The organism is Streptomyces sp. NPDC001100, from assembly GCF_053598575.1.
The window spans coordinates 305,658-363,328 of record NZ_JBSFKO010000002.1; the positions used below are offsets into that span (position 1 = coordinate 305,658).

Sequence of the window (57,671 nt, forward strand, 5' to 3'; positions counted from 1 at the left end):
ACCCGCTCCACGGTGTCCGTTACCGGAGCCGGCACCGGAGCGACAACAGGAACCTGAACCGGAATCGGAACCGGCTTCACCACCGCAGCTACCTGAGCCACCGGATCCACCGAGGCAACCGCAGCCACCGTCGGGCTCCCCGGCTGCTGTCCCGGCGCCCCGTCCGCCGCCTGCGCCTGTCCACCGCACACGAGGCCCAGCATGAACAACCCGCCCACCAGCAGGGACAGTTGGAGCACACGCCGCCCCACCGCCGTACGCGTCACGCGCAGGGCGGCACCGGTCAGTGCGGTGGGCCAGATCATGAGACGACGATCCTCGCACGGGCCGCCCGAGGACGCGCAACCCCCCTGTCCCCCAAGCCCGTTCGTCAGGCTGTGTCCGGTATCGGCAACGGCCGCTTCTCGATCGCCGCCGCCATCACCTCCGGGAACAGGTCCGGCGTACAGGCGAAGGCCGGCGCCCCCAACGCGGCCAGCGCGGCGGCGTGTTCGCGGTCGTAGGCGGGCGCACCCTCGTCGGACAGCGCGAGCAGCGTCACGAACTGCACCCCCGACGCCTTCATCGCCGCGACCCGCTTGAGCATCTCGTTCCGTATCCCCCCTTCGTAGAGGTCGCTGATCAGCACGACCACCGTCTCCGCGGGCCGGGTGATCTGCGACTGGCAGTACGCGAGGGCCCTGTTGATGTCCGTACCGCCGCCGAGCTGTGTCCCGAAGAGGACGTCCACCGGGTCGTCGAGTTGGTCGGTGAGGTCGACGACCGCGGTGTCGAAGACGACGAGCCGGGTGTCGATCGACCGCATGGACGCCAGCACCGCCCCGAACACGGAGGCGTAGACGACGGACGCGGCCATCGACCCGGACTGGTCGATGCAGAGGACGACCTCCTTCTTCACGGACTGGGACGCCCGCCCGTATCCGATCAGCCGCTCCGGCACGATCGTCCGGTACTCCGGCAGGTAGTGCTTGAGGTTGGCCGCGATCGTGCGGTTCCAGTCGATGTCGTGGTGGCGCGGCCGGTTGACACGGGCGCTGCGGTCGAGGGCACCGGTGAGGGTGGCCCGGGTGCGGGTGGCGAGCCGCTTCTCCAGGTCCTCGACGACCTTGCGCACCACCGCCCGTGCCGTCTCCTTCGTGGTCTCCGGCATCGCCTTGTTGAGGGAGAGCAGCGTGCCGACCAGGTGCACATCGGCCTCGACCGCTTCCAGCATCTCCGGTTCGAGCAGCAGCGCGGACAGCCGGAGCCGGTCGATGGCGTCGCGCTGCATGACCTGGACGACGGAGGAGGGGAAGTACGTCCGGATGTCCCCCAGCCAGCGTGCGACGGACGGCGCCGACGCCCCGAGCCCCGCCGAACGGTCCTTCCCCGCCCGCTCCTTGTCCCCCCTGCCGTACAGCGCGGCCAGCGCCCCGTCCATCGCGGCGTCCTGCCCGGACAGCGCGCACCCGGTGCCGTCGGCCGCGTCACCCCCGAGCACCAGCCGCCACCGCCGCAACCGCTCCTGCCCCGGGTCCGGATCCGCGACGTCGCCGGCGTCGCCCGCCCCGGTCAATCCGGCCACCCCAGCCACCCCGTTCGCCGTCATCGCCGTCGCCCCCATCGCGTCGGCTGCCCCGCGCGCCGTCGTCCCCGTCGCTCCGTTCGCCGTCATCCGCGCACCCCCGCACGCAGCCCTTCCCACAACGGCACGACCCGCACGGCGGTCGCCGGACGATCCTCGGGCCGGCGCCCGGCACCCGCCGCCTGAGCCCTCTCCCCCGGCCTTCTCGTGCCCTGCCTACCGCTGCTCGCCGTCATCCCGCCACCCCCACAAGCTCGTTGTCGCCGTTCCCCGCCAAGTCGTCCAGCCCCAGCATCAGCCGCAGCACCGGCACCACCGCGTCCGCCCGCCCGGCGTCCAACTCCGCGCCGAACCCGGATATCCCGACTGCCGTCGCCACCGCCCCCGCCTGCTTCCCAGGTCCGCGTCGCACCAGCTCACCGAGCGTTCTGCGCACTCCCGACTCGTACGCCGAGAACGTGCGCCGCAGCAACGGCAGTACGTCCGTGAACGCCTCCGCCGACACCCCGGTCAGCCAGGTGTCCACCAGAGCGAGCAGCCGCTCGTCGTGCACGAGGAGCAGCCCGCCCCCGCCGCCGACGAAGCCCTCGATCCACGCCGCCGCGTCCGCCGGCGGTGTCCCGGGCGAGAGCACCAGCCCCATCAGCCGGGCCGCCTCGTCCGGACCCAACTCCCCGCCGTCCAGCAGAAGTCGTACGGCACGTCCCCGGATGACGCCCGGCACGGTGTCCCGCGCGGAGAGTGTCCGAAGCACCGCGCGCCAGCGACGGCGCAGGTCGCCATGGCCGAGGGCGGGGGCATCGGCGCGCCCTGCCACGGAGGCGTTGTGCCGCTCCGGTCCGGATGCCTCGCCGGACGCGGGACCGGATCCTTCACCGTCGCCCGGCGCTGAGGCATTGTCGTGCCCGGGTCCGGGTCCGGGTCCGGCTGCGCCCCCGTGCGCCGGCGCGGTGGCATCGCCACTCCCGGCCTCCGAGGCCTTCCCCCGCTCGGCCCCGAGGGCTGCATCCCGCCCAGCCCCACCGACATCCCCCAGCAGTGCCACCGCCCCGTGCACCGCGTCCACATGGCGTCGCATTTCATCCGCCGCGTCCGCGTCGAGGGCCGTGCAGGCCGGGGGCAGGCCGACGAAGATCCGCTCGGCGAGGCCCGCGGCGACCTCGGTCAGCGCGCCGGTGTCGGTGCCGCGCACGTCGCCGTAGCGCAGCGAACGGACCAGGGCAGGCAGCGCCTGGGCGAGGTGGCCGACGTCGGTGTCGAGGGCGGCGCGGTCGGCGAGGACCCGCATCACCACGGGGAGTGCGTCCGGGAGTTCGGCCAGCAGGCAGTGCTCGGCGAGTGCGGTGACGTCGGCGAGGCCCTGCGCGCCGACGGCGTCCGCCTCCGCCTTGGCGTTCGCCGCGGCGAGCACGGTGGTGCCCCAGACGCCCGCCTCGGCGACCCGCACCGCCAACTCCGGTTCCCAGCGCAGCCGCCACGTCTCCCGGAACGTGCCCGTGCTCCCCCGCGAGGCGACCGGCTCGCCCCAGTCGACACCCAGCAGCCGCAGCCGGTGCAGCAGTCTGCTGCGCGCGGCGTCGGTCTCCTTGCGCAGGTCGAGCTCCAACTCCCGCTCCAGCGCCTCCGGTTTGATCCGCAGCCTGCGCTGCTTCCGGTCGAGGTCGCGCTGCAACGGCACGGCGGGGGCGCCCGGCGGTACCTCGCCCAGCACATCTCCGACGACGAGCCGGTCACGCACCAGGGACAGCGGGACGTCCGAGCCCTCGCACATCACCGCGCGCACCGCGTCGGTGGTCTCGCCGAGCCCCGGCAACGGGCGGCCGCGCATCACCGCGAGGGTCTCCGCCAGCCGTACCGCCTCGATGACATGGGCCGGGGAGACGATGCGGTCCTCCTCCCTCAGCAGCCCCGCGACCTTGGTCATCCACCGCTCGACCGGCCGGTCCGGCGCCGCGAAGAGATGGCCGTACCAGCCCGGCGAGTCGATGCCGGCGCCGTACCCGCCGGCCCGCGACAGTCGGCGGTGCGTCCACGGCACCCAGGTCAGCTCGGCCTTGACCTTGGGCAGCCCCTTCAGCAGTGCGCGGTCCGCGGCGACAGCCGTCTTCTGCCGCAGCGCGGGCACATGCCAGGCTCCGCACACCACGGCCACGTCGTCCTCGAACTCCCGCTGTGCCGCGCGCACTTGGAGCCGCATGTACGCCTCCCGCACGAGATCCCGGTCGTGCCCGCCGACCCCGTACGTCTCGCGCAGTGCCCCCATGGCCTCCTCCAGCGCGGTGAACGGCGCGAACGGGTCCTGCTCCCCCGCACCCCGGTGCTCGACGACGTCCTCCCACCAGCGCTCGGGGTCGTCGTACCCGGCGGTCTCGGCGAGCACGGCGAGGGGGTCGACGCGGATGTCGGGGCCGGAGGGAGCATCCGGGTTGGTGGAGCCCTGTTCCTGTTCCTGTTCCTGTTCCTGTTCCTGTTCCTTGCCCGTGGGTTTGTCCTCGGTCCCCATCCCCCACGCCAGCGTGTGCGCGGCCGGAAGGTCGATGAAGCGAGCCGGTACCCCGTGCTCCAGAGCCCAGCGGATCGCGACCCATTCCGGGGAGAACTCGGCCAGCGGCCAGAAGGCCGAACGACCGGGCTCGTCCACGGCGTGGGCGAGGAGCGCGACCGGCGGTCGCATGTCCTCTTCGGCGGCCAGCGGAATCAACGCGTCGGCCTCGGGCGGCCCCTCGATCAGTACGACCCGCGGCCGGGCCGCCACGAGCGCCGCCCGCACGGCCCGCGCCGAACCGGGCCCGTGATGCCGCACCCCGAGCAACAGCGGCTCAGCTCCGGTCACTTCGTCCTCCTCCCCTCCGGGTCCAGCTCCAAGTGGAGTCCTCGTCGACGGTCCCCTTGGCCGCGCTCACGCGCTCACCTCCCGGCAGGCCCGGTAGAAGTCCTTCCAGCCGTCGCGCTCCCGGACGACCGCTTCCAGGTACTCCTGCCAGATGACGCGGTCGGCCGCCGGGTCGCGGACGACGGCGCCGAGGATCCCCGCGGCGACGTCGCTCGGCCGCAGCAGCCCGTCGCCGAAGTGGGCAGCGAGGGCAAGGCCGTTGGTGACGACGGAGATCGCCTCGGCCGTCGACAGCGTGCCGCTGGGCGACTTCAGCTTCGTCCGCCCGTCCGCCGTGATCCCGTCGCGCAGTTCACGGAAGACGGTCACCACCCTGCGGATCTCGTCGACCCCCTCGGGCACCGCCGGCAGGTCGAGCGAGCGGCCGATCTGGTCCACGCGGCGGGACACGATGTCGACCTCGGCGTCCGCGCTCTCCGGCAACGGCAGCACCACCGTGTTGAAACGGCGGCGCAGGGCGCTGGAAAGGTCGTTGACCCCGCGGTCGCGGTCGTTCGCCGTGGCGATCAGGTTGAAGCCGCGGACGGCCTGCACCTCCTGCCCCAACTCCGGTATGGGCAGCGTCTTCTCCGACAGGATCGTGATCAACGAGTCCTGTACGTCGGCGGGGATCCGGGTCAGTTCCTCGACCCGTGCCGTCATCCCCTCCGCCATGGCCCGCATGACGGGGCTGGGCACCAGGGCGTCGCGGCTCGGGCCGTTCGCGAGCAGCTGCGCGTAGTTCCAGCCGTAGCGGATCGCCTCCTCCGGGGTGCCGGCGGTGCCCTGGACGAGCAGGGTCGAGTCGCCGCTGACCGCCGCCGCGAGGTGCTCGGAGACCCAGGTCTTGGCGGTGCCGGGCACGCCGAGCAGGAGCAGGGCGCGGTCGGTGGCGAGGGTGGTGACGGCGACCTCGACGATGCGGCGCGGGCCGACGTACTTCGGCGTGATCACCGTGCCGTCCGGCAGGATGCCGCCGAGGAGGTAGGTGGCGACCGCCCACGGCGACATCTTCCAGCGGACCGGGCGCGGCCGGTCGTCCTGTGCGGCGAGCGCCGCGAGTTCGTCGGCGAAGGCGTCCTCGGCGTGCGGACGCAGTGCCTCCGGCGGCTCGGCCGTCTGCTTCTCACTCGCCTGCGCGTTCATGGGTTCTGCGGACACAGTCATGGCTGAGGCCCCCTCCAGCTCGGCCGGTTCGGATCTGGTGTCCACCGTGCACCACGCCACTGACAACGCGATCTGACCTGCGGAAACGCACTGGCGGAGCCATCCGTCGAACCGCTCGCGGGCCGATTGTCAGTGCCGGGATCTACCTTCGATGTCATGACTCAGCAGGGGGTGCGCTGGACGGCTGACCAGGTGCTGGCACTGGCGCCTGACGCAGCGTCACGCAAGGCGGGAAGCAAGCTCGGGGCGGCGGGGCCGTGGTCCGAGGCGGGGAGTTCTGACGAGGGGACGGTGTGGGGGCTGTGCAAGGGCAGCGGCAGCAAGCCGTATCAGACGGTCGTCGACATCGCGGACACCGCGGGGCCGGCGTACAAGTGCAGTTGTCCGAGTCGCAAGTTCCCGTGCAAACACGCGCTGGGACTGCTGCTGTTGTGGGCGGGCGAGGACGACGCGGTGCCGGCGGGGCAGGCGCCGGACTGGGCCGAGCAGTGGCTGGCGGGGCGGCGGAAGCGGACGGAGGAGAAACGGGCGGGGGACGCGTCCGGTTCCCCGGCCGCCGCTGATCCGGAGGCGGCGCGGCGCAGGGCGGAGCGCCGGGCAGAGCGGATCACCGCGGGCGCGGGCGAGTTGGAGCAGCGGCTGACGGACCTGCTGCGCACCGGGCTGGCCTCGGCGGAGCAGGCGGGGTACGGGGTGTGGGAGGAGACCGCGGCCCGTATGGTCGACGCGCAGGCTCCCGGACTGGCCGCGCGGGCAAGGGAGTTGGGGGCGATCCCGTCCTCGGGACCGGGTTGGCCGGTGCGGCTGCTGGAGGAGTGCGCGCTGCTCCATCTCCTCGACCGGGCCTGGCTGCGCCGCGAGCGGCTGCCCGACGGCCTGGCGGCGACGGTCCGTTCCCGTATCGGCCTGCCCGGCTCGGCGGACGGCCCGCCGCTGCGCGACAGTTGGCTGGTCCTGGCCCAGTACGACACGGCGGACGCGAAGCTGACGACGCGCCGGATATGGCTGCACGGCACGGCGTCGGACCGCACGAGCCTGCTCCTCTCCTACGGTGCGGCGGGTCGCGCCCCGGAGCTGGCGCTGCCCGTCGGGCTGGCCCTGGAGGCGGAGGTGTCCGCGTTCCCCGGTGCCGGGCAGCTCCGGGCAGCCCTGGGCGAGCAGTTCGCGCCGCCCGGGCCGACCACGGCACGGCCGCCAGGTGTGACGACGGAACAGGCCGCCGTCCGCTACGGGGAGGCGCTGCGGGACGACCCGTGGCTGGACGCGGTCCCGGTGACGTTGGACCGGGTGGTGCCGACCCCGGACGGCGACTCCTGGCAACTGGCGGACGCCGACGCGGAGTCGGCGCTCCCCCTCACTCCCAGCGCCCGTTCCCGGCCCGGCCTGTGGCGACTCGTCGCGCTCTCCGGCGGCGCCCCGGTCAAGGTCTTCGGCGAGCTGGGCCACCGCGGCTTCACCCCGCTGACGGCCTGGCCGGAGACGGCGGGAGAGCCGGTGTCCCTGTGCTGAGCGCACCCACCGACCCCACGGAAAGGCACCGCATGAACAGCACCTCCGCCGCCGGCGACTGGGAGGACCTGGTCACCACGGCACTCCTCGGCACGGACCGCCGTACGCCTCCGTGGTGCGCGCCCGGTCAGGACGCGCCCGTCGCGTTGCTGGACGCGGCGGCCGTGGAGACCGTACGGCGGCGGGCGGGGCTCCGTCCGGCGCGGGCGGCCGAACGGCCGGAGCCGGCCGTTCCCGACACGCGTCCGCTGCCCGTGGCGGCGGCCCGCAGACTGGTGATGCTGCTGACCGACCGTCCCGGTGCGGGCGGCGGGGGACGCCGGGGCACCTCGCCCGATCTCATGGAGTTGCTGCCCCAGTGGCTCGCGGCGGCCAACGCGCGCGGTTTCGGCGCACCCGTCCAGGTGCTCCCCGCGCTGCTGGACGCGGCGCGGGGGCGTACGGATCTGCGGCCGGCGGCGCTGGAGTTCGCGGGCCCGCGCGCGTTGTGGCTGGCCCGGCTGAACCCGGACTGGCGGTTCGCCCTGCGCGCCACCCCGGGCGGCGGCACGGCACTGCCCGACCTCGACGACGCGGGCCAGGTCCAACTGCTGTGGCAGGAGGGGCTGTTCGCCGAGCGGGTCGCCCTGCTGGCGGCGATACGCGCTCAACGGCCCGCGGTCGCACGGGAATTGCTCGTCACCACCTGGGCGACGGAGCGGGCGGAGGACCGGCTGATGTTCCTCGACTCGCTGCGGACGGGGCTCTCGGCCGGGGACGAGCCCTTCCTGGAGCAGGCGTTGGCCGACCGGAGCCGCAATGTACGGGCCACGGCGGCGGAGTTGCTCTCGGCGCTCCCGGACTCGGCGCTCGCCGCGCGGATGGCGGTCCGGGCCGCGGCCTGTGTGGCGGTGGACCGTACGAGTGGGGATCCCGGGCTGGTCGTGGAGGCGCCGCACGAGTGCGACCCGGGCATGGAGCGGGACGGTGTGGTCGCCAAGGCTCCGGCGGGGCGCGGTGAACGCTCGTGGTGGCTGGGCCAGTTGGTGGAGGCGACACCTCTCGGGACCTGGGAGCGGCGGCTGGGCGGCCGTACGCCCCGGGAGATCGTGGCGCTCGCGGTGGCGGACGACTGGCGGGGCGAGCTGCACGCCGCGTGGTGCCGGGCGGCGGTGCGGCAGCGGAACGCCGAATGGTCCCGGGCTCTGCTCGGGTCGCCGTCGGCGCCCGAGGCGGGCGGGCCGGGGGCGGTGTCGCTGGCCGAGCGGGCGAAGCTGCTCAGCACACTGGGCGGGGGCGAACGGGCCGAGTGGGTGGCCGGGTTCATCGCGGCGCAGGGGCTGTCCGAGGCGTTCCAACTGCTCGGAGTGTGCGCGGTGCCGTGGGCCGCGCCGCTGGGGCGGGCTGTGGTGGACGCCCTCAACATCGCGCGGGACGCGGGGAGTTACCCATGGAGTTTCAGTGGGGTGATGGGACTGGCCGAACGGTGTCTCGATCCGGCCGAGGCGAGCCGGCTCGACGGGCTGCTGGCGGTGCCGGACGAGTCGGAGGACGCGGCGCCGGGGGCGGGGGGTTATTGGGCGGAGGCGTTCCAGCGGCTGGTGACGACGTTGCGGTTGCGGGCGGCGATGGCACGGGAGCTGGAGGGGCCGTAGAAGCTGCGGGGGCCGAGAAGTGACCGGCCCCGGGAAGCGAACCCCCGCTCGCCGCAGGCCCCTACGCCCCCGCCGGTTGCCGCACGTTCTCCCGCACCCAGTCGACGATGGACTGCGTGGTCGCCCCGGGGGTGAAGATCTCCGCGACGCCCTTCTCCTTGAGAGGGGCGATGTCCGCCTCAGGGATGATCCCGCCGCCGAAGACGAGGATGTCCTCCGCCTCGCGCTGCTTCAGCAGGTCGATCACGGCGGCGAAGAGCGTGTTGTGGGCACCGGAGAGGATGGAGAGGCCGATCGCGTCGGCGTCCTCCTGGATCGCGGTGTCGACGATCTGCTCGGGGGTCTGGTGAAGGCCGGTGTAGATGACCTCCATACCGGCGTCGCGCAGCGCCCGCGCGATCACCTTGGCCCCGCGGTCGTGGCCGTCGAGCCCCGGCTTGGCCACCACCACGCGGATCGGACCGGCTGCCACACCCATCACTGCCTCCATGAAGCGACTGCGTTCATCCCTACCGACGGGTACCGCGGCACCCGCTCCGGCACGGGGAGTGAACGAACGTTATCTCCAGCATCCCGCAACCGGCAGTTTCGCGGTGGATACCGAGGGGGAAATCACACGATGGGACACGTTCACCGCGCAGCGTTCCAGCGGGAACAAGCGCAACGGGAGCCGCAACGAGGTCGCCGTACCACCGCGCCGCAGGCCGCGCGCCGCGGTGGTACGGCGCATCGGCGCAGGCACGAAGGGCACGCAGGGCAGGTACGGCACGACAGCGGGAAGCCTCGTCGCCAGACCGACAGGGCTCCTCGAAAGGTCGACGGCGTCACGTACGCCGTACGCCACACCCACCCCGCGCGTACCTCTCGCGCACGTCGGTGGTCCTCGCGGTGGCCTCCCACGAGGGCACACGGGGGACGGAGCTGTCGTTCCGTGTGCCGACAGGAGGTCGGCCATGAAGGTCACCAGGGCGGTGCAGCCCTTTCTCCCCCTCTGTCAGCGTCTTCTGCCCAGCAGGCTGGCGGGGCTCTCCATGACCCTCCTGAAAGCGACGGCCCTGGAGATCGCGATCCTCGCGGGCCACCTTCTCCTCTATCCGTCGGGCATCACCCAGGAACGCAGGCTGCCGCTTCCTCCGGCCCCCTCCCCGGAGGACGCGGCACCGCTGCCTACCGAGGCGAAACCCCCGGTGGTCCTGCTGCACGGGTTCATCGACAACCGCTCGGTGTTCGTGCTGCTGCGCCGGTCCCTGGCCCAGCACGGCCGCCGGCCGGTCGAATCCCTCAACTACTCGCCGCTGACCTGTGACATCCGTACCGCGGCCGAGCTGCTCGGCCGGCACATCGAGGAGATCTGCGAGCGCACGGGCAGCGAACAGGTGGACATCGTCGGGCACAGTCTCGGCGGGCTGATCGCCCGCTACTACGTCCAGCGGCTCGGCGGTGACCTGCGGGTCCGCACGCTCGTGACGCTCGGGACCCCACACTCCGGCACCGCCGTTGTCCCGCTGGCCAACGCCCATCCGATCGTCCGCCAGATGCGGCCCGGCTCGGCGGTGATCGAGGAACTGGGCCTGCCCGCCCCCGGCTGCCGTACGCATTTCGTCAGCTTCTGGAGCGACCTCGACCACCTGATGGAGCCACTGGAGACCGCCCGCATCGACCATCCCGACCTCATCGCACAGAACGTGCAGGTCAGCGGCATCGGTCATCTCGCACTGCCGGTGCACCCGGCCGTCGCGTCGGGCATCTGCCAGGCCCTCGACACGCCACGACCGGAGGCGCCTGCCGCCACTCACCGGGGCGGCCTGACGGTGGCCTGACCGGCGCCGCGCTTCAGGGGCGCGCGACTCCTACTGGTAGCAAGGGGGCCCGCACCGAACACTGACGGTGCCCGCCTCCGCCGCCGGGCCCTGCGTCGGCGCGGGCCGGTGCGCGCGGCTGGTCTCCCACGGCGCGGGGGCGGCCGATGCCGCCGGACCCACGAGGCCGACCGTCGCGGCGGCCAGCACGACAGCGATCCCCGCGCGTTTCCACACCCTCATGACGCTCTCCCCACATCGAATGCCGTCGACCGCAGTCAACGCGCCCGGCGTCCGGCACGGGAAGCATTTCCATGTTCTTCGAAGCGTCCGCCCAGGGCGTCTACAGCGCCCGAACAGTCGCCAGCCTCGAACGCTATTCGAACGCAAGGCCAAACCCGTGCCCGCCGTCCCCCGAAACACGGCCGAATGCCCGTTTCCGGCGGACGCGAAACCAGAGGAAGATTGTCGGGCCCGTATACCGCCGGGTACAGTCGCCGCACTGCTCTGGCAGCCCCTGTTGTCGAGGCGAAAGAGAAGTTGGTGAACGACAGTCACCCGTCGGGGATCATGACCACCCCGGCTCCGGCTTCCGATGCCACCTCGGCGCAGTACGCGTCGTACGGCGGACAGGACGCTCAGTACGGTGACTTCACCACGTACGGCGACCACTCCGCCACGGGTTTTCACCCCGGCGCGGACAGCCACCAGGCCACCGCGAGCTTCGCGGCCGACCCGCTCTTCGGCGACATGCAGAGCCACGACACCGGCTCGCACGCCACCGGCGCCTACGACTCCTCGGCCTGGTCCACGGGCGGTCAACACACCCTGAACTACGACGCGTACGCGGCCCAGCACCACGCCGCCTACGACACGGGCGCCTACGAGACCACCGCCTGGTCGGCCGAGTACCAGCAGCTGTCCGCCATCCCGCCGCAGACGACCGGCCCCGACATCAGCGGCCAGTGGGATGCCGCCGCCTGGCTCCAGCCCGACCGGTCGGCCCCTTCCGCCACCCCCGCCGACCAGACCCAGCAATGGGTATGGGGCACGCAGGCCTTCGACACGGGCGCCTACGACGCCACCCAGTGGAACGCAGACGGCAGCCCCGCCGACGCGACCACCGCCTTCGAGCAGCCGTCGTACGACGGGACGCACGAGGGCACTCACGAAGGCACGTACGACGGGGCGCACGGGGACTCGTACGACGAACCCGCCCCGGACGGCGGCGAATTGACCGCGACCGGCGAGCTGCCCGCCCTCGACGGGGCCAGGCAGGACCGGGACGGATCCGAGCCGCACCTCGAACTCCTTGAGGACCAGGAGGAGTTCACCCCGGCCCCGGCGACCGCCTCGCGGGCCGCGGGCCGCAGCGGGAGCCGTTCGCGGCGCCGTACACCTCCGAAGCGGTCCGCGCTGATGACGATCGCCGTGCCGTCCGCGTGTGTGATGGGGGTCGCGGGGATCGCCGCCGCGTCCGTCGGCACACTGACCGGCGGCAGCGACTCGACGGCGTCCGCCTCCGACGCGACCTCGGTGAAGCCGTCCGTCGCGAACAACAAGATGGACGCGCAGATCAAGAGCCTCTCGGCCGGTGCCGACGACTTCGCCGACCGGGCCAGCCGTACGCAGGAACGTATCGACCTCAAGGCCCAGCAGGAGGCCGAGAAGAAGAAGGCGGCGGCGGAGGCGGCCCGCAAGGAGCGGCTGCGCCCCAAGTACGTGCTGCCGGTGACGCAGAAGGGCCTCAGCGCCTACTTCGGCCAGGCCGGCGTCAACTGGATGTCCGTGCACACGGGCATCGACTTCCCCGTCTCGTACGGCACGACGGTGATGGCCGCGACCGACGGCGTCGTCAGCACCAAGTGGAACAGCGCCTACGGCAACATGCTGATCCTGACCGAGAAGGACGGCACGCAGACCTGGTACTGCCACCTCTCCAGCTACCGTGTCGCCCCTGGTACGACGGTGAAGGCCGGCGACCCGATCGCGTACTCCGGGAACTCGGGCAACTCGACCGGCCCTCACCTGCACTTCGAGGTGCGCCCGGCGGGCGGCGCGGCGATCGACCCGCTCCCGTGGCTTCGCAGCCACGGGCTCGACCCGACGTAACTCCCGCTCCCCCTACAGCTTTTCCACCGGCGCGTACCGCAGCAGCAGGCGCTTCGGCTTGGCCTCTCCGAAGTCGACCGTCGCCTCCGCGTTCGCTCCCGTGCCCTTCACGCCGACGACCGTGCCGAGGCCGAACTGGTCGTGGGTGACCCGGTCACCGACGGCCAGGGACACGACCGGCTTCTCCGAGGCCCTGCGCGTGGCGAAGCCGGACGCACCCGACGCCGACGAACGCGAACGGGTCGAGGACAGCGACGCCGCGATGCCCGAGGCAGGGCCCGTGGACGGCGGGGCCGCCATGGCACCGGTCCTCTTCCACTCCACGTGTGCCGCCGGGATCTCCTCCAGGAAGCGGGAGGGCGGGTTGTACGACGGCTGTCCCCAGGCGCTGCGCAGTGACGAGCGGGTGAGGTACAGGCGTTCCCGCGCGCGGGTGATGCCCACGTACGCGAGGCGCCGCTCCTCCTCCAGTTCCTTGGTCTGGCCGAGGGCGCGCATGTGCGGGAAGACGCCGTCCTCCATGCCGGTGAGGAAGACGACCGGGAACTCAAGTCCCTTGGCGGTGTGGAGAGTCATCAACGTGATGACTCCGGAGCCGTCCTCGTCCTCGTCGGGGATCTGGTCCGAGTCGGCGACCAGCGCGACCCGCTCCAGGAAGGCGGCGAGCCCGACGGGCGTCTCGCTCTCGCCGTCGCCCTCGCTGTTCTCCTGCTCGAACTCCAGCGCCACCGCGGCGAGTTCCTGGAGGTTCTCGATGCGGGTCTCGTCCTGCGGGTCGGTGGAGGCCTGCAACTCGGCGAGATAGCCGGTGCGTTCGAGGATCGCCTCCAGGACCGTCGCCGGGCCCGCGCCGGACTCGACGATCGTACGGAGGTCCTCCATCAGCGTGTTGAACTTCTTGACCGCGTTCGTCGACCGCGCGGCCATGCCGTAGGCCTCGTCGACGCGCTTCAGCGCCTGCGGAAAGCTGATCTTCTCGCGCTGCGAGAGGGCGTCGATCATCGCCTCGGCGCGCTCGCCGATGCCGCGCTTGGGGACGTTGAGGATGCGGCGCAGCGGGACCGTGTCCTCCGGGTTGGCCAGGACGCGGAGGTAGGCCAGGACGTCCCGGACCTCCTTGCGCTCGTAGAAGCGGACGCCGCCGACGACCTTGTAGGGCAGGCCGACGCGGATGAAGATCTCCTCGAAGACACGGGACTGGGCGTTCGTCCGGTAGAAGACGGCGACGTCCCCGGCCTTGGCCTCGCCCGCGTCGGTGAGACGGTCTATCTCATCGGCGACGAACTGCGCCTCGTCGTGCTCGGTGTCGGCGACATAGCCGGTGATCTGCGCGCCCGCGCCCGCGTTGGTCCACAGGTTCTTGGGGCGGCGGGACTCGTTGCGCTCGATGACCGCGTTGGCGGCGGAGAGGATCGTCTGGGTGGAGCGGTAGTTCTGCTCCAGGAGGATCGTCGTCGCGTTCGGGTAGTCCTCCTCGAACTGGAGGATGTTGCGGATCGTCGCGCCCCGGAAGGCGTAGATCGACTGGTCGGCGTCGCCCACGACGCACAACTCGGCGGGCGGCAGGTCGTGTTCACTCGGCGGTACGTCCTCGTCGTGCGCGCCGGTGCCGACGAGCTCCCGTACGAGCGCGTACTGCGCGTGGTTGGTGTCCTGGTACTCGTCGACCATGACGTGCCGGAAGCGGCGGCGGTAGTGCTCGGCGACGTCCGGGAAGGCGCGCAGCAGATTGACCGTCGTCATGATCAGGTCGTCGAAGTCGAGGGCGTTGGCCTCGCGCAGCCGTGACTGGTACATGGCGTAGGCCTGGGCGAGGGTCTTCTCGAAACCGTCGGCCGCGCGGGCGGCGAAGTCCTCCTCGTCGACCAGTTCGTTCTTCAGGTTGGAGATCTGGGCGCTGAACGACTTGGGCGGGTAGCGCTTCGGGTCGAGGTCCAGGTCGCGGCAGACCAGGGCCATCAGGCGCTTGGAGTCGGCGGCGTCGTAGATCGAGAACGAGGACGTGAAGCCGAGCTTCTTGGACTCGCGGCGCAGGATGCGCACGCAGGCGCTGTGGAAGGTCATCACCCACATCGCGTTGGCGCGCGGGCCGACGAGCTGTTCGACGCGCTCCTTCATCTCGCCCGCGGCCTTGTTGGTGAAGGTGATCGCGAGGATCTGGCCCGGGTGCACATGGCGCTCGCCGAGGAGGTGGGCGATGCGGTGGGTGAGCACGCGGGTCTTGCCGGAGCCCGCGCCGGCCACGATGAGCAGCGGGGTGCCGGAGTGGACGACGGCCGCGCGCTGGTTCTCGTTCAGGCCGTCCAGGAGGGCTGCCGGGTCGACCGCCGGGCGCGGGGCGCCGTCCCGGTAGTAGGCGTCCCTGCTCGCGGGCACGTCGAACTTCCCGCCGAACAGGTCGTCCGGAACCGGCTCCGGTCCGTGCTCGTCCTCGGGCGGCGGCGGGGGCTCTTCATCGTGGGCCCGAGGGGCCTTGAGATCCGCCAGGAAGCTGTCGTCAAAGAGGCTGCTCATCGCCCTCCGAGTTTAGGGCGCCCCACTGACAACCGGCCGCCGCCCCGAGAACTCGGGAAAATTCACGGTCCAGAACCGGTCGACAACGGTCAGCGACGGCCAGACGCACGCATGACCCAAGTCACGCAAACGTATGGGGCATATCAGCCATCGACCTTCACACAAGCCACACAATTTGGTTAGCGTTCGTTCAAGCTCCACGGCCCCACCGACCTCGGAAGGAGTCGCCTCCTTGGCGTCGTCGCACCGCAAGCCGCGTTCCGCGGGCTCGCGCATCGCAGGCATCTGGACCCCCGCCGACGACGGCGGTCCGCGCCTCGGAGAGGTCGAGAAGAAGGTCGACGACCTCTACCGGCGGGCGGATTCGGCGGCCGACAGGGACGACGGAGCAAGGCGCGCGTGGAAGATCAACTCTGCGCGGAAGAAGCCGAGTTCCTTCACCGCCACCCCGCACGACCACTACGACCAGGCCCAGTTGATGAGCCGGCTGACCGCCCGCCGGAAGGACGCGGTCGCCGCGCACCTCACGGAGCGGTCCACGACGACGGGGATACGTCAGCGGGCGGCCATGAGCCTCCGGGCTCCCGACGGGACGCGGAGCGACCCGAGGACGGCCAAGGCCACCGTCCAGAAGAAGCTCTCCATCGCACGCGCCCTGTTGTCGCAGTCGGCCGCGCGGCAGCAGCGCCAAGAGGCAGCGGCGGCACTCGCGCGGCAGGCCGTCGCCTTCGCCCGCGCCCAGGTCGGCAAACCGTACGTCGTGGGCGCCGCGGGCCCCGGCTCGTACGACTGCTCGGGCCTGACCCAGGCCGCCTGGAAGGCCGCCGGAGTCACCCTCCCGCGCGCGACCACCGCCCAGGCGAACGCCGGCACGACGGTCCCCCTCGCCGACGCGCAACCCGGCGACCTGGTCTTCTTCCACGACGACAGCAGCCACGTCGGCGTCTACGTGGGCGACGGCATGATGATCCACGCCCCGAAGCCCGGCACCTGCGTCCGCGAGGAATCGATCCACTACGGGGGCACCTCGATCATCCACAGCGTGGTGCGGCCGGCCTGAGCGGAATCCGTGGGCACGCGCGCGTGCGGCTGTTCTTGACGGCCACGCACGCGTGCAGGTGTTTTTGAGGTCCACGCGCGCGTGGCCCCCTGTCGGCACCGGGGCGGCTCCCTAGCATCGCAACCATGTCCGGTACCGGTACCTCCCGCTTCCGCGCCTGGTGGGCGCAGCGTCCGCCGGCGGCCGGGGCCGTCGTCATGGCGACCGGCATCGTCTCGGTCGGCCTGCATCTCACCGGATACGAGGTGCTGTCCCGTATCGCCTTCGTGCTCGCCTGCGCCTTCTGGCTGGGACTGGCCGCGGACTTCGCCGTACGGCTGCTGCGGGACCGGCGGAGGTGGCTCGCGGAGGCGGGGACGCCCGGTGCGCTGACCGCCGTCGCCGCGACCGCCGTACTCGGGACGCGGTTCTCGATGGCCGGCCGGCAGACCGTGGCGGAGGCACTGCTCGCGTCGGCGGCGGTGCTGACGCCGGGGCTGCTGGTGCGGGTCCTCGGGAACTGGCGGGGACGGATGCCCGGGACGGTGTTCCTCGGCTGTGTGGCCGCGCAGTCGCTGGCCGTACTGGGGGCCACGATCGCCGCGGCCGAGTCGGTGGCCTGGCTCGCACACACGGCCCTGGTGCTGTTCTGGTGCGGGCTGGTCCTCTACGGGTTCGCGCTGGCCCGTTTCGAGTGGCGGCAGGTGATCATCGGGGCCGGTGACCACTGGATCGTCGGCGGTGCGCTGGCCGTCTCGGCGCTGACCGGGTCGAAGCTGATCGCCGCCGACAGCGCCCGCCTGTATCTGTGGAACTCCGACGACCAGGGTGTCCTGCGGGCAGTGACCGTGGCGCTGCTGGTGCTCGACCTGGCCTGGTGCGTGGTTCTGCTCGCCGCCGAGATCGTCTGGCCCCGGCCGCGTTTCGACCTGCGCCGCTGGTCGACGGTGTTCCCGCTGGGGATGACGGCGGCGACCATGCTGTCCGTGGGCACCGCCCTGGACGTGTCGGGGCTCAGGACGCCGGGGCAGGTGGTGCTGTGGATCGCGGTGGCGGCCTGGCTGCTGGTGGCCGCCGGGACGTTCCGGTTCTACCTCGCCGCCACGTCCGGGGTCACGTCCACAGGACCGCGATGAAGATGTTGACCATGGTGAGGCCGCCGACCAGCGCGAACTGGTTCCTGTCGACGGTCTCCTCGTCCCGCTTCACGTAGACGAGTCCCAGGATCACGACCAGCAGCGCGAGCTTGATGCCGATCTTGATGTTGTTGACATGCTGGTCGTCGGCCTGGTTGAGGCCGACCAGGATCGCGCCGGTGACCAGCATGGTCAGCGCGCCGTGCAGCATGCCGGGGACGAAGCGCGCCGTGCCCTGGCCCATCGCCTTCATCTGGGTGAGGAAACCGCCGAGCAGCGCGGCGATGCCGATGATGTGCAGGCCGACGAAGAGATGGATGAGTACGTCCATGGTTCGGGAGCCTATGCAGGGGCTCGGGGCCGACCGACACCGGGCCACCCTCTCGCCCGCATGACCTTGCATATATGCGGTCCATAGCACCGTGTCGCCCACCGCCGCGCGGGAACCGCCGCATCGGTCAGCGCGCCGCGTGAAGGCGGTGGCCCCGGACCGGAATCACAGTCACTTGACGTTAAAAAAGGATCACCTCACATCATTTCCGTACATGCGTTACCGGGCCGTCATCTTCAGGTTTAGCGTCCTCCACCAGGTGACCGGCTCCCCACCGCCGCCCGGACCAGGGGCGGCCGTCGGACACCACCGCCGAGAAGGTCCGGCGGCGGCCCACTCCCCCTGTGCGGGCCGCCGCCGGACGCGCAAACCGCCCGCTCCCCCGGCGGTCGTACGGAAAGGACGTGCAGTCCACGTGGCAGCGCACCGCAAGCCCCGACAGCGCTCGCTCAGCGGCCATACGGCCCGCACCGCCGCCACGATCGCCCTCGCGGGCGCGGCGACGGCGACCGGCTTCGACGGGACCTCGCACGCCGAGCCGCAGCTGACACCGACACAGGTCAAGGCCAAGGTGGACCAGCTGTACCAGGAGGCGGAGGTCGCCACCGAGAAGTACGACGGCGCGAAGGAGAAGGCGGACGCTGCCGAGAAGCAGCTCAACACCCTGCGGGACGAGGCGGCCCGCAGGACGGAGAAGCTCAACTCCGCGCGGGACGACCTGGGTTACGTCGCGGCGGCCCAGTACCGCAGCGGCGGCATCGACCCCGCGGTGCAGCTCATGCTCTCGAACGACCCGGAACAGTATCTGGACGGCGCCGAGTTCGCCGACCGCGTGGGCCACCGGCAGACGGCGACCGTCGCTCTCGTACGGCAACAGCTGCGGGAGATCGAGCAGTTGCGCGGCGCCGCGCACATCGAGCTGACCTCGCTGAAGTCGCGGCAGGCGGAACTCGGCAGGCAGAAGAAGACGATCAACGGCAAGCTGGCCCAGGCACGGCGGCTGCTGTCCGCGCTGCCCGCGCAGCAGCGGGCGCAGGTCGAGCAGACCGCCGGCACCTCGGGGCGCGCGTCGCGGTCGGCGACCACCCCACGGGACGGGCTGCACGCGCCCGACTCCTCCGCGGCCACGGCCGACGCCCCCGACTCCCGTGCGGCGGCAGCCGTTTCCTACGCCTACCAGAAGCTCGGCAGCCCCTACGTCTGGGGCGCGACCGGCCCCAACGCCTTCGACTGCTCGGGCCTCGTCCAGGCCGCCTACAACTCCGCCGGAGTCTCCCTGCCCCGCACGACCTACGCCCAGATCAACGCCGGGCAGCGGGTCTCCCGGGACGAACTGCGCCCCGGCGACCTGGTGTTCTTCTACTCGGGCATCAGCCACGTCGGCATCTACGTCGGCGACGGCCAGATGATCCACGCCCCGAACCCGTCGGCTCCGGTGCGGCTGGCACCGATCGACCAGATGCCGTTCGCGGGGGCGACGCGGGTGGTGTGACGCCCCGCCCGGCGATCCCCTCGGTGAACTCCCCTGCGGGTCACACCAGTCGGCGTGCCGTGGCCCAGCGGGTCAGCTCGTGCCGGTTCGACAGCTGGAGCTTGCGCAGCACCGCCGAGACATGGGACTCGACCGTCTTCACCGAGATGAACAGCTGCTTGGCGATCTCCTTGTAGGCGTAGCCGCGGGCGATCAGGCGCAGGACCTCGCGCTCGCGCTGGGTGAGGCGGTCGAGGTCCTCGTCGACCGGCGGGGCGTCGGTCGACGCGAAGGCGTCGAGGACGAAGCCGGCCAGCCGTGGGGAGAAGACCGCGTCCCCCTCCTGGACCCGGAAGACGGAGTTGACGAGGTCCGTACCGGTGATCGTCTTGGTGACGTAGCCGCGCGCACCGCCGCGGATCACCCCGATCACGTCCTCCGCCGCGTCCGACACGGACAGCGCGAGGAAGCGGACGGGCTGCTCGGCGTCGCTCATCAACGGGGCGCAGCGGCGCAGGACTTCGACCCCGCCGCCGCCCGGCAGATGGACGTCGAGGAGAACCACCTCGGGGCGGGTCGCGGTGATGACCGTGACCGCCTGGTCGACGTCGGCGGCCTCGCCGACCACCTCGACGCCGGTCTCCTCGGTGCGGCCGATCTCGGCCTGGACCCCCGTACGGAACATGCGGTGGTCGTCGACGAGGACCACGCGCACGTGACGCCCGCCCGCGCTCCCGCCGGCCGGCTCGTGAGGCTCGTTCGTCTCGGTCGCGTCGCTCATGACGTCTTCTCCGCCCTCTCCATCTCCAACTCGACCTCGGTACCGCCGTCCGGCACTGCGCGCAGCCGTGCCGTACCGCCGTGTCGCTCCATACGGCCGATGATCGATTCTCTGACGCCCATGCGGTCGGCGGGTATCGAGTCGAGGTCGAAGCCCGGTCCGCGGTCGCGGACGGACACGAAGACCTTCTTCCCCTCCACCTCGGCGTAGACCTGCACGGCGCCGCCCTCGCCACCGTACTTGGCCGCGTTCACCATCGCCTCGCGCGCGGCCTGCATCTGGGCACCGATTCTCTCGTCGAGCGGGCAGTCCCCGACGACGACGACCTCGATGGGGACGCCGTGCTTGTCCTCGACCTCGGCCGCGCTGCGCCGCACCGCCTCGGCGAGGGTGTCGGGTTCGTCGGCCTCGTCCTTGCCGGTGCCCTCCGGTTTGTAGAGCCAGGCGCGCAGATCGCGCTCCTGGGCTCGGGCCAGGCGGCGCACCTCGTTCGGACTCTCCGCGTTGCGCTGGATCAGGGTCAGGGTGTGCAGCACGGAGTCGTGGACATGGGCGGCGACCTCGGCCCGCTCCTGGGCGCGGATGCGCATCAGGCGCTCCTCGGAGAGGTCCTGGGTCATCCGCACGAGATACGGGCCGGCGAGCAGGGTGATGCCGACGAGTACCGCGAGGGCGGCCTGGAGCACCGAACCGAGATGGGCGGCGGAGCCCTGGAGTACGAAGATCGCGGTGGCACCGGCGGTGACCAGCAGGACGCCGCCGCCCGCGCGCAGCAGGCTGAGCGTACGGCGCCGGCCGCCGACCTCGGCCCAGCGGGCGCGGCGGGCGTTGTCCGCCTGGCGCCAGACGAGGGCGACGCCCGCGCCGACGAGGACGGCCGGGAAGAGATAGGCCTTGGCGCCGTCGCCCAGATTCACATTGCCGACGAAGACCAGCGCCACGACGACCATGAGGAGCAGGGCGACGATCTGGCCCTTGTCCGGCTTGCGGGCGACGAGTCTGCGGCGGCCGTCCGGCGAGGTCTCGGTGGAGACGAGGGACGGGGGCCGCTGACCGGCGACGCCGCCGACGCCCAGCGGCACGAAGAACCAGAACGAGGCGTACAGCAGCGCGCCGAGTCCGTCCGCGAGGAACAGGCCCACGAACACCAGCCGCACCCAGATCACCGGCAGGCCGAGATGCCCGGCGAGCCCCCGCGCCACTCCGCCGAGCCAGCGTCCGTCGCTGCTGCGGTAGAGCTTGCGCGGCGGCCGCGGGTCCTCGACTGGCAATGCTGCGGCTTCCGGCATGCCACCGATGTTCACACGCCCCGCCGCCCGGGGCATCAGGGTCGGCCCCGGAGACTCCCCTGATCTTCGGAAACGCCGTGTCTCAGGGGCCTTTCGCGGTGTCGGAGCCGGTGTCGGGGTCGGGGTCGAACACTCCCCCGGCCCCTGTCAGGGCGGATTTCAGGGTTCGGCCAGGGTCGTCCCGACTGCCATCGGCGCCTCGCGGCGGGCAGCATGGACGCATGACAGATCACGAGCACGCCGCGACGGGTCCGGGACCCGGCTCCGGCCCCGGCCCGGCAGCGGGCGGCGGGCCGCAGGACGCCGTGCCCGCCGCGGGTGCCGCGTCCTCGCCGGGCGCCGCGCCTGGCGACACCCTCACGGCCGCGCCTCCGCACCGGTTCAGGCGGGACCGGCGGACCAAGGTGCTCGCGGGTGTGTGCGCGGGGCTCGGGCGGCAGTGCGACATGGACCCGGTGATCTTCCGGATCACGCTCGCGGTGCTCTCGGCGACGGGCGGCATCGGCCTCATCTTCTACGGCTTCGCCTGGCTCTTCGTCCCCTACGACGACGAGGAGGAGAACGAGGTCCGCAAGCTCTTCACCGGCCGCGTCGACGGCCAGGCCCTGGCGGCCGTGCTGTTCGCGCTGGTCGGCTGCGGTGTGTTCCTGTCGATGCTGAGCAACGCCAGCGTGCTCACCTTCGCCGTCGTCCTCTCCCTCCTGCTGGCGGGCGCGGGGTACTGGTCGCAGCAGCGCGGCGCCCCCGACCCCGACCCGCTGGCCGCGCAGGCCGTCGCCGACGCCCCGCCGGAGGCCCAGGCACCGCCGGTGCCCGCCGCCTACCCCTCCTGGTGGCGCGACCCGATCGTCAAGGACGGAACGCATGTCGGTGGCACCGGCTATCTCTGGGGCCCCGGCGACTCCCGCACCCGCGACATCACGGACGCGGTGCACATCAGCCTCGGCCCCTCGTACCCGCACTGGCCCCAGGATCTGCGGCCCCCGCGCCCGCCCGCCCCGAAGCCGCGCGGCCCGCGCTGGATCGGCGGCTGGGTCTTCCTGCTCGCCCTGTTCGCCGGTGCCCTCGGCACCGGCGCGCGATGGGACGACCAGGCGCTCGGCACCAGCCTGCAGATGGGACTGGCCTGCGCGCTCGTCGTCCTCGGCCTGGGGATAGCGGTCAGCTCCTTCCTGGGGCGCACGGGGGCGGGCTCGGTCTTCCTCGCGATCGTCACGGCCGGTCTGCTGGCCGCCTCGGCTGCCCTGCCCAAGGACCTCACCACCCACTGGGAACGCCTCACCTGGCAGCCCGCGGCGGTGGCCCAGGTACAGCCGAAGTACGACCTGGGGAACGGCGTGGGCACCCTCGATCTGACCCGGCTGCGGCTGGCCAAGGGGCAGACGGTGACGACGCACGCCGAAGTCGGCATCGGGCAGTTGAAGGTGATCGTGCCGTCGGACGTGACGGTGAAACTGAGTGTGGACGTGGGCGTCGGGGACATCCAGTTGCCCGGTGACGACAAGAAGGACGTGGACGTGGAACCGGGCAAGCACCAGCAGGTCACTCTGAGCCCGGCGACGGGCGTCAAGAGCACCGGCACGCTGGACCTGGACCTCCGGGTCGACGTCGGACAGGCGGAGGTCAGCCGTGCTGCGTCATGAGTTCCAGCCGGGGAAGCTGGTCATCGGTCTCTTCCTCGTCGCCGCGGGCGTGGCCTACGCCGGGGACGCGGGCGGGCTGTGGGTGACCGAGTGGTTCGCGGCGATCCCCCTGGTCGTGGCCGGCCTGGTGCTCGCCGGTGTGGTGGCGGGCATCAACGGGGCGATCCGCAGACGACGAAGGGCCGGCCGTACGAGCACGGCCGACCCCGGTCCTGAGATATCCGGCTGAGGGCCGGCTACCGGTAGCCGCCCGCCCGTTGCCTTCGCCTCGCTCGTAGCGCCGCGTCCAGGGAGAACACGGAGGCGCCCGCGAGGACGAGGGGCAGCCAGGCCATCAGGTAGGCGAGGTCGTTGCCGTAGTAGTACGGGTCCGACTGCCAGCTGATGGTCAGCCACAGGCTGAGGGAGATCAGCGCACCGCCGAGCGCGGCGATGCGGGCCAGCAGACCGATCAACGTGCCGATGCCGACGGCGAGTTCACCGAAGGCCATGGCGTAGCCGAAGCCGACGGGGCTCTTCAGGGCGAGGTCCACCAGGGCGGGGATGGCGGAGGAGTCACGCACCCCGCGCATCGTCTCGCCGATCGACCCGGCGCCGGAGGCCTTCATGAATTCGCTGCTGGTGAGTTTGTCCAGGCCCGCGTAGATGAAGGTGACGCCCAGGAAGACGCGCAGTGGGAGCAGGGCGTACCGGGTGGCGGTGTGCCGCCAGCTCCGGTCGCCGTCGAGGTACGGGGTTTGCGTATCCATTCGAGTGCCGTGAGTCATCGCCCTTAGCCGCCTCTCGCCCGCCGTTGACCCCTCAACAGACCATACGTACGAAAAGGGGGACTCGCTCAACCATGCTTCGGACAGTTTTTCGGACTTCTGCCGAGTTCGGGCGGTGGTCGGCCGCGTTCTATGGATATTCAGATGTGGGCGAGGATCTGTCGCACGCCTGCACAGACGTCCTCGGCCATCGGCCGTCTCAGTCCGTCACGTCGACGACGCAGGCGTTCGTCTCCACGCCCGCCGCGGTCACGACCTGTACTTCCACGCGTCCGGGCTCGACGTCCACGGGGACCGGGACGGTGAGGAGGGTGTCCGTCGGGTTGGAGAAGCCGCCGGTGACGGGGACCAGGGGGACGTGGACGTTGACCGGGCCGATGCGGACGACCATGCGGGAGAGGCGGTCCGCGGTCTGGGCGCCCGGGGGGACGAAGCCCGCGCCGCGGATCTCGATGTCGTCGCCGGTGCGGATCGGGGCGTCGAGGTCGCCCGCCTCGCGGGAACGCACCACCGAGAGGATGACCGGGCGGCCGCCCTCCGCGTACTTGCCGGCCAGGTATGTCGCGGCGGAGATCAGCACCACGACCGCCAAGCCCCAGGGCAGGTCCGGCAGTTGGTCGGGGCGACGGGCGAGCCTCACGGCCGCGAAGACGAGGGCGACGGCGCTGATCGCGACGTACTGGATGTCGGCGAAGGTGCCGCGGCCGGCGTCGTCGGTGAGGAGGTCGGCCGCGCGCGGGCGGTCGGCGGGGATCTTCTGGAGGCGCTGGCCGAGGACCCGCAGGCCGACGACCCGGCGCACGAGTACGGCGATCGCGCAGACCACGGCGAGGACGGTCACCACACCGGCGCCGCGGGCGAGTTCGAGGCCGGAGATGAGGGCGTCACGCTCGGCGTGGTCGGAGGCGGCGGCGAGGCGGCCGGCCAGGACCAGCACCGCGTACGCCACGAACAGCACCCAGGACACGGCCACCGCGCGGGAGGTCGACAGCCGGTTGTCCTCACCGATGACCGGGGCCAGCGCCCCTCCGCGCGCCCGGTGGAACCAGGAGGCGGCACTCAGCGCACCGGCGACCACGAGCGCGGCCAGCAGTCCGGCCGTGCGGGCCGCCGTCCAGCCCGCGCCGATCGCGGTGAGCGCCTGCACCAGGAGCAGGACGACGAAGCCGCCCCACACGGCGAAGGCCGTGCGGTGCCACAGGCGCGCCAGCCAGGCACCGCCCTCGGCCCGGCCGCGTTCGGCGACGGCGTCGGCGGACTGGGTCAGTTCGTCCGAGACCCACTGCCGGGAGGCGGACGCCGAGTGCGCCACCGCCGCCGGCAGCCCCTCGCCGGCCGCGAAGCCGTCCCGCTTGACGAGGAACGCGGCGACCGCGCGCCGATGCCCCTCGCGTGCTCCGTGCGGGCAGTCCCCGCAGGTGCAGCCACCTCCGTGGGCACCGATGTGCTCGCCGCCCTGTCTCGCCTCCTGCACCGCCACGCCCGACGCCTGCCTTCCCCACGACCCTCATGGTCCTCGGCCCTGGAAACCGGGCCCTGACGTTCGGCGACCGGCTCCGAAGCCTTTGGCCACCGCCTTGCAACTCCCGCACGACAACAGCGGATTGTGCCCTACGGGACACGGCCCGCGTCCGGCAGGTCTGGTCAGCGCGGGTGAAGTGACGACCGCCGTGTTGACCCGGCTGCGAGAATTTCCGTATGGCCGAGATCATCCAGCGCGACGGGACCTGGGCCTTCGACGGCACAACGGTCAGGATCACACCGGGACTTCACCGCTCCGTGCCACTGTTCCGGCAGACGTACGGCGAGATCGCGGTGCCCCTCGAAGCCGTCGCGGGCGTCGTCTACGAACCCGAGCGCAAGCGTGGCCGGCTGCGGCTGAGGCTGCGCGAGGGTGCCGATCCGCTGTTGCAGGCGACCGGTGGGCGGCTGCCGGACGCGGCGGATCCCTACCGGCTGATCGTGGACATCGACCGCTCCGGGGTCGCCGAGTACGTGGCGGAGGAGATCCGGCACGCGCTGCTCCTGGACCAGATCCCCAAGGAACCCACCAAGGCCTATCTGCTGCCGGGCCCGCCGGTCCCGGTCTCGGTCCGGTCCTCCGACGGCACGGTGTCCTTCGACGGCGCGCAGGTGCGGATCGACTGGGCGGACACCTCCGAGCGGGTCAAGCGGGCGACCGGGCCGCGGATAGTCGCCGTGGGGGATCTGGTGCAGGTGGAGTGGTTGCCCAACTCCGGTTACGAGGACGGGTTCATGCGGTTCGTGACCCGGGAGACGGTGTTCTCCAAGCTGCCGCCGGAGAAGGACCCGTACGCCCTGGACCTGTGGGGCAGCACCCGCCGTGATCTGCTCACCGCGCTGGTGGCGACGGCGGTGACCGCCCGGCTGCCGCATCCGTCGGCCCGTGAGCGGGAGAACGGCGAGTTCACGGACCGGCCCCCGCGGGCGGCCAGCGTCCCGCCTCCGGCCGACCATCACGACGTACTCCTGCGCAGGCTGCGGGAGTTGGGCGAGCTGCACCGGGAGGGGGTGCTCACGGACGAGGAGTTCACGATGACCAAGGCGGCGGTGCTGCGGGGTTTCAGATAGACCGGAAAGGGGGGCCTCAGCTGAGGAGGTCCGGTTCGCTGCGGCTGATGTCCTGCCACAGGGGCTGGTAGTTGATCCACGCGACGAGGTCGCCGCCGGTCTGTTCACGGGTGGCGACGGCGAGTTTGTGGTCGATGAGGAGGGGTCTGCCGGCCGCCTTGGCGAGGAGCTGGACCTGGCAGGAGCGTTCCATGGACAGGAACCACCAGGCCGCCGCGTCCACCGAGTCGCCGACGGTCAGCAGGCCGTGGTTGCGCAGCACGAGCGCCTTGCGGGAGCCGAGTCCGGCGGCGATCCGCTTGCCTTCCTCGGCGTCGACGGAGACACCGCTGTAGGCGTCGTAGAGCGCGTGGTCCTCGTAGAAGGCGCAGCTCTCCTGGCTGATCGGGTCCAGGAAGTCGCCGAGGGCGGACAGGGCGCGGCCGTGCACGGAGTGGCAGTGCGCGACGGCGACGACGTCCGGACGGGCGGCGTGGACCTGGGAGTGCACGGTGAAGGCGGCCTGGTTCACATGGTGGCCGCCCTGGAGGACCTGGCCCTCGGAGTTGGCGAGCACCAGGTCGCTGACGGTGACGTGCCGGAAGGGCATCCCGAAGGGGTTGACCCAGAAGCAGTCGGTGAACTCGGGGTCGCGGGCGGTGATGTGCCCCGAGACCCCGTCCTCGAAGCCGAGCCGGCCGAACAGGCGCAGGGCGCCCGCGAGCCGTTCCTTGCGGTGCCGGCGTTCGTCCTCGACCGACTCGTGCATCGGCGGCATGGCGAACCGCAGCCGGTCGGTGGGCAGGGGGGAGGGCGGCGTCGGCCCGTGCATCGGTCCTCCAGCACTGGGTTTGTCGTAAGGGCGAGAAGTTACCGCCGGTCGGTCGAAAAGGGCAGTGCGGGTCGGTAAAGAGGACAGAGGTTGTCGGTTATCGGCGGAACACTCGTCGTATGACAGCGAACTGGGCCACCTTCACCGCCGCCGAACCGGAGCTCGCCGCGACCGTCGAGGAGCGGTTCGGTGCCTTCACTCATCACGTTCTCGCGACCCTGCGCAAGGACGGGTCGCCGCGGACGACCGGGCTCGAAGCGCGGTTCCTGGACGGCGAGTTGTGGCTGGGAATGATGCCCGACTCGCTCAAGGCGCTGGATCTGCGGCGCGATGCGCGCTTCGCGCTCCAGGCGAACCCGGGCCCGGGCACGGACACGCACGGCGGGGACGTACGGGTGAGCGGGCGGGCGGTGGAGGTGACGGATGCCGGGGTGAAGGGGGCGTACAGGAAAGAGGTGGAACCGCCGGAGCCGTTCCACCTCTTCCGCACCGAGTTGACCGAGGTCGTGCGGACCTACGTCGAGGACGAGACGTATCTCGTCGTGCAGGTCTGGAAGCCCGGAGGGCCGGTGCGGACCCTCAAGCGGACCTGAGCCTCAAGGAGCCAGAAGGGCCCTGACGGGCCCCGGAGGGCTCACTCCCACTCGATGGTCCCCGGGGGCTTCGAGGTGATGTCGAGGACGACCCGGTTGACGTCGGCGACCTCGTTGGTGATGCGGGTGGAGATCTTCGCGAGGACGTCGTACGGGAGGCGGGACCAGTCGGCCGTCATCGCGTCCTCGGAGGAGACCGGGCGCAGGACGATGGGGTGTCCGTAGGTGCGGCCGTCGCCCTGGACGCCGACGCTGCGGACGTCGGCGAGCAGGACCACCGGGCACTGCCAGATGTCGCGGTCGAGGCCGGCCGCGGTCAGTTCCTCGCGGGCGATGGCGTCGGCGTCGCGGAGCAGGTCGAGGCGCTCCTTGGTGACCTCGCCGACGATGCGGATGCCGAGGCCGGGGCCCGGGAAGGGCTGGCGCTGGACGATCTCGTCCGGCAGGCCCAGCTCCTGGCCGACCATCCGGACCTCGTCCTTGAACAGCTTGCGCAGCGGTTCGACGAGCTTGAATTCGAGGTCTTCCGGCAGGCCGCCGACGTTGTGGTGGGACTTGATGTTGGCCGTGCCGGTGCCGCCGCCCGACTCGACGACGTCCGGGTACAGCGTGCCCTGCACCAGGAAGGCGACCTCGGGCCCCTCGTCCGCGATGATCTCGGCCTGCGCCTGCTCGAAGACGCGGATGAACTCGCGGCCGATGATCTTCCGCTTCTGCTCGGGGTCGGAGACCCCCTTGAGCGCGGTGAGGAAGCGCTCCTCCGCGTCCACGACGACGAGCTTGACGCCGGTCGCGGCCACGAAGTCCTTCTCGACCTGCTCGGTCTCGCCCTTGCGCATCAGACCGTGGTCGACGTAGACGCAGGTCAGCTGGTCGCCGATGGCACGCGCGACCAGGGCGGCGGCCACGGCGGAGTCGACGCCGCCGGACAGACCGCAGATGGCGCGCTTGTCGCCGACCTGCTCGCGGATCGCCGCGACCTGCTCGTCGATCACGTTGCCGGTGGTCCAGGACGGGGTGAGGCCCGCGCCGCGGTACAGGAAGTGCTCCAGGACCTGCTGGCCGTGCGTGGAGTGCATGACCTCGGGGTGGTACTGGACGCCGTACAGCTTCTTCTCGTCGTTCTCGAAGGCCGCGACCGGGACGACGTCCGTGGACGCGGTGACCGTGAAGCCCTCGGGGGCGGCGGAGCAGGCGTCGCCGTGGGACATCCACACGGACTGCTCGTCCGGGGTGCCCTCGAAGAGGGTGGAGGACGACCGGGAGACGTGCAGGGGCGTACGGCCGTACTCGCGGGCGCCCGTGTTGTCGACGGTGCCGCCGAGGGTCGTCGCCATCAACTGGAAGCCGTAGCACATGCCGAAGATCGGGACGCCGGCCTCGAACAGTTCGCGGTCCAGGCGGGGGGCGCCCTCCGCGTACACGGACGAGGGGCCGCCGGAGAGGATGATCGCCGCCGGGTTCTTGGCGAGCATCTCGGCGACCGGCATGGTGCTCGGCACGATCTCGCTGTAGACCCGGGCCTCGCGGACGCGGCGGGCGATGAGCTGGGCGTACTGCGCGCCGAAGTCGACGACCAGGACGGTGTCGGGGGCGGGGGTCGCTGCTGACACGGGGGCCTTCCGGCGGTGGGGCGGGGGTCTTGGGTACCGATTCTAACGGGGGTCGCGTGGGACACCTCGCCGTCTCCCGGGGCTCCGCCCCCGGACCCCCGGGACCTATGCCCACCCACTGCCCGACTCGGTGGGCTGGATGGGCGCCGTAGAAGCCACCGCCCGAGTCGGTCGACTGGACGGGCGCCGCAGAAGCCACCGCCCGACTCAGGCCGCCGCAGAAGTGCTGTGGCATACTCGCCCCATGCTCACGCACCCGACCTTCCTCTTTACCTATGGCAACCGGCCCGCCGGCTGCCATGGTCGAGCTGCTTGAGTTACTGACAAGCGACTTTCCAGGCGCCCCGGGCCGACAAGGCCCGGGGCGCCTGTCGTTTCCCGGTCCGTCGGTCCAGGCGTTCCAAGCCACCAGGAGCCCCCTCATGACCACCTCCACCCCCGAGCAGACCATCGCCGACGCCCGTGAGCGGATCGACGCTCTCGACGACCGGATCATCGGGCTGATCCAGGAACGGGTCGCCGTGTCCGCCGTCGTGCAGGAGACGCGGATCGCCTCCGGCGGCCGACGGGTGCACCTGTCGCGGGAGAACGAGATCCTCGGCCGCTACAGGGACGCGCTCGGCAGGCCCGGCACCGCGCTCGCGATGACGCTGCTCGAACTGTCGCGGGGGCGGATCTGAGTTCGAGCCCCGTCTCACCCGTACGGCGCGTGACCGCTCCGGGAACCGCTTCGTTGGTGGGGGTGTCCGTGCCAGCCAGGGGCGGGCCCGAAAGAACCACGCGTGGCTCGCTGGGGCGATGAGACGTACGGATCGTGCCGTACGTCGTGGGACCTCGCTCCAGGGTCGTGACCGGACGGCAGGGGACAGCAGCCCGGTCACCCAAGAGAACGGTCGGCTCCGGGGACGCCCGGGGCCGCCCGGCGGAAACTGCAAAAATGCACAAAGCCGGATCGAACGGTTGCGGTCGTCGTCTCCATCCAGCACGATGCCTAGAAGCCCCCGAGTTCTCCCGGAGCTTCTCTCTGAGCTCCAAGTCCCATAGCAGCCAACCGCATTGCGGTGCACCGTCCCACTGCCAAAGGTCGAGACCAAGCGCGCGCCCCCTGTGCGCCGGGGCGCCGACCCGGGGCACTGAAAACAACTTGAGACCAGCGGCGCAACCCCCCGGCGCCGCTCCCAGGCACCGGCGCTGCCCTGACGTCGGTGCTGACGGAGAAGGGCCCCGCGGCTCCGTCCCGCGGGGCCCTTCGCTTGCGTTCCTACACGTTCTCGCGTTCGTTCCTACACGTTCTCGCGTGCTCCTAGGTCCGGCTCACCGTCCCGCAGGTGCCCTGGCCCTTGCCGATGTCCCGGCTGCGGTCGTACGGGTCCGTGGTCGGGCCCGAAGGTGTCGCGCCCGTCGGGGACGACGTGGCGTCGGAGTCGAACTGCGGGTGCAGATAGCCGTCGTAGACGTCGCAGGCCGAGTTGCCGAAGTCCGCGTTGTTGAGGGTGAGGGTCAGCAGGCCGGGGGTGGCCTGGTAGCGGGCGGGGTCGAGGATCTCGGTGTCGATCACCCGGCGGACGATGGTGCGGGCGACCTCGGTGGAACCGTCGGTCCGGACCAGCGGATAGACGAAGGTGTAGTCGGCGTGGACGGTGACGCCCCCGCTGGAGTCCTTCGCGAAGGTGATGCGGCCGCGGGTCTTCACCACCTTGCCGACCAGCCGGACTTCCTTGGGATCGAAGCGGCTGAACAGCAGGGTGGGGTCGTTGTCCTTGGTCGGAAGGATCAGGGAGGCCTTCAGCTCGGCGAGCACCTTGGGCTGCTTCGGGTCGAGGACGGCGAGCGCGGCGGACGGGCGGGCGCCGGCGATCGTCTTCGGGTCGAGGTTGGACGCGACGAGCAGGATCTTCGTCTGCTGGAGGGCCAGTTCGACCCGGTCCTTCGAGAAGCTGCCCACGGCGGTCGCCTTCGGCAGGATGATGCCGGCCGCGCCGTCGGCCCAGTTCAGAGCGGGTGAACCGGCGAACGGCCGGTCCAGGGTGGGTATTTGGGGGTCCACGGTGGAGGGCGCGGCGGTCGGGGCGGCGGTCTCCGGGGCGAGCGGGGACGCGGAGTCCGAGTCCGCCTCGGTGCCGAAGGGGTCACCGGGCAGCAACGAGGGTTTCATCGCGACCACGGCTACGACCACGGCGAGCGGGACGCCGAGTACGGCCCACAGGCGGCGCCTGCGCCGAGCCCGCCCGTTCATCTCCTGCCAGGCCGGACCGGTGCGCCAGCCCTCGGGCTGCTCGGCCTTCTTCAGCCGCTCGGTCACCTGGCGGGCGCGCGCGGACGGTTCCTTCTGGGCGGAGGCCCGGATGTCACGCTCCGTGTCACGGGCGAACTTGTCCCAGACGTCGTCGGGGATCTCCGGGGTCGAGGACGGTTCCTCGGACGGTTTGTCAGACACCAGGTAGTTGTAGGTGCCCGAAAGCGTGTTCACAAGCAGAACCTGGGTGTGACACAGCCCACATAAGAATCAGGTGAGGATTCACACAACCATTCACAGGTTTCCCCGGTCACACCTGCAGAACAAGGGCCACACCCGCGCCCCACACGCGGAGCCCTCCGACCCAGCGTGCTGCACTGTCGCAGCACTCCGGACTTCTTGAGGACTTCATGAAGCTTCGCCGTGTCATGGCCGCGGTCGCCGCGACGGCCGCCATAGCCCCCCTCGCCCTGCTGTCGGCGCCGGCCGCGTTCGCCGACGGCGACTCGCCGGACACGTCGGCCAGCAGCCCCGCGGCCGAGGACAGCAGCCCGGCGGCCGACGCGAGCACCCCCGCCGCCGACGACAGCACTCCCGCTTCGGACGCGAGCAGCCCGGCGGCGGACACCAGCACCCCCGCCTCGGACACCAGCTCCCCGGCTGCGGACACCAGCAGCCCCGCCGCGTCGGACTCCCCCAGCGGCAGCGCGTCGCCGAGCCCGTCCGCGTCGCCGAGCAAGCCGTCCGACGACTTCGACCCGTACGCGGACTGCAAGACCTTCGACCTGGACGAGAAGCTCACCGCGTCGATCACCGGGCTGCCGAACAAGATCGTCGCCGGTTCCGGCTGGCACACCTTCAAGTTCGTGGTGAAGAACGCCTCGGCCAAGGACCTGCAGAACGTCTGGATCAACGCGCTCACCGAGTACAGCGACGACGTGAACGAGAACGACTCGCTCATGCTGGACCTGGCCGAGATCCAGCTGAAGCAGGACGGCAAGTGGACCGACTCCTACCAGGAGACCGTCGGCTCCGGCAGCAGCACGACCACGCTGCCCGGCAGCATCGTCGCGATTCTTCCCACCCTGGAGAAGAACTCCTCGACCACGCTCGACCTGCGCGTGCAGATCAAGCGCGAGGCCCCCGCGGGCTCGTCGTTCGCGCTGAGCCAGGCGATCTACGCGGGCAAGGGCGACTCCTGCTACGGCAACGGTGACTTCTACGAGTTCTCCGTGCTCGCCGCCGGCAGCAAGCCCGGCGATGTCGGCGAGGCCAAGCCGACCGGCCAGAAGCCCACCGGGACCAACGACGACCTGAAGCCCCAGGGCGGCGTCAACGAGGCCACCGGCAACCTCGCCGAGACCGGCTCCAGCTCCGCCCTGCCGGTGATCGGCCTCGTGGGCGGCGCGGCGGTCGTCGCGGGTGCCGCCGCGGTGGTCATGGTGCGTCGGCGCAAGACCGGAGAGAGCGCGTAACCCGTAGCTCGCTCGACACAGAAGGACCTGCGCTCGGAGGGGGGCGCAGGTCCTTCTGTCTGTCTCCGCCTCCACGGCGACTGCCGCTCGTCGGCAACTGCCGCTCGTCTTCTACGACCGCTTGTCTTCTACGGCCGCTCGTCTTCTACGACCGCTTGTCTTCTACGACTTCGGCGGCACCGTCGGCATCCCCAGGAACGGCAGCTTCAGCGCGCCGAACGCCCCCTCGGGTACCGCCGGTCGACGCGGTTCCACCGGCTTCAGCCGTTCGTACGAGGCCCCTTGGCGCGGACGCGGGTCCGGCTCGTCCTTGTTGGGCCAGTACGACATCGCGCGCTCGGCCTGCGCGGTGATGGTGAGCGACGGGTTGACGCCGAGGTTCGCCGAGACGGCCGCGCCGTCGACGACCGAGATGCCGGGGTGGCCGTAGAGGCGGTGGTACGGGTCGATCACGCCGGTCTCGCGGGAGGCGCCGATGGGGCAGCCGCCGAGGAAGTGGGCGGTGAGCGGGGTGCCCATCAGTTCGCCGACGTTGGAGCCCGCGAAGCCGTTGATCTCGGCGGCGATGGCCGCCGCGGCCTCCGAAGCCGCCCTGATCTGCTTGGGGTTGGGGGCGCCGTGCCCCTGACGGGCCGTCAACAACCCCTTCCCCAAGCCGTCCTGTTTCAGATACGTGGTCAGGGAGTTGTCCAGCGACTGCATCACCAGGCCGATGATGGTCCGTTCCGACCAGCGGCGGTTGGAGAGCGAGCGAAGGACCAGGAGCGGGTGGCGGGCCGCGTTCGCCAGCCAGGCCAGGACCCTCGACGAGCCCTCCGCGTAAGGGACTTGGAGGATGGAGAGGCCGCCCATCGAGTTGGAGCCCTTGCCGTAGCGGACCGGTTCGATGTGGGTGTTCTCGTCGGGGTGGATCGAGGAGGTGATGGCGACTCCGCGGGTGAAGTCGGCCTTCGCGGTGCCGGTCGCCCTGCGGTAGCGGCGGTCGTTCGTCTGGGCGCCGACCAGCGCCTCCGAGTTGGTGCGGGTGAGTTCGCCCAGCTTCTCGGAGAGGTAGGGCAGTTGGCCGCCCGCCTTCATGCGGTGCAGCAGGGTCTGGGTGCCGTAGGTGCCGGCCGCGAGGACGACCCTGCGGGCCTTGAAGGTGCGGCCCTTCGACGACTTCCTCGCGTCCGTGGGCAGGGTCCCCACCGCGTAGCCGCCCTGCGAGTCGTCGGTGACGGACACGACCGTCGTCATCGGGTGGACCTCGGCGCCCGCCTTCTCGGCGAGGTGGAGGTAGTTCTCGTTGAGGGTGTTCTTGGCGCCGTGCCGGCAGCCCGTCATGCACTCGCCGCACTCGGTGCAGGCCTTGCGGGCCGGACCCGCGCCGCCGAAGTACGGGTCGGCGACCTGCTCGCCGGGCCTGGCCTTCGCGGTGCCGTCGGCGTCCTCGCCGTCGCCGAAGAAGACGCCCACCGGGGCCATGTGGAAGGTGTCGCCCACGCCCATCCGCTGGGCCGCGGCCTTCAGATGGACGTCGGACGGGGTCATCGTCGGGTTGAGCCGTACGCCGAGCATGCGGCGGGCCTGGTCGTAGTACGGGGCCAACTCCTCCTGCCAGTCCGTGATGTCGCGCCACTGGGGATCTTCGAAGAACGGCTTCGGCGGGACGTACAGGGTGTTGGCGTAGTTCAGGGAGCCGCCGCCCACGCCCGCGCCGGCGAGGACCATGACGTTGCCGAGCAGGTGGATGCGCTGGAGGCCGTAGAGGTTGAGCCTGGGGGCCCAGAGGTAGTTCTTCAGGTCCCACGAGTTCTTGGGGAGGGTCGACGGGGTGAAGCGGCGACCGGCCTCCAGGACACCTACGCGGTAGCCCTTCTCCGTCAGGCGCAGGGCGGTTACGGAACCGCCGAAGCCCGAGCCGACGACGATGACGTCGTAGTCGTAGGTGTCCTGTGGCACATGCTCTCCTCGTTGAGAACCGTCGAGAACCAGGGTTTTCTACTTGAGCCGCAAGGCCTTCATCACCCTCAGGCTGCGGCTCATGAACTGGGCGTACGCCTCGTCGGTCATGCCCAGTGACGGGGCCATCGGCAACAACCGCTGCTGGGCGACCGTCTGGGCCTCGGTGTACTTGAGGATGCCCTCGGAGCCGTGGCGGCGGCCGAGGCCGGAGTCCTTCATGCCGCCCATGGGGGACTGGACGCTGCCGTAGGCGGAGGCGTAGCCCTCGTTGACGTTGACCGTGCCGGTGCGCAGGCGGGCGGCGACGGCACGGCCGCGGCGGCCGTCCTTCGTCCAGACCGAGGAATTGAGGCCGTAGGACGTGGAGTTGGCCGCTTCCACCGCCTCGTCCTCCGTCGTGAAGCGGTAGATGGAGACGACCGGGCCGAAGGTCTCCTCGCCGCACACCGACATCGGGGCTTCCACGCCGTCGAGGATGGTCGGTTCGAAGAAGTACGGGCCGATGTCCGGGCGGGCGACTCCGCCCGCGATCACCTTGGCGCCCTTGGCGACGGCCTCCTCGACGTGGCGCGTCACCGTCTCCAACTGCCGATCCCCCACGAGCGATCCCATGTCGGCGCCGTAGGCGAGGGAGGTGCCCAGGCGCATGGCCTTGGTGCGGGCGGCGAAGCGTTCCAGGAAGGCGTCGGCGATCGACTCGTGGACGTACAACCGCTCGATGGAGATGCACAGTTGGCCGGCGGAGGAGAAGCAGGCGCGGACCGCGCCCGCCGCCGCCTTGTCGAGGTCGGCGTCCTCCAGGACCAACATGGCGTTCTTTCCGCCGAGTTCGAGGGAGACACCGACCAGCCGGGCCGCCGCGCCCTGCGCGACCTCGCGCCCGGTGCGGGTGGAGCCGGTGAAGGAGACGTAGTCGGCGTGCTTGACGACCTCGGGGCCGACGACCGGGCCCTCGCCGAGAACGACCTGGAAGACGTCGGCGGGCAGGCCGGCCTCGATGAGGAGGTCGCGGGCCCAGAGGGCGGTGAGGCAGGTCTCGGTGTCCGGCTTCATGACGACCGCGTTGCCCGCGACGAAGGCCGGGAGGGCGTCGCCGACGGAGAGTTCGAGCGGGTAGTTCCAGGGGGCGATCTGACCGACTACCCCGCGCGGGTGGCGGAGTTCGGTGACCTTGGTGAGGGTCGGGACGGCGCCGGTGTGCCGCTTCGGCTTGAGGTAGGCGGGGGCCTTGCGGCCGTAGTGGCGGGCCGCGACGGCGACGGCCTGCACCTCCTCGTGGGCGTGCAGCCGTGCCTTGCCGGTCTCCAGCTGGATCAGGTCGAGGACCTCGGCCTGGCGGGCGAGGACGAGGTCGTGGAAGCGCAGCAGGACGGCCGCGCGCTGCCGTACCGGCGTCTGCACCCAGAGGGCCTGTGCGGCGCGGGCCGCGTCGAAGGCCTTCGCCACGTCCTCGGGGGTGGACTCGGGCAGGTCGGCGAGCTTCTCACCGGTGAACGGCGTGTGGTTGGCGGTCCGCCCGGAACCGGCCACACCCTTCGTGAGCTGGGCGACCAGCTCCGGGGTGACCACGTCGGCGGCGGTACGGGCGCCTGCGGGGGCCGGCGCGAGGGGGTTTGTGCCGGTCGTCGTTTCCGTACCGGTCTTTTCCGGGGCCTGCGAGTCCGTCATGTGCGGCAGGGTATGCCGCCACGAGGGGTTTGGGTACCCGTCGGTAATCGGGATTCACCAGGCGCTCACACCACGCCAGCGATCACTGGCAACGAATGCGCTGATCAGCGCGTTGTGCGGGGACGATCACCGTTGGATCCCCTCTTGATCACTTTTTCGGCAGGGTGAGCCGGGCTCGGGCGCCCTTGAAGAGCGCGGTGCCCTTCTTCTCCGCGGGCGTGCCCTTGGGCATGTCCACGCGCAGTTCGTACATGCGGTGGTCGACGGTGCGGACGATCAGGGCCATGGCGCGGGTGGGGACGCCGGACTGTGCGTAGGTGGTGTCGGCGAGGACCGCGTCCTTGTTTCCGCGGAAGCTGGTGCGGGTGTACTGCGGGTTCGCCGTGCCCCGGCCCAGGGTGCGCGCCTCGGCGAGGGGCGCGTCGGTGGCCTTCCCCCATTCGGTGAGGCGGACACGGAGGGCTCCGGCGCCGTAGGTGACAGTGCGGCTGCCGGCTGCCGCCTGCGTCTCCAGAAGCTGGTACTGGGGCGGGAGGAAGAGGACCGCGTTCATACCGTCCCGCTGGTGGGCGGTCCAGGAGTCCGGGTCCTTGCCGAGGGGTCTCTCCAGGACGGTGCCGAGGACGAGGCCCGCCAGGAGGAGTGCCCCGAGGGTGACGAGGAGGGTGCGGCGGGGGCGGGGCTTGGGCCTGCGGTCCGGTCCGGGTTCGGTTTCCGGTACGGCGTCGGGGACGGTGGCCGCTTCTTCGAGTTCTTCGGGCTCCGTGTCCTGAAGGGCGACCGCCGGCTCCGGTACGTCCTTCCCCGCGGCCACCGCCTCCAGTACCGCGGCCACCTCCTCCGCCCCCGGCCGCTCCTCCGGGTCGCGGGCCAGCATCCTCACGATGAGCGGTCCGAGGGGGCCCGCCCGGGTCGGCTCGGGCGGTTCGCCGGACAGGATCGCGCCGAGGGTGGACTCCACGGTCGTACGGCGGAAGGGGGACGCGCCTTCGACGGCCGCGTACAGGAGTACGCCGAGCGACCACAGGTCGGAGGCGGGTCCTGCACCGGTGCCGGACATGCGCTCGGGGGCGATGAACTCCAGCGAGCCGACGAACTCGCCGCTGGCGGTGAGGGATTCCTCGCCCTGGATGTGCGCGATGCCGAAGTCGGTGAGGACGACCCGGTCGTGGGGGCCCAGCAGGACGTTGGCGGGCTTCACGTCCCGGTGCACTATCCCCACGGCGTGCGCCGCGCTCAGGGCGCCGAGCACGGCACGGCCGATGCGCGCGGCCTCGGCGGGGACGAGGCGTCCGCGCCCGAGCAGTTCGTGCAGAGACTCGCCACGCACCAACTCCATGACGATCCACGGGAGTTGGTCGTCCTCGATGACGACGTCGTGGATGGAGACGGCGGAGGGGTGGTCGACGCGGGCGGCGGCGCGTGCCTCGCGGTAGAGGCGGTGGGCGGCGCGCCGGAACTCCTCGTCCTCCGGGTCGCCGGGCAACCGCGGCTGTTTCACGGCGACTTCGCGGTCCACGAGTTCGTCGAAGGCCCGCCATACGGTGCCCATGCCACCGGAACCGATCCGTTCGAGCAGCCGGTAGCGACCGCCGACCAACCGTCCGTCGCGCACCTGTTCGCCGACTTCGCTCATACCCCATCAGTACCGTGCCGGATACGGCCTTGTCGACGCGCGTCCTACTTCCCGGGCGTCAGCGTGTCGCCCGCCCGCTGCACCTCCGCGACACCGCTCCCGCCGAAGTGCGCCGGAATCACCAACTCCCCTTCGTCCGCCGCCCGTTCGAGCACACGCCGACGGCTCCGGGCGGCCTGCCGGGGGTCGAGGCAGAAGCAGCTGCTGCACTCGGGGTGCGCGATCTGGACCGGGCTGTGCAGCAAGTCCCCGACGAACACGGCCCGTTCACCGCCCGAGGCGACCCGGAGGACGGACGAACCCGGAGTGTGTCCGGGCGCGGACTCCAGCGTGAGGTGTTCGTCTACGCGGTGGGTGCCGTCCCACAGGGTGGCCAGCCCGGCGCGGTGCACGGGCGCGACGCTGTCCTCGTAGGTCAGCCGGTCGTCGGGCCGTACCGCGCCGCCGTAGTGGTTGTCGGGGCCGAAGTGGAAGTCGTCGGCGGCGGGGAGGAGATAGCGCGCGTTGGGAAACAGCGGCTGCCAACTCCCGTCCACGTCATGGGTGTTCCAGCCGACGTGGTCGCCGTGGATGTGGGTGTTGACGACGACGTCGACCTCCTCCGGCCGTACGCCGGCCCGCGCCAGCCGGCCCGGCAGGTCGCCCCGGCTCATGTGGAACAGCGGATTGCCGGGCCGCTCCCGGCCGTTGCCGACGCCGGTGTCCACGAGCACGGTCCGTCCGGCGCTGCGCAGCACCCAGGTCTGGAGCGCCACGACCGCGGGCGTCTCGTGGTCGTCCGGCCACACTTCGGGGGGCAGGTCCGGGACGAGGGTCCGGACAGGCACGTAGGGCCTCTCCCACTCGACGACTCGGACGACTTCGACGTCACCGATCATGAAGGTCTGTGCGTTGTCCTCGGTCATGGAAAGGAGCTTAGGGAGCCAGAAGTGAGTGTCTCAATGCGAGATCTGCTCACTCGGATACGCATACGGCTCACCGGCGCACCCCTGTCGTAGGGTTCCGGTATGGACGTGGTGAGCGACGCGATCTCCGCCGTACGGACCGGGCGGGCCTCCTCCAACCGGCTTCGGGTGGGCGGGAGTTGGTGCACGCGGCTGGCGCCGTACGAGGGTGCCGGGTTCCATGTCGTGCTCGCGGGGAGTTGTCGGCTGGTGCCCGACGGGGGCGGTGAGCCGGTGGCGCTGGGCGCCGGGGATGTCGTACTGCTGCCGCACGGCGCGGGACATGTGCTGGCCGACCCGTCCGGAGACACGGCGCGGGCGGTGCCGTTCGAGGAGATGCGCCGGCCGGTCGGGGACGGGCCCGAGGTGGAGTTGCTGTGCGGGAAGTACCGGCTGGACCGGAGCCGTACGCATCCGCTGATGGCGGAGCTGCCGGAGGTGGTCCATCTGCCGAACCGGGTCGGCCGCCATCCCGAACTCCGGTCCGCCGTGGACCTGTTGGCACAGGAGTTGGACGAACGGCGGCCGGGGGCCTGCCTGGCGCTGCCGAGCCTGCTCGACCTGCTGCTGATCTACATGGTGCGGGCCTGGATGAGCGAGGCGGAGACGGGCGGTTGGCCGTCCGTGCTGAGCGATCCGGTGACCACGGCCGCGCTGCGGGCGCTGCACTCCGATCCGGCCGCCCCCTGGACCAACGACCGGCTGGCCGCGGCGGCGGGCGTGTCCCGGGCGACGCTGGCCCGCCGGTTCACCGCGTTGGTGGGTCGGGCGCCGATGGCGTATCTGACGTGGTGGCGGCTGACCTTGGCGGCGACCCGCCTGCGGGACACGGACGCCTCGCTGGCAACCGTGGCCCGCGAGGCGGGATATGGGAGCCCGTACGCCCTGTCGCACGCGTTCAGCCGGGAGTTCGGGGTGACTCCGGGCAAGTACCGGATGTCGGCGGTGAGTTCGTAGCTACCCGTCCTCGGGGTCGTCGTACTCCTCCGCGAGTCTCAGCCCCAGGTCGGATTCCCATTCCAGGGCCCATCGCCGCAGCTCCTCGATCTCCTCCGGGCCGAGTCCGTGGGCCGCGAACTGCTCGTCGCTCATCCAGACGACGCCCTCCAGCCGGTCCCGCAGCGCGAAGAGGTCGAAGTCCGATCCGTCGTACCGCAGGCCCAACTGCTCCAGCTCGATCACGGAGTGGTGGCGGCAGGCCGCGTGCACGTCGATCACGTCCTGCGGCAGACCACGATCACCGAGCGCACGCACACTCGTGAACGCCGACTCCTCGTGCCCCGCCGCCTCCTCACGCGTCCCCACCGCCACCTCCCCGGCGTCCGTCACCCGGTCAGATGTCCGTGCCGCCCGCTGTCAGCAGCTGCAGCCGGGTCCGGTCCAGTACGCCCGCGTAGGTGTGCACCTCGTCGATCTCGCCGGCCAGGTAGTCCGTGCCGCCGGTCGTGGCGAGGGTCCGGCCGAGCTGGAGGGCGCCGGTGGGCGTCCAGGCGTCGTCGCCCGCGACACTCGCGGTGTCGTCGGCGTACGCATTGCCGACGTACAGCCGCAGCTGGTCGAGCTTCTCGTCGTAGACCACCGCGAGGAACTCGGCGCCGTCCGACCGGCTGTGGGCGACGGGTGCGGTGACCGTCGTGGTGGGCGCGCCGGCGCTGTCCTCCTTGGCGACCACGGCCTCCCACGACTTGGAGGCGGCGACGTAGCGCAGGGTGAACAGGTCGGTGTGCTCGCCGGGTTGGGACAGCACCGTCATGTCGTGCGTGGCCGTGTCCTCGTCGAGGCGGACGTGAGCCGTGACCGAGAAGCCCGCGTCGGAGGGCCGTACCGCGTCCGGTGTGGTCGCGTAGTCGCCGTCGCCGTCCAGGAGGAGGTCGCCGGAGCCCACCATGGGGTACTGCACCGGGGTGCAGTCGGGGTTCACGTCGCAGTCGTCGGTGGCCGTGTAGATCGACGCGTCGCCCGCCAGGGTGAGCGGGTCGCCGCCCGTGTACTCGGGGCTCGTGCCGTCGGTCGCCGTGTCCAGGGCCCAGTAGCCCTGGCGCTGCGGGGTGCGCGTGGCCGCGGCCGTGATATCGCCGGGGACGAACACCCGGTCCCAGACGTCCACTTCGGTGAGCAGGCCGTGCCAGTGCGCGGTGGCCGGGTCGGCGCCCGCGCCGAGCCGCAGGGTGCCCGTGCCGCCGGTCGCGACCGTGTCGACGGCCGTGCCGGCGAGGTCTCCGTCGACGAAGAGAGTGGCCGTGTGCTGCTCGGTGTCGTACACGCCGACGAGGTGGGCCCACTCGCCCTGCTCCGGGGAGCCGCCGGTGACGCGTGTGGTGCCGCCGTCCTCGGTGGGCAGCGCGAAGGACCAAGTGGGGGCGCCGCTCGCCGAGTTCGTCGCCGTGCCCAGGGAGAAGCCCGCCTGGCTCACGGCCGTCATGTCGGTGTCGAGCGCGTCCGGGCGGACCCACGCGCCGACCGAGAAGATCTTCGCCGTGTCCACCGGGGAGTCGAGCGTGGCGTACGCCTCGGCTGTGCCGTCGAACCGGGCGGCGGAGGCGACGCTCGTCCCGGTGGGGCCCGGTGCGTCGGGGGTGACGCCGGTGCCGGTGTCCGCGCCGGAGTCGTGCTGCGGGTCCCAGTGGGAGACAGCCGCCCTGCCTTCGCCGACCTTGACGGCGTAGGTGGTGACGGAGCTGGCGTTGCCCGCGCCGTCGATCGCCTGGACCGTGAGGTACACCGGCGCCTCCCGCTGCGGCAGCCAGCGCAGGGAGACCGCGGCGCCGGGCTCGGCCGCCGTGAGGGTCCGGGGCACGTCGCCCGTCCAGTCGTAGCGGTACGACACCACGTCGTCGGACGCCGAGTCGATGACGAACGTGCCGTAACTACCCACACCGTCATGCCAGTTGCCGTCGTCCGGGTACTCCGGCGACGAGACGACCGGCGCCTGCGGCGCCTCGGTGTCGCCGGCCGCCGCAGCAACGCCCGTCAGGGCGGCGGTGGTCAGTGCCGCGGCCGCGCAGGTCATCCCTGCGCGTCTCCAGTCGGACGTCCTCAAGGTCAATCCCCTCCCAAGATCCGGTCAAGAGAGGATGACCTTAACTGCAGCCACTGACAACGGAGTTGTTTCACGGCCGCGGCAGCGCTCACCGGCTGTCGACGTCCAGGTTGGCGATCGCCGCCCGCGCCACCTCGCGGCCACGGGCGGTGAAATCGCCCTTGCCCGGATAGCTGACGGTGAGCCGGTACATGTCCCCGGCGGAGGTCTTGTAGTAGAGGATCCGCAGCTCGCGGGGAAGGGGGTTCTGGGTGTCGTCGGAGTCGTAGACGACCGTGTTCTCGGCGGACGGTTCGCCCCGGTAGGTGCCGGTCGGCTTCGGGACGGTCTCCTTGGCCTTGCCCATGTCGAGGTCGACGCTGCCGTTGGTCTTGAAGTCGCCGTTGTCCGAGTACATTTCGGCCGCCGCCGAGTCCTTGATGTACCCGTTGGGGTCCTCGGACTTCTTGTCGAGGCTCAGGAAGACCCAGATGCTGCCGCTCGGGTCGGTGTACGTGACCCAGTGGCTCTTGTCCGAAGTGCGGTCGGGGGTGGTCCGCTTGTACGCGGCCGGGACGGCGAGTGTCGCGGCCACATCGGACTCGTGGTGCTTCTTCCAGCCGTCCGGGAGCGGCCCCGCGAACGGGTCCGCGATCACCAGGTACGCGCCCGCCACCGCGCCCGCGACGACCACGGCACCGAGCCCGAACCACGTCCTGCGGCCCAACCGGCGCTTCCCCGGGGCTCCTTGGACGTAGCGCACCTCCTGCGTCGACGCCGGGGCCGGCGGGTTCGCCACCGATTCGAGTACGGCGCGCACCCGGGCCGCGTCCGGGCGGCTCGCCGGGTCCTTGGCCAGCAGGCCGGTGATGAGGTCGGCGAGCGGGCCCGGCGCCGAAACCGGCGGTGCGGGCACGGAGTTGAGGACCGACTGGAGGGTGGCGGGGGTGTTGCTGCGGCGGAACGGGGAGACGCCCTCGGTCGCCGCGTACAGGACCACACCGAGCGACCACAGATCGGAGGCGGGGCCGGGGCGCTGGCCCAACACCCTTTCCGGCGCGATGTATTCGGGCGAGCCGACGAAGCCGCCCGTGTCGGTCAGATTCGTCTCGCCCTCTATCTGGGCTATCCCGAAGTCGGTCAGGACCACCCGGTCGTGGCGGCCGAGCAGGACGTTGTCCGGCTTGACGTCACGATGCAGAACGCCCGCCACGTGCGCGGCTTCGAGGGCGCCCAGCACCTGGAGGCCGACACGGGCCGCGTCGCGCGCGCCGAGGGTGCCCTCCTGCAGTACCTCGCCCAGGGAGCGGCCGGTCACCAGCTCCATCACGATCCACGGCCGGCCGTCGACGACGGCCACGTCGTGCACGGTCACGACGGCCGGATGGTCGAGCCGAGCCGCCGCGCGCGCCTCGCGGCGCATCCGTTCGAACGCGTTGTCGCGTTCGCGTTCGGGAAGATGGTCCGGGACACGGGGCTCCTTGACGGCGACCTCGCGGTCCATCGCCTCGTCCCGGGCTCGCCACACCGTGCCCATACCACCGTGCCCGAGCTTGGCGAGTAGCCGGTAGCGCCCGGCGATCAGACGTCCGGTGCCACTGTCCCGCGAGGGCTGTGGCACCCTCGGTCTCGGTGGTTGCAGAACAAAACTCGTCGTCTCGTCGGACCCGCCGCCCTGTCCCCCGTCGCTGCTCATGGGTCCATCCATATCGCGGCGACCGCTCCCGTATCCACAGTGAACGCGTTCCGGTCACACACCCGTGACTCGAACGGTCACCTATCTCCCTTTTGCTCCGGTACGAACGATACGAGTCACGCCGGTACGAACGTGTCCAGCGCGACGTCGAAGTACTCCTTCGCCTCCCGCACCTTCCCGACCGGCGCCGACACCCACACGTCGTACATCCGGCCACCCTCCTCCCAGCACAGGTCGTAGGTGTGCCGGGGCCCCTCCGCCGTGCTGAAGCCGTTCCAGGTGAACTCCCAGAGCGCGGCGGGGTGTCCGTAGTGGGTGGTGTCGGTGACCTTGCCGTCGTGGTAACCGGGGTTCGTGTCCGCCCCCTTGGCCGCCGCACTCTTCATCACCGCGAGCGGGCCGCCCGCTGCGGGGTCGGACATCCTGATGCCGAGGCGGAAGGTCTCCCCCGGCGACATGTAGAAGATCCGCTCGCCCTGAGGGACGCGCGTGAAGTCCTCCGGTACGGCGAGCGCGAAGCCGTCGGGGTCGTGGGCGACACGGTAACCGGAGGGAGCGGTGGGGGTGTTGGCGGTCTTCGAGGGCTTGGGGGTGGGGGTGGGCGACGGCGATGACCTCGTCCCGGTGCTGGTCGAGGTCAACGGCGCCGAACTCGCCGGCGGGGAGGCCTCCTTGCCGTCCCCGCGCATCAACAGCGCCGCCGCCGACACCCCCGCACCCGCCATCGCCGCGACCAGCAACGCGGCCACGAGGACACCGCGCGTGGAACGCCGAGCGGGCGGCACGTCCGTGACGGGGGGCGTGGGTGACGGTGTCGACGGCTTGGGTGGCGCCAACTCCCGTAGCGGAACGTCCTGTTGGGTCGGCGTGTAGCCCCGCGTCGGGTGCGCGGCGCGCCCGTCCGCCGCCTTCGGCGCCCGCCCTGTGCCCGCCTGCGGTGTGCGCCCCGTCTTCAGGAAGGCCCGCAGCATCCGCTCCGCCTCCGCCGCCCCCAGCCGCCGTTCCGGATCGCGTTCGAGCAGTCCCCGTACGACGGGCAGCAGCGGCCGGGCCTCTTCGGGTGGCCGGATCTCGTCGAAGACGACGGCGTGCAGGATGCCGCCCAACGAGTCGCGCCGGAACGGCGATTCACCGCTCAGCACCGTGCACAGCAGCGCGCCCAGGGACCACAGGTCGGACGCGGGGCCGGTCCGCACGCCGGACATCCGCTCCGGCGCGGTGTACTCGGGCGAGCCGACGAACGCTCCGTTCTCGGTGAGCGTCGTGGCGCCCGCGACCTGCGCGATGCCGAAGTCGGTCAGGACGATCCGGTCGGCGTCGGCCTCGTCGGAGGCGGTCTCCAGCAGCACGTTCGCCGGTTTGATGTCACGGTGCAGGACGCCCGCCGCATGCGCCGTACGCAGCGCACCGAGCAGGGCGACGCCGATCCGCGCGGCCTCGGCGGCGTCGACCGGGCCACGCGCGGAGATCCGGTCGGCGAGCGAACCGCCCTCGATCAACTCCATGACGATGTACGGCCGCTCGTCCTCCTCGACCACGTCGTGAAGGACGATGATGTGCGGATGCCTGAGCTGCGCGACCGCCCGCGCCTCACGCAGCGTACGGTCACGGTGCTGCCGGGCCTCCTCCTCGGAGAGGGAGTCGTCCTGGGCTATCTCCTTGACGGCGACCTGCCGCCCCAGCAGCTGGTCGGTCGCGCGCCACACGACGCCCATGCCGCCCCGCCCGAGCCTGGCCTCCAGACGGTAACGGCCCGCTACGACACGGAAGTTGTCTCCCGGAGTCCCCATACGCCTCATGATGCCCCACCGGACGGACCCCTCACCGGTGCGGTGTCCAGCCAAGTACACCGGCTTCAGGGGTGATCATTTTCAGCCATGACGGATTTTGAAACGAATGCAAAGCGTGGCAAATGACCGGCCCATACGTCCCATACGTCCCATACAAGGTAAAACGGACGGCCGGAATCATGTTGCCTCATGAGCCGGGGAGGGCAGACCTTTCAAAACCCTCGGACATCGCACACCAGCAGAAAGGCTGAACGAAATGCCAAGCGCCGCTTGATGCTCTCACCGCTTGGCTTCGCCCTCTCGCCAGCCCTGAAGGACCGACGTGAACTGCTTGCTCGTCGTCGCCCAGTCCTCGGCCGGCGAGGACATGTAGATCGCGTACTCGACGCCGTCACGGGACATGTACGTCTCCTCGATGGCGCGCCGCGGCCCCGGGTACGTGTTGTCCTTCGGCGTCGCGGTCCAGGTGCAGTCCCACAGGGAGCCCGGCCGGTCGCGGAAGGTGTTCGCCTCCAGGGTGACCCGGTGGTAGTCGGTCAGATCCTGGATCTGCTGTTCCAGGTCGCGCTGGTGGGCGTACGCGGTGGAGAAGTCCGGCGCGGTGTCGACGGCGATGCGCAGGAAGTGCTTGTTGTTGTCGGGCGAGTAGTCGACCTGCTTGATGGTGCCGTCGACGCCGTAGACCTTCCGCGTCCAGCCCTCGGGGAGGGAGACACTGAAACCGAACGGATCGTCGTGGGTTTCCCAGCCGGCCGGCGTACCCGAAGTCGCCGTGGGGCTCGGCGACACGGAGGCGGACGGGGAGGTGGAGGCGGAAGGACTGCCACCCTGCTCACGCCCCTGGTTCCACTTCTGCAGCCCCAGCGCGGCACCCCCGCCGACGAGCGCCGCGAGGACGACGACCAGGACGACCGAACGGAGCCGGCGACGCTTCGCCGGGGCCGGCGGACGGGTCGTGAGGGGAACGACGGGCGTCTGGTGGGTCGTCGGCCCGGTCGCCGACGGGTACGGCGTCGCACCCCCGGACGGCGACGGGTACGGCGTCGCGCCCGAACCCGAACCGAAGTCCTCCGCGAACGAGCCCTGCCGTGAGCCCACCCGCTGCGTCGGCAGCCACTCCTCCGCCGACCGGGGCCGTCGTCCCTCGGCGGCCTCCGCGAGCATCTGCTCGGTCTGGTCCGCGTTCGGCCGCAGGTCGGGGTCCTTGTTCAGCAGCGCGGCGATGACGGGCGCGAGCGGGCCGGCGTAGCGCAGTTCGCCGGCCTCCTCCTCGACGACGGCCTGCATCGTGGACAGCGGCGAGGTGCGGCGGAACGGCGACCGGCCCTCGACTGCCGTGTACAGCGTGGCGCCCAGCGCCCACAGGTCGGAGGACGGTCCCGGGTCGGCGCCGCGGACCCGCTCGGGGGCGAGGTAGTCGACGGAGCCGACGACCTCTCCGGTCCGCGTGATGGTGCTGTCGCCCTCGATCTGCGCGATGCCGAAGTCGGTGAGCAGCACCCGCCCGTCCTGCCCGAGCAGTACGTTGCCCGGCTTGACGTCACGGTGCAGGACACCGGCGGTGTGCGCGGCGCGCAGGGCGCGCACCACCCACAGGCCGATGCGCGCGGCCTCGGCCGGCTCGATGCGGCCCTGCTGCTTGACCTCGTCGGCCAGCGAGTTGCCCTCGACCAGCTCCATGACGATCCACGGGCGGCCGTCGTGTTCGAGGACGTCGTGCACGGTGACGACGGCGGCGTGGTTGATGCGCGCGGCGGCGCGCGCCTCGGCGCGGGTGCGCGCCAGCAGTCTCGGCTGGTCGCTCTCGGAGACGTAGAGCGCGGCCGTCAACTCCTTGATGGCGACGGCCCGGTGCAGCACCTCGTCGTGCGCACGCCACACCCGGCCCATGCCTCCGCTGCCGATCGATTCGGCGAGCCGATAGCGCCCCGCGAGGAGCAGGCCCTGCATCTGATTCACGTTGCCCCGCAATGCTCTTGACAGGCTCAGCGTAAGGACCGGCCCTCCGACAGGGAACCAGCGGGGTACCAAGGAGACCGCACTGTGACGGTTGTCGCTTCTGCGGCCGAACGGGAACCATACGGCTCCGGCGCGCCGCCTCCGTGGGTCAGCCGGTGTACTGGTAGGTCGACGACGCCTGCTCGTACAGCCGTGTCACCTCGTCCCGTTGGGCCTCCGGGCCGCGTATCTGCACGATGTGGTAGCGGCCGTTGATGAGGAACACCATGTTGCGCACGAACAGGTCGCCGCCCTGGCTGTCCGTCCAGGTGAACTGCCCCTCGGCCATGGTCCTCCCGCCGACCGTGATGGTCCGCAGCCCGGTCGCCGTGGCCCAGCTGGAGTCGCGGTAGGGCTGCAACTCCCGCTCGGTGTCCCGCTGGTACACCATCGGGTCGCTGCCGTACGTCGAGGCGTTGTCCCGCCCGGCCACCACGATCAGCTCGAAGTCGCCGTGGGAGTAGACCACTTGGCCGCTGCCGTTCTTCGGCGTACGGGTCCAGCCCTTGGCGACGGCGACCTGGAACCCCACGGAGTCCTTGCGCAGCACGAAGCCGTCGGCGACGTTCGAGCCGGTCTGCGTCCCGGTCGAACCAGCCGATGTGGAGGGGGTGTTGGAGGGTTCGGGCGAGGTCTGGTCGGGCTGCGGCTGGCTGCTCGCCGGGGCCGACGACTGGCCGGGCGCCGCACTCACGTCCCCCGCCGCTCCCGTCCTGTCCCCCTGCCCGGCTCCGGTGTCCTCCCCGGCCTTGGGCAGGAAGAGCATGGCGTAGGCGATCGCGCCGGCCAGCAGCAGGAAGATGAGCACCAGCAGGGTCCGGCCGAGGCGCCGGGGCGACCCGGTGACCTCCTGCTTGGCCCGCTTGTGCCGCCCGTGCGGGCTGGTCGCGGGCAGCCCGGCCCGCCGCCTGCGCACCAGCTCGCCGCGCCGGCGCACGATCGGCAGCCGCCGCGGGTCGGTCGGCGGAGTGGCGACGACATGGGCACCGGCCTCGGGCTCGGGCGCCGAGCGCACCAACGACCGCAGCCAGCCCCGGAGTTCCTCGAAGTCCAGCCGCTCGGTCGGGTCCTGGCGCAGCAACGACTCCACGACCGGCCGCAGCGGACCGCACTCCTCAGCGAAGGCGGGCGGCTCCGCGCACACGAGCTGCACCAGCTCGGCGGTCGCCTCCTCCGGATAGGGAGCGTGCCCCTGTACGGCCCGGAAGAGCAGCGCGCCGAGCGCCCACAGGTCGGTGGCCGGCCCGATCGGCGCGGCCAACTGCCAGTTCTCGTGCACCGGCACGGCCTGCTCCGGCGCCCACCGCTCGGTGACGGGCCCCACGACGGTCATCCGCACCTGCCGGGCCCGCTCGGCCGCCAACGCGGTCGCCGGGCCACGCCGGACGGGAGCTCCGGCGGCGGCCAACTCGTCCCAGCGGGCGGGGGGCTGAGGGTGGGGGTGGGGAGAGTTGTCGGGGGCGGGGGGTTTGTCGAGGCTGGGGGCGTGCGGGGTGCCGGTGCCGGTGGAGGGTCGGCCGGGGAAGTAAGGGGCCGCCGTGGGAGCCGTGTTGGGCACGCCGGTGCTCGTGCGGGCGCCGTGGGCCGGGGTGTCCGCACCGGTGAAGGTGTCCGTCGGGGAAGGTGCGGCGGGGCGGGGAGCGGCGCCGTGCCAGGCGGCGGTGTTGCGGACACCGTAGGGGTCGGCGATCTGCCCCGGCGGCGTACTGCCGCCCGTGTGTTCCACTTCATGGCCACCGGCGTACGGCAGCGGCGACGACGGCAGCGCGGCCGAACCGCCCAGCTGCGCACCGCTGTTCTCGCCCTCGGCGGCGGGCCGGGCGCCGGGCAACGCCGGCCGTCCCGGCTGCTGGGACTCCTGCACCCGGGCGGCGGCACGCGCTCCGGCCCGGTACGCGGCGATGGCCCCGGCCCGCGCCGCCCGGACGTCGCCGCCGGTGTCCACCTCCCGGCGAGCCAGCGCGGCCGACGCCCCGCTCCCGGCAGCGCCCTCCACCCCGACTCCGGGCAGTCCTCCGGCGGCCCTGGCCTCGATGGCGGCCCGCCGAGCGGCCTCGGGGTCCACACCGGCGGGACTCACGGGACGACTTGGGGCAACGGGGCCTTCACCGTGCCGCGCAGCACCAGCACCAGCACCAGCACCAGCACCAGCACCAGTACGGGCTCCGGAGCCGGAGCCGCGGAAGTCGGCGGGGATCGCAGGGGCCGTAGAAGCGGCGGGTGCCGTGGAACCCGTAGGAACTCGGGGAGTTGGAGGAGCCGGGGCACCGCCGTGCTGTCCGTGCTGTCCGGGGTGTCCGCTGCCGCCCTCGGCCTCGCCGTCCTGCGGTGGCACCGGGTCGTAGCCGCACAGTGCCTCTTCCGCCGCGCCGACCGCGAGGCCGGTCAGCATCACGCGGCCGTCGTCGCAGACGAGCACCGTGCGCGCGGTGATGTTGCGGTGCACCCAGCCGTGCGCGTGCAGCACGCGCAGCGCCATGAGCACGTCGGAGGCGACCTCGGCCGCCCGGTACGGCGACAACGGCTTCTCGGCGAGCAGCGCGGCGAGGGGCTGGGCGGACACCAGTTCGCTCACTATCCACAGCGAACCGCCTTCGGCGAACACGTCGAAGACCTGGTCCAGCCGGGGATGGTCGGGGATCCGCGCCGCGGCCTGCGCGGCCTCGACAGCACGCCGTACCGCCGGATCGGTCGGCCGCCGGGTGGCGGTGCGCGCCGCGGTCGGCCGCCGTGCGCCCCGGTCGCGGGCGGTGAACCCGTCGGGCAGCCCGTCCTCGCCGAGCACCTCCGCCTCGACGACCTCCGGCAACGGCACCTGGCGTACCAGGACTTCCTGCCCGCTGTAGGTGTCGAAGGCCCGGGTCTCGGTGAGTTCGTACTCGTCGGAGGGCGGCAACGGCAGGCGGTAGCGGTCGGCGAGCACCCGACCCGCATAGTCGTCCACGTTGCCTCCCCCGGCCGCCCGGTTGGTCAATTCCGTTCGCCTTGCGCCCCGTTCCGCCTTCATACCTGGATGCGTACGGTCTGCAACCACTCACGATACGTGCCGGAGGCAACCCGCAAAGAGGGGTTGACGGATCTGGCGCGCCAAACCCTGACCCACCCGCCTCACGACTTCGGTTCGAACGTCTTCGTCAGTGTCGTCCAGGTGTCCTTACGCAGCTCACTGTCCCAATTAGCGGCTTTCGCGGTGTACATGAGCGCATAACCGAGATGGCTGTTGACGACGAATCCACGGTCGATGGTCCGGTACTTCGTCCCGCCGTCCGTATAGGTGAACTCCCAGTCGGCCGCGTTCCAGCCCCGGTAGCTCACCCCCGCTATGCGGATCCGCGTGTACCCGGAGCGCGTCATGTACTGCTCCTGGTTCTGCCAGTCCGCCACCGGATTGCTCTTCGGCGTACTGGTCCAGGCGATCAGCAGCTTCTGCCCGTCGGGGCCGACCAGCCGGACTCCGGCGGAGTCCGTCGACTGGTACGACCAACCGGCGGGCAGGCCTATGGAGAACCCCTGGCTCCCCTTGTACGTCTTCACGACCGCGGCGCCGCCCGAGGAGTCGTCGGTCTGGTCACCACTCCCGCCGGACGCGTTCGTACCGGTGGACGTCGACGTGCCGCCCGAGGACGACGCCGTCGACGAGGAGTCGGTCTGCGCGCCGCCCGTGTTCGCCGTGTCGCTGTCGTCCTTCTTGGTGTCGTTCCCGGCGCTCGCACCCGCGCTCGCGCTGGCGACCGCCTTGCCGCCGTCGTTCTTCTTCGACCCCTTCGAACCGCTGTCGTCACCGCCGCCGAGCGTGAGCGCCAGCACGACACCGATCACCGCGAGCACGACGACCACCGCGATGATCACCAAGGTCCGCTTCGGCACCACATCGGTGAGCGGCGCCCTCGGCACGGGCCGCGGCGGCAGATCCGGCGGCGTCATCACGGGCCACCCGGAACTCCGGCCACCCGAACCCGAGTTGGCTGCACCCACCTCGTGCGTCGCACCGGGATCCTTGGCACCGGAGTCCCCCAGCCCGGTCTCCCGCAGCCCCGACGCCTGCACACCCAGGTCACGCGTCCCCGGGTCACGCGCATCCAGGTCACGCGTCCCCGCGTCCGCCGCACCGGCCTTCGCCGTCGAACCGGCCGCCGCTCCCGAACCGGCGGTCGCCGCACCGGAAGCGCTCCCCGACCGAGCCGAAGGCACCGCGGGCGTCCGGGCCCCGGCAGCAACAGGCCCTGAGCCAGCCGCCGTTGCACCCTTCGTGCCGCTTGCGCCACCGGCCTCGGAAGCACCCGAGCCACTCTTGCCCGGCTTGCCCGACGTCCCCGAGGCGCTGCCCGAGCCGACCGCACCGGTCCCGGCACCAGTCGCTCCAGCACCCGCACCCGCACCCGCACCCGAGTCACCAGGCTTGCCGGCAACGGAAGTTGAAGCCGCTCCTTCAGCGGAATCCACACGCGTGGCCGAGTCCGCGGCCGCACTCGAACCCGCTGCCGCCGAAGTCGCCGCCCCGGCTCCCGCCGAGCCCCCGGCGGCCTTCCGCATGGACCGCAAGGCCCCACGCAACCGCTCGGCCCCCGCCGAAGCCCCGCCACCACTCTTCTTGCCGCCGGACTCCACGGACCCCGGCTGCGCGGGCAACGGCACGACCCTCGTCGCGTCCACCGGCACCGGCTCCGGCTCGGCCTTGGGCTCGGGCGCGTGGATCACCGCGTTGAGCATCGCCCGGGCACCGGCGTCGTCGAGACGCTGGGCGGGGTCCTTGTTCAGCAGGCCGTAGATGACGTCCTTCAGCGGCCCGGCGTTCTTCGGCTCCTCCAGCGGCTCGGTCATCACCGCGGTGAGCGTGGCGATCGCGGAACCCTTGTCGTACGGCGGTGTGCCCTCGACCGCCGCGTACAGCAGGCCGCCGAGCGACCACATGTCGGCCGCCGGACCCGGCTTGTGCCCGCGGGCCCGCTCCGGGGAGATGTACGAGGGCGCGCCGACGAGCATGCCGGTGGAGGTGATCGACGGGTCGCCCTCGACCTGCGCGATACCGAAGTCGGTGAGCACGACCCGGCCGTCCTCGGCGATCAGCACGTTCGACGGCTTCACGTCACGGTGCAGGATGCCCTCCCGGTGCGCGGACCGCAGGACGTCGAGTATCGCGAGCCCGACCTCCGCGGCGCGCCGCGGCTCCAGCAGGCCGTCCTCCCGGATGGCCTCGGCGAGCGACTTGCCCTCGACCAGCTCCATGACGATCCAGGGCCGGTCGTCCTCGTCGACCACGTCGAAGACCGTCACCGCGCTGGTGTTGCGGATGCGCGCGATGGCCTTGGCCTCGCGCAACGTGCGTGTGATCAGCCGCCGTTTCTCGTCCTCGTCGATGCTGGACGGGAACCGCAGCTCCTTGACGGCGACCGTCCGGCCCAGGGTTTCGTCCTCGGCACGCCACACCGTGCCCATGCCTCCGCGGCCGAGCACCTCTCCCAACCGGTACCGCCCGGCGAGAAGACGCTCGTTCTTGTCCCGACGAGTGTCCTGACGGGATGTCCCCGCCCGCTCCGCCTCCGACATGCGTCCCCTCATGCAACCCGCCCTGACAGAGCCTCCATTGTCCCCCACCGAACAAGTGCCCAACGCCCAGGGGGCCTCTCGTCGTGCACCTCTTGTGCATCCCGTCGGATATCCGGCGCAGGTCACACAGCCAAGCCGGGCAGGATGACCGTCGAGAACGGAGGTTCGCGATGCCCATCCCTCGGACACTGCAGGCCATTCCGCTGTCCCTGGCACTCCTCTGCCTGTCCACGGCCGCTTCGCAGGCAGGCCCGACGCCGGCCTCGAACGCCCTGGTCCGGATGCTGGTCACCCGGGGCGGAGCCCCCGCCGCGGCGCTGCTGGCGCAGGACGGGACGGGCTTCCGCTACGCACAGGCCGGAACCGGAATCGGCCGTGCCGACCACTTCCGCGCCGGCAGCATCACGAAGACCTTCATCGCGACGGTGGTCCTCCAACTGGCCGCAGAACACCGGCTGTCCCTGTCCGACACGGTGGAGCAACACCTGCCTGGCCTGGTGCGCGGAGCGGGCAACGACGGGCGCGCGCTGACCCTGCGTTCCCTGCTCACCCACACCAGCGGCCTGTACGACTTCACCGCCGCCACCAGGGGCACGGTCCCCGTGTCACCTCTCACGGCCGTCCGTATCGCGCTCACCCACCCTCCGGCCGATCGAGGCCGCTTCTCCTACTCGAACACCAACTACGTGCTGCTCGGCCTGGTCATCCACCAGGTCACCGGCCGCTCGTACGCCACCGAGGCCGAGCGCCGCATCATCGCTCCGCTGGGTCTGACGGGCACCTCCTTCCCGGGCTCCCGCACCACTCTTCCCGCGCCGCACGGCCGCGCCTACGCGGCCGACGACTCCGACGTCACCGACCTCGACCCGCGGGTGGCCGGCGCCGCGGGCGAGCTGGTGACCACGCTCGCCGATCTGGACCGCTTCTACGCGGCCCTGCTCGGCGGCGGACTACTGCCCTCGCGCCGGCTGCGCGAGATGCTCGGCACCCGTACCGCACACGGCTCGTACGGCATGGGGCTGTTTCCGGTGAGACTCTCGTGCGGCACCACGGTGTGGGGGCACAACGGCCGGATCTCGGGCAGCTACGTGCGCACCGCAGCCACCGTCGACGGCCGTCATGTCCTCACCTTCCGGGTGAACACGAGCGAGATCGCAGACCCCGGCCTCGAACCGGCCCTGCTCACCGCCGAGTTCTGCCCCCGCACCTCGTAGAACGGCCGGGTTCCGGACAAAGATCCCAGCTCGCGACACTCGTTCGAGTGAAGCCGACGGGCATGCCGGGCGAAGCCGACCGCACCCGGCGTCGGACGGCCGCACCCGTCAGCCATCGGCACCGGCATCGGCATCGGCATCGGCTACAGCGGTGCGATGTCCGGCGCCCCCAACCGCGCCGCGTCCGCCGTCAGGTCGTCGGGCTGGCGCTGCGACTCGCGCTCGGCCTCCACCCGCTTCTCGTAGTGCTCGACCTCGCGCTCGATCTGGTCCTTGTCCCAGCCGAGCACCGGCGCCATCAGCTCGGCGGCCTCGCGGGCGCTGCGGGTGCCCCGGTCGAAGGTCTCGATGGAGATGCGGGTGCGGCGGGTCAGCACGTCGTCCAGGTGCCGCGCGCCCTCGTGCGAGGCGGCGTAGACGACCTCGGCGCGCAGATAGTCGTCGGCGAACTGAAGGGGTTCGCCGAGGGCGGGGTCCTTGGCGATGAGGTCGAGGACCTCCTCCGCCATCGAACCGAAACGGTTCAGCAGGTGCTCCACGCGGACCACGTGGATGCCGGTCTGTGCGGCGATCCGCGCCCGCGCGTTCCACAGCGCGCGGTAGCCCTCCGCGCCGATCAGCGGCACGTCCTCGGTGACGCACTCGGCGACCCGCATGTCGAGCCCGTGCACCGCCTCGTCCACCGCGTCCTTGGCCATCACCCGGTACGTCGTGTACTTGCCGCCCGCCACGACCACGAGCCCCGGCACCGGATGCGCCACGGTGTGCTCGCGCGACAGCTTGCTGGTGGCGTCCGACTCGCCGGCCAGCAGGGGCCGCAGCCCCGCGTACACGCCCTGGACGTCGTCCCTGGTCAGCGGTACCGCGAGGACCGAGTTCACGTGCTCAAGGAGGTAGTCGATGTCGGCGCTGGACGCGGCCGGGTGGGCCTTGTCGAGGTCCCAGTCGGTGTCGGTGGTGCCGACGATCCAGTGCCTGCCCCACGGGATCACGAACAGCACGGACTTCTCGGTGCGCAGGATCAGGCCGCTGCTGGAGTTGATGCGGTCCTTCGGTACGACCAGGTGGATGCCCTTGGAGGCGCGGACGTGGAACTGTCCGCGCTCGCCGACCATCGCCTGGGTGTCGTCGGTCCACACGCCCGTGGCGTTCACGATCTGCTTGGCGCGGATCTCGTACTCCCCGCCCGCCTCGACGTCCCGCACCCGGGCGCCGACCACCCGCTCGCCCTCGCGCAGGAACCCGGTCACGCGCGCGCCGTTGGCGACCTTCGCGCCGTACGACGACGCCGTGCGCACCAGGGTGGCCGCATAGCGGGCGTCATCCATCTGGGCGTCGTAGTACTGAAGGGCCCCCACCAAGGCGTCCTTCTTCAGCGCCGGTGCCACGCGCAGGGCGTGACGGCGGCTCAGGTGACGGTGGGTGGGCAGGCCGCGTCCGTGGCTGCGGGCCATCGACATGCCGTCGTAGAGCGCGACGCCCGAACCGGCGTACAGGCGCTCCCAGCCCTTGTGCTGGAGGGGGTAGAGGAACGCCACGGGCTTCACCAGGTGCGGGGCGAGCCGCTCCAGGAGCAGCCCGCGTTCCTTCAGGGCCTCGCGGACGAGGGCGAAGTCGAGCATCTCCAGGTAGCGCAGACCGCCGTGGATGAGCTTGCTCGACCTGCTCGATGTGCCGGACGCCCAGTCACGCGCCTCGACCAGTCCCGTGGACAGGCCGCGTGTCACGGCGTCCAGGGCGGTGCCCGCGCCGACCACGCCCCCGCCCACCACGAGCACGTCCAGTTCGCGCTCGGCCATTCCCGCCAGTGCCTCGGCTCGCTGCGCCGGACCCAGTGTCGCTGTCCTCACCGCTGCCTCCCGCTATCGGTAGCGCCGGCCGCACCCGTTCGGCGAAGCCCGGTTCGTATCCCTCCTGCCCAAATTCTGACCGGGTTGCCCGACTTCAGCCACCACTCGCCCCCAGCCTGTGGACAACAATCACAGGACTGCCGAAAAACACAGCCGTCCAATCCCGCATAACGGTCATATTTACTCCTAGTCTGACATTGCGCTCGCCCGTTCTGTCCACAGGGCTTGCGCACCTGTCCCGCTTCGGTTACTGGGAAGGACGGCCCACGCCATGCCCGCAGATCTCGCCGTCATCGGACTCGGTCCTCTCGGCCTGCCCCTGGCCCAGGCCGCTGTCGCCGCCGGTATCGCCACGGTCGGCTTCAAGACCGGCCCCGAGGCCGGCTCCCTCAGCCCCGCCGAACTGCGCCGGATGCTCTCGGGGGGCTTCCGGCCGGCCACCAACCCCGCCGAGCTCGGCCGCGTACGCACCGCCGTGATCTGCGCGCCGACTCCCCCGGACGCGGACGGCGGCCTCGACCTCGGCCAGGTGGAGACGGCCGCCCGCGCCCTCGCCGCCCACCTGCGCCCGCACACCACGGTGATCCTGGAGTCACCGGTGCACCCCGGCACCACCGAGGACTTCCTCCGCCCCCTCCTCGAAGAGGGATCCGGCCTCCGCGCGGGCCGCGACTTCCACCTGGCCTACTCCCCCAGCCGCGTCGACCCCGGCAACCGCGACTTCACCCCCGCCAACACCCCCAAGGTGATCGGCGGTCTGACCCCCGCGTGCACCGAGTCGGCCGCCGCCTTCTACGGCCGCCTCACCGACAAGGTGGTACGCGCGCGTGGCCTGCGCGAAGCCGAGACCGTGCAGCTACTGGAGACCAACTTCCGGCACGTCAACATCGCCCTCGTCAACGAAATGGCCGTCCTGTGCCACGACTTGGGCGTCGACCTCTGGGACGTCATCCGCTGCGCGGAGACCAAGCCGTTCGGCTTCCAGGCCTTCCGCCCCGGCCCCGGCGTCGGCGGGCACGCCGTCCCCCAGGACCTGACCGCGCACGGCGGGCGCCCGCTCCGCATGGTCGAACTCGCCCAGCAGGTCAACAACCAGATGCCCCGTTACGTCATCCAGCGCGCCGCCACACTCCTCAACGAGCACGGCAAGTCCGCGCGCGGAGCACGGGTGTTGCTGCTCGGCGTCACCTACAAGGCCGACCTCGCCGACCAACAGGCCACCCCCGCCCAGGAGATCGCGATCCGCCTCATGGAACTCGGCGCCTCCGTCAGCTACCACGACCCGCACATCCCCTCCTGGAGCGTCCTGGACCGCCCGGTCCCCCGCGCGGACTCCCTCTACGAGGCGGCGGCCGACGCCGACCTGACGATCCTGCTCCAGCAGCACCGGACGTACGACCTCCAAGGCCTGTCCGTG

Annotated in this window: 43 protein-coding genes (2 of these 43 cut by a window edge); 16 read left to right on the forward strand and 27 right to left on the reverse strand. The window is 71.5% G+C overall.

What is annotated here, in order from left to right; genetic code table 11:
- The 4 genes from ACWDEW_RS03665 to ACWDEW_RS03680 all read right to left on the reverse strand — a co-directional run.
- Positions 1-305, reverse strand: partial view of a hypothetical protein gene (locus tag ACWDEW_RS03665; protein ID WP_450509218.1) — the beginning only. It extends 565 nt beyond the left edge of the window; 305 of the gene's 870 nt are visible here — the first part of the coding sequence; the start codon lies at positions 303-305; its stop codon lies beyond the left edge, outside the window.
- 65 nt (positions 306-370) lie between these two features.
- Complete coding sequence (locus ACWDEW_RS03670; protein WP_450509493.1) at positions 371-1,603, reverse strand: VWA domain-containing protein; 1,233 nt, start codon at positions 1,601-1,603, stop codon at positions 371-373.
- A 193-nt stretch (positions 1,604-1,796) separates the two neighbouring features.
- Complete coding sequence (locus ACWDEW_RS03675; protein ID WP_450509220.1) at positions 1,797-4,397, reverse strand: DUF5682 family protein; 2,601 nt, start codon at positions 4,395-4,397, stop codon at positions 1,797-1,799.
- Between the two features lie 66 nt (positions 4,398-4,463).
- Positions 4,464-5,603 carry an ATP-binding protein gene (locus ACWDEW_RS03680; RefSeq protein ID WP_450509222.1) on the reverse strand — a complete coding sequence of 380 codons (1,140 nt, stop codon included), beginning with the start codon at positions 5,601-5,603 and terminating at the stop codon, positions 4,464-4,466.
- A 156-nt stretch (positions 5,604-5,759) separates the two neighbouring features.
- Here ACWDEW_RS03680 and ACWDEW_RS03685 point away from each other — a divergent pair, with 156 nt between their 5' ends.
- Entirely contained in the window at positions 5,760-7,112 is a 1,353-nt protein-coding gene (locus ACWDEW_RS03685; protein ID WP_450509224.1) for an SWIM zinc finger family protein, read from the forward strand.
- Positions 7,113-7,144: 32 nt separating this feature from the next.
- Complete coding sequence (locus ACWDEW_RS03690) at positions 7,145-8,746, forward strand: DUF5691 domain-containing protein (protein WP_450509226.1); 1,602 nt, start codon at positions 7,145-7,147, stop codon at positions 8,744-8,746.
- 61 nt (positions 8,747-8,807) lie between these two features.
- Here the strand turns inward: ACWDEW_RS03690 and ACWDEW_RS03695 are convergent, their stop codons facing one another.
- Positions 8,808-9,224, reverse strand: a complete 417-nt coding sequence (locus tag ACWDEW_RS03695; RefSeq protein ID WP_019066802.1) for a cobalamin B12-binding domain-containing protein — start codon at positions 9,222-9,224, stop codon at positions 8,808-8,810.
- A 475-nt stretch (positions 9,225-9,699) separates the two neighbouring features.
- Between ACWDEW_RS03695 and ACWDEW_RS03700 the strand changes: the two genes are divergently transcribed.
- On the forward strand, positions 9,700-10,566 hold the full coding sequence (locus tag ACWDEW_RS03700) for an esterase/lipase family protein (RefSeq protein WP_450509228.1): 867 nt from the start codon (positions 9,700-9,702) through the stop codon (positions 10,564-10,566).
- A 30-nt stretch (positions 10,567-10,596) separates the two neighbouring features.
- Here the strand turns inward: ACWDEW_RS03700 and ACWDEW_RS03705 are convergent, their stop codons facing one another.
- Positions 10,597-10,788 carry a hypothetical protein gene (locus ACWDEW_RS03705; RefSeq protein ID WP_450509230.1) on the reverse strand — a complete coding sequence of 64 codons (192 nt, stop codon included), beginning with the start codon at positions 10,786-10,788 and terminating at the stop codon, positions 10,597-10,599.
- Positions 10,789-11,115: 327 nt separating this feature from the next.
- On the opposite strand from ACWDEW_RS03705, the gene ACWDEW_RS03710 reads away from it, so the two are divergent.
- On the forward strand, positions 11,116-12,657 hold the full coding sequence (locus ACWDEW_RS03710) for a M23 family metallopeptidase (protein WP_450509494.1): 1,542 nt from the start codon (positions 11,116-11,118) through the stop codon (positions 12,655-12,657).
- 12 nt (positions 12,658-12,669) lie between these two features.
- Here the strand turns inward: ACWDEW_RS03710 and pcrA are convergent, their stop codons facing one another.
- A complete protein-coding gene (pcrA, locus tag ACWDEW_RS03715) occupies positions 12,670-15,171 on the reverse strand; it encodes a DNA helicase PcrA (protein WP_450509232.1) in 2,502 nt (833 codons plus the stop codon).
- 232 nt (positions 15,172-15,403) lie between these two features.
- Between pcrA and ACWDEW_RS03720 the strand changes: the two genes are divergently transcribed.
- Both ACWDEW_RS03720 and ACWDEW_RS03725 read left to right on the forward strand, forming a co-directional pair.
- Positions 15,404-16,231, forward strand: coding sequence for a C40 family peptidase (locus ACWDEW_RS03720; RefSeq protein WP_450509234.1), 828 nt, complete (start codon positions 15,404-15,406; stop codon positions 16,229-16,231).
- 125 nt (positions 16,232-16,356) lie between these two features.
- The gene (locus ACWDEW_RS03725) at positions 16,357-17,346 is read left to right on the forward strand and encodes a tellurite resistance/C4-dicarboxylate transporter family protein (protein WP_450509236.1); all 990 of its coding nucleotides are present in this window, start codon (positions 16,357-16,359) and stop codon (positions 17,344-17,346) included.
- On the opposite strand, the gene ACWDEW_RS03730 is transcribed toward ACWDEW_RS03725, so the two are convergent.
- Positions 17,324-17,677 carry a hypothetical protein gene (locus ACWDEW_RS03730; RefSeq protein WP_200714165.1) on the reverse strand — a complete coding sequence of 118 codons (354 nt, stop codon included), beginning with the start codon at positions 17,675-17,677 and terminating at the stop codon, positions 17,324-17,326. The two genes, ACWDEW_RS03725 and ACWDEW_RS03730, sit on opposite strands and share 23 nt — an antisense overlap.
- Positions 17,678-18,092: 415 nt before the next feature.
- Between ACWDEW_RS03730 and ACWDEW_RS03735 the strand changes: the two genes are divergently transcribed.
- Positions 18,093-19,169, forward strand: coding sequence for an NlpC/P60 family protein (locus tag ACWDEW_RS03735; protein WP_450509239.1), 1,077 nt, complete (start codon positions 18,093-18,095; stop codon positions 19,167-19,169).
- Positions 19,170-19,209: 40 nt separating this feature from the next.
- On the opposite strand, the gene ACWDEW_RS03740 is transcribed toward ACWDEW_RS03735, so the two are convergent.
- Positions 19,210-19,929 (reverse strand): LuxR C-terminal-related transcriptional regulator, encoded by a 720-nt coding sequence (locus ACWDEW_RS03740; RefSeq protein WP_450509240.1) that lies wholly within the window; start codon positions 19,927-19,929, stop codon positions 19,210-19,212.
- On the reverse strand, positions 19,926-21,254 hold the full coding sequence (locus tag ACWDEW_RS03745; RefSeq protein WP_450509242.1) for an ATP-binding protein: 1,329 nt from the start codon (positions 21,252-21,254) through the stop codon (positions 19,926-19,928). The genes ACWDEW_RS03740 and ACWDEW_RS03745 overlap by 4 nt, the downstream gene beginning before the upstream one ends.
- Before the next feature lie 185 nt (positions 21,255-21,439).
- On the opposite strand from ACWDEW_RS03745, the gene ACWDEW_RS03750 reads away from it, so the two are divergent.
- Positions 21,440-22,861, forward strand: coding sequence for a PspC domain-containing protein (locus ACWDEW_RS03750; protein ID WP_450509244.1), 1,422 nt, complete (start codon positions 21,440-21,442; stop codon positions 22,859-22,861).
- A complete protein-coding gene (locus ACWDEW_RS03755; protein WP_450509246.1) occupies positions 22,848-23,090 on the forward strand; it encodes a hypothetical protein in 243 nt (80 codons plus the stop codon). The genes ACWDEW_RS03750 and ACWDEW_RS03755 overlap by 14 nt, the downstream gene beginning before the upstream one ends.
- Before the next feature lie 7 nt (positions 23,091-23,097).
- Here ACWDEW_RS03755 and ACWDEW_RS03760 read toward each other — a convergent pair whose 3' ends face one another.
- Both ACWDEW_RS03760 and ACWDEW_RS03765 read right to left on the reverse strand, forming a co-directional pair.
- Entirely contained in the window at positions 23,098-23,628 is a 531-nt protein-coding gene (locus ACWDEW_RS03760) for a DoxX family protein (protein ID WP_450509248.1), read from the reverse strand.
- 199 nt (positions 23,629-23,827) lie between these two features.
- On the reverse strand, positions 23,828-25,108 hold the full coding sequence (locus tag ACWDEW_RS03765; RefSeq protein WP_431252497.1) for a hypothetical protein: 1,281 nt from the start codon (positions 25,106-25,108) through the stop codon (positions 23,828-23,830).
- Between the two features lie 218 nt (positions 25,109-25,326).
- Between ACWDEW_RS03765 and ACWDEW_RS03770 the strand changes: the two genes are divergently transcribed.
- Complete coding sequence (locus tag ACWDEW_RS03770) at positions 25,327-26,220, forward strand: DUF4429 domain-containing protein (protein ID WP_450509250.1); 894 nt, start codon at positions 25,327-25,329, stop codon at positions 26,218-26,220.
- A gap of 16 nt (positions 26,221-26,236) precedes the next feature.
- On the opposite strand, the gene ACWDEW_RS03775 is transcribed toward ACWDEW_RS03770, so the two are convergent.
- Positions 26,237-27,031 (reverse strand): class II aldolase/adducin family protein, encoded by a 795-nt coding sequence (locus ACWDEW_RS03775; RefSeq protein WP_019066785.1) that lies wholly within the window; start codon positions 27,029-27,031, stop codon positions 26,237-26,239.
- A gap of 119 nt (positions 27,032-27,150) precedes the next feature.
- Here ACWDEW_RS03775 and ACWDEW_RS03780 point away from each other — a divergent pair, with 119 nt between their 5' ends.
- A complete protein-coding gene (locus ACWDEW_RS03780; protein ID WP_450509252.1) occupies positions 27,151-27,624 on the forward strand; it encodes a pyridoxamine 5'-phosphate oxidase family protein in 474 nt (157 codons plus the stop codon).
- A 41-nt stretch (positions 27,625-27,665) separates the two neighbouring features.
- Here ACWDEW_RS03780 and guaA read toward each other — a convergent pair whose 3' ends face one another.
- Entirely contained in the window at positions 27,666-29,237 is a 1,572-nt protein-coding gene (gene guaA, locus ACWDEW_RS03785) for a glutamine-hydrolyzing GMP synthase (protein WP_450509254.1), read from the reverse strand.
- Positions 29,238-29,536: 299 nt separating this feature from the next.
- Here guaA and ACWDEW_RS03790 point away from each other — a divergent pair, with 299 nt between their 5' ends.
- Positions 29,537-29,917 (forward strand): chorismate mutase, encoded by a 381-nt coding sequence (locus tag ACWDEW_RS03790; RefSeq protein ID WP_450509496.1) that lies wholly within the window; start codon positions 29,537-29,539, stop codon positions 29,915-29,917.
- A gap of 623 nt (positions 29,918-30,540) precedes the next feature.
- On the opposite strand, the gene ACWDEW_RS03795 is transcribed toward ACWDEW_RS03790, so the two are convergent.
- Positions 30,541-31,707: a hypothetical protein gene (locus tag ACWDEW_RS03795; protein WP_450509256.1), complete on the reverse strand. Its 1,167-nt coding sequence runs from the start codon at positions 31,705-31,707 to the stop codon at positions 30,541-30,543.
- A 176-nt stretch (positions 31,708-31,883) separates the two neighbouring features.
- Here ACWDEW_RS03795 and ACWDEW_RS03800 point away from each other — a divergent pair, with 176 nt between their 5' ends.
- On the forward strand, positions 31,884-32,948 hold the full coding sequence (locus ACWDEW_RS03800; protein ID WP_450509258.1) for an LAETG motif-containing sortase-dependent surface protein: 1,065 nt from the start codon (positions 31,884-31,886) through the stop codon (positions 32,946-32,948).
- 162 nt (positions 32,949-33,110) lie between these two features.
- On the opposite strand, the gene ACWDEW_RS03805 is transcribed toward ACWDEW_RS03800, so the two are convergent.
- The 4 genes from ACWDEW_RS03805 to ACWDEW_RS03820 all read right to left on the reverse strand — a co-directional run bounded on the left by ACWDEW_RS03805 (position 33,111) and on the right by ACWDEW_RS03820 (position 39,101).
- Positions 33,111-34,889: a GMC family oxidoreductase N-terminal domain-containing protein gene (locus ACWDEW_RS03805; RefSeq protein ID WP_450509260.1), complete on the reverse strand. Its 1,779-nt coding sequence runs from the start codon at positions 34,887-34,889 to the stop codon at positions 33,111-33,113.
- Between the two features lie 39 nt (positions 34,890-34,928).
- The gene (locus ACWDEW_RS03810; protein ID WP_450509262.1) at positions 34,929-36,560 is read right to left on the reverse strand and encodes a succinic semialdehyde dehydrogenase; all 1,632 of its coding nucleotides are present in this window, start codon (positions 36,558-36,560) and stop codon (positions 34,929-34,931) included.
- Positions 36,561-36,708: 148 nt separating this feature from the next.
- Entirely contained in the window at positions 36,709-38,196 is a 1,488-nt protein-coding gene (locus ACWDEW_RS03815; RefSeq protein WP_450509263.1) for a serine/threonine-protein kinase, read from the reverse strand.
- A gap of 44 nt (positions 38,197-38,240) precedes the next feature.
- Positions 38,241-39,101: an MBL fold metallo-hydrolase gene (locus ACWDEW_RS03820; protein WP_450509265.1), complete on the reverse strand. Its 861-nt coding sequence runs from the start codon at positions 39,099-39,101 to the stop codon at positions 38,241-38,243.
- A 102-nt stretch (positions 39,102-39,203) separates the two neighbouring features.
- Here ACWDEW_RS03820 and ACWDEW_RS03825 point away from each other — a divergent pair, with 102 nt between their 5' ends.
- The gene (locus tag ACWDEW_RS03825; protein WP_450509267.1) at positions 39,204-40,097 is read left to right on the forward strand and encodes an AraC family transcriptional regulator; all 894 of its coding nucleotides are present in this window, start codon (positions 39,204-39,206) and stop codon (positions 40,095-40,097) included.
- On the opposite strand, the gene ACWDEW_RS03830 is transcribed toward ACWDEW_RS03825, so the two are convergent.
- The 7 genes from ACWDEW_RS03830 to ACWDEW_RS03860 all read right to left on the reverse strand — a co-directional run bounded on the left by ACWDEW_RS03830 (position 40,098) and on the right by ACWDEW_RS03860 (position 53,190).
- Positions 40,098-40,445 (reverse strand): hypothetical protein, encoded by a 348-nt coding sequence (locus ACWDEW_RS03830; RefSeq protein ID WP_450509269.1) that lies wholly within the window; start codon positions 40,443-40,445, stop codon positions 40,098-40,100. It lies immediately after the preceding gene.
- Positions 40,446-40,473: 28 nt separating this feature from the next.
- Positions 40,474-42,150 carry a LamG domain-containing protein gene (locus ACWDEW_RS03835; RefSeq protein WP_450509271.1) on the reverse strand — a complete coding sequence of 559 codons (1,677 nt, stop codon included), beginning with the start codon at positions 42,148-42,150 and terminating at the stop codon, positions 40,474-40,476.
- Positions 42,151-42,268: 118 nt separating this feature from the next.
- Complete coding sequence (locus tag ACWDEW_RS03840; protein WP_450509273.1) at positions 42,269-43,855, reverse strand: serine/threonine-protein kinase; 1,587 nt, start codon at positions 43,853-43,855, stop codon at positions 42,269-42,271.
- Between the two features lie 116 nt (positions 43,856-43,971).
- Entirely contained in the window at positions 43,972-45,645 is a 1,674-nt protein-coding gene (locus ACWDEW_RS03845; RefSeq protein WP_450509275.1) for a serine/threonine-protein kinase, read from the reverse strand.
- Between the two features lie 279 nt (positions 45,646-45,924).
- A complete protein-coding gene (locus ACWDEW_RS03850; RefSeq protein ID WP_450509277.1) occupies positions 45,925-47,595 on the reverse strand; it encodes a serine/threonine-protein kinase in 1,671 nt (556 codons plus the stop codon).
- Between the two features lie 157 nt (positions 47,596-47,752).
- Positions 47,753-50,587 (reverse strand): protein kinase, encoded by a 2,835-nt coding sequence (locus ACWDEW_RS03855; RefSeq protein ID WP_450509279.1) that lies wholly within the window; start codon positions 50,585-50,587, stop codon positions 47,753-47,755.
- Positions 50,588-50,751: 164 nt separating this feature from the next.
- Positions 50,752-53,190, reverse strand: coding sequence for a serine/threonine-protein kinase (locus tag ACWDEW_RS03860; protein ID WP_450509280.1), 2,439 nt, complete (start codon positions 53,188-53,190; stop codon positions 50,752-50,754).
- 170 nt (positions 53,191-53,360) lie between these two features.
- Here ACWDEW_RS03860 and ACWDEW_RS03865 point away from each other — a divergent pair, with 170 nt between their 5' ends.
- The gene (locus ACWDEW_RS03865; RefSeq protein ID WP_450509282.1) at positions 53,361-54,404 is read left to right on the forward strand and encodes a serine hydrolase domain-containing protein; all 1,044 of its coding nucleotides are present in this window, start codon (positions 53,361-53,363) and stop codon (positions 54,402-54,404) included.
- A gap of 143 nt (positions 54,405-54,547) precedes the next feature.
- On the opposite strand, the gene ACWDEW_RS03870 is transcribed toward ACWDEW_RS03865, so the two are convergent.
- On the reverse strand, positions 54,548-56,254 hold the full coding sequence (locus ACWDEW_RS03870) for a glycerol-3-phosphate dehydrogenase/oxidase (protein WP_450509284.1): 1,707 nt from the start codon (positions 56,252-56,254) through the stop codon (positions 54,548-54,550).
- A gap of 271 nt (positions 56,255-56,525) precedes the next feature.
- Between ACWDEW_RS03870 and ACWDEW_RS03875 the strand changes: the two genes are divergently transcribed.
- Positions 56,526-57,671: the 5' portion of a nucleotide sugar dehydrogenase gene (locus tag ACWDEW_RS03875; protein WP_450509286.1), read on the forward strand. Its footprint extends 63 nt past the window's final position; only the first 1,146 of its 1,209 coding nucleotides appear in the window; its start codon is at positions 56,526-56,528; its stop codon lies off the right edge, out of view.

Bases quoted from the DNA above. Each gene is read 5' to 3' on its own strand.
- ACWDEW_RS03670 (WP_450509493.1), bottom strand. From the start codon at position 1,603: ATGGGGGCGACGGCGATGACGGCGAACGGGGTGGCTGGGGTGGCCGGA.
- ACWDEW_RS03680 (WP_450509222.1), bottom strand. From the start codon at position 5,603: ATGACTGTGTCCGCAGAACCCATGAACGCGCAGGCGAGTGAGAAGCAG.
- ACWDEW_RS03685 (WP_450509224.1), top strand. From the start codon at position 5,760: ATGACTCAGCAGGGGGTGCGCTGGACGGCTGACCAGGTGCTGGCACTG.
- ACWDEW_RS03690 (WP_450509226.1), top strand. From the start codon at position 7,145: ATGAACAGCACCTCCGCCGCCGGCGACTGGGAGGACCTGGTCACCACG.
- ACWDEW_RS03695 (WP_019066802.1), bottom strand. From the start codon at position 9,224: ATGGGTGTGGCAGCCGGTCCGATCCGCGTGGTGGTGGCCAAGCCGGGG.
- ACWDEW_RS03700 (WP_450509228.1), top strand. From the start codon at position 9,700: ATGAAGGTCACCAGGGCGGTGCAGCCCTTTCTCCCCCTCTGTCAGCGT.
- ACWDEW_RS03705 (WP_450509230.1), bottom strand. From the start codon at position 10,788: ATGAGGGTGTGGAAACGCGCGGGGATCGCTGTCGTGCTGGCCGCCGCG.
- ACWDEW_RS03710 (WP_450509494.1), top strand. From the start codon at position 11,116: ATGACCACCCCGGCTCCGGCTTCCGATGCCACCTCGGCGCAGTACGCG.
- pcrA (WP_450509232.1), bottom strand. From the start codon at position 15,171: ATGAGCAGCCTCTTTGACGACAGCTTCCTGGCGGATCTCAAGGCCCCT.
- ACWDEW_RS03725 (WP_450509236.1), top strand. From the start codon at position 16,357: ATGTCCGGTACCGGTACCTCCCGCTTCCGCGCCTGGTGGGCGCAGCGT.
- ACWDEW_RS03730 (WP_200714165.1), bottom strand. From the start codon at position 17,677: ATGGACGTACTCATCCATCTCTTCGTCGGCCTGCACATCATCGGCATC.
- ACWDEW_RS03740 (WP_450509240.1), bottom strand. From the start codon at position 19,929: ATGAGCGACGCGACCGAGACGAACGAGCCTCACGAGCCGGCCGGCGGG.
- ACWDEW_RS03745 (WP_450509242.1), bottom strand. From the start codon at position 21,254: ATGCCCCGGGCGGCGGGGCGTGTGAACATCGGTGGCATGCCGGAAGCC.
- ACWDEW_RS03750 (WP_450509244.1), top strand. From the start codon at position 21,440: ATGACAGATCACGAGCACGCCGCGACGGGTCCGGGACCCGGCTCCGGC.
- ACWDEW_RS03760 (WP_450509248.1), bottom strand. From the start codon at position 23,628: ATGACTCACGGCACTCGAATGGATACGCAAACCCCGTACCTCGACGGC.
- ACWDEW_RS03770 (WP_450509250.1), top strand. From the start codon at position 25,327: ATGGCCGAGATCATCCAGCGCGACGGGACCTGGGCCTTCGACGGCACA.
- ACWDEW_RS03775 (WP_019066785.1), bottom strand. From the start codon at position 27,031: ATGCACGGGCCGACGCCGCCCTCCCCCCTGCCCACCGACCGGCTGCGG.
- ACWDEW_RS03780 (WP_450509252.1), top strand. From the start codon at position 27,151: ATGACAGCGAACTGGGCCACCTTCACCGCCGCCGAACCGGAGCTCGCC.
- ACWDEW_RS03790 (WP_450509496.1), top strand. From the start codon at position 29,537: ATGGTCGAGCTGCTTGAGTTACTGACAAGCGACTTTCCAGGCGCCCCG.
- ACWDEW_RS03800 (WP_450509258.1), top strand. From the start codon at position 31,884: ATGAAGCTTCGCCGTGTCATGGCCGCGGTCGCCGCGACGGCCGCCATA.
- ACWDEW_RS03810 (WP_450509262.1), bottom strand. From the start codon at position 36,560: ATGACGGACTCGCAGGCCCCGGAAAAGACCGGTACGGAAACGACGACC.
- ACWDEW_RS03815 (WP_450509263.1), bottom strand. From the start codon at position 38,196: ATGAGCGAAGTCGGCGAACAGGTGCGCGACGGACGGTTGGTCGGCGGT.
- ACWDEW_RS03820 (WP_450509265.1), bottom strand. From the start codon at position 39,101: ATGACCGAGGACAACGCACAGACCTTCATGATCGGTGACGTCGAAGTC.
- ACWDEW_RS03825 (WP_450509267.1), top strand. From the start codon at position 39,204: ATGGACGTGGTGAGCGACGCGATCTCCGCCGTACGGACCGGGCGGGCC.
- ACWDEW_RS03835 (WP_450509271.1), bottom strand. From the start codon at position 42,150: ATGACCTGCGCGGCCGCGGCACTGACCACCGCCGCCCTGACGGGCGTT.
- ACWDEW_RS03840 (WP_450509273.1), bottom strand. From the start codon at position 43,855: ATGAGCAGCGACGGGGGACAGGGCGGCGGGTCCGACGAGACGACGAGT.
- ACWDEW_RS03845 (WP_450509275.1), bottom strand. From the start codon at position 45,645: ATGGGGACTCCGGGAGACAACTTCCGTGTCGTAGCGGGCCGTTACCGT.
- ACWDEW_RS03850 (WP_450509277.1), bottom strand. From the start codon at position 47,595: ATGCAGGGCCTGCTCCTCGCGGGGCGCTATCGGCTCGCCGAATCGATC.
- ACWDEW_RS03860 (WP_450509280.1), bottom strand. From the start codon at position 53,190: ATGTCGGAGGCGGAGCGGGCGGGGACATCCCGTCAGGACACTCGTCGG.
- ACWDEW_RS03865 (WP_450509282.1), top strand. From the start codon at position 53,361: ATGCCCATCCCTCGGACACTGCAGGCCATTCCGCTGTCCCTGGCACTC.